60 protein-coding genes (1 of these 60 running past the window's edge) are annotated in these 57,671 nt (G+C 55.4%); 44 read left to right on the top strand and 16 right to left on the bottom strand.

What is annotated here, in order from left to right; genetic code table 11:
- The 9 genes from JW885_17010 to JW885_16970 form a co-directional block, all read left to right on the top strand.
- Positions 1–41: the final stretch of a GldG family protein gene (locus tag JW885_17010; protein MBN1883866.1), read on the top strand. The gene continues 1,462 nt to the left of window position 1, outside the view; the window shows 41 of its 1,503 coding nt (coding positions 1,463–1,503); the start codon falls outside the window, past its left edge; it ends in the stop codon at positions 39–41.
- On the top strand, positions 14–1,813 hold the full coding sequence (locus tag JW885_17005) for a DUF4340 domain-containing protein (GenBank protein MBN1883865.1): 1,800 nt from the start codon (positions 14–16) through the stop codon (positions 1,811–1,813). Before JW885_17010 ends, JW885_17005 begins: the two co-directional genes overlap by 28 nt.
- A gap of 11 nt (positions 1,814–1,824) precedes the next feature.
- Positions 1,825–2,217, top strand: coding sequence for a DNA-directed RNA polymerase subunit omega (locus JW885_17000; GenBank protein ID MBN1883864.1), 393 nt, complete (start codon positions 1,825–1,827; stop codon positions 2,215–2,217).
- Positions 2,218–2,225: 8 nt separating this feature from the next.
- Positions 2,226–2,630: a hypothetical protein gene (locus JW885_16995; GenBank protein MBN1883863.1), complete on the top strand. Its 405-nt coding sequence runs from the start codon at positions 2,226–2,228 to the stop codon at positions 2,628–2,630.
- Positions 2,631–2,638: 8 nt separating this feature from the next.
- On the top strand, positions 2,639–2,842 hold the full coding sequence (gene yacG, locus JW885_16990; protein ID MBN1883862.1) for a DNA gyrase inhibitor YacG: 204 nt from the start codon (positions 2,639–2,641) through the stop codon (positions 2,840–2,842).
- Between the two features lie 283 nt (positions 2,843–3,125).
- Entirely contained in the window at positions 3,126–3,476 is a 351-nt protein-coding gene (locus JW885_16985) for a heavy metal-binding domain-containing protein (protein MBN1883861.1), read from the top strand.
- Positions 3,477–4,237: 761 nt separating this feature from the next.
- Entirely contained in the window at positions 4,238–6,022 is a 1,785-nt protein-coding gene (locus tag JW885_16980) for a proline--tRNA ligase (protein MBN1883860.1), read from the top strand.
- The gene (locus JW885_16975; GenBank protein ID MBN1883859.1) at positions 6,012–6,428 is read left to right on the top strand and encodes a protease inhibitor I42 family protein; all 417 of its coding nucleotides are present in this window, start codon (positions 6,012–6,014) and stop codon (positions 6,426–6,428) included. The genes JW885_16980 and JW885_16975 overlap by 11 nt, the downstream gene beginning before the upstream one ends.
- A gap of 147 nt (positions 6,429–6,575) precedes the next feature.
- The gene (locus JW885_16970) at positions 6,576–6,941 is read left to right on the top strand and encodes a protease inhibitor I42 family protein (protein MBN1883858.1); all 366 of its coding nucleotides are present in this window, start codon (positions 6,576–6,578) and stop codon (positions 6,939–6,941) included.
- Positions 6,942–7,281: 340 nt separating this feature from the next.
- Here JW885_16970 and JW885_16965 read toward each other — a convergent pair whose 3' ends face one another.
- The 7 genes from JW885_16965 to JW885_16935 all read right to left on the bottom strand — a co-directional run bounded on the left by JW885_16965 (position 7,282) and on the right by JW885_16935 (position 13,817).
- On the bottom strand, positions 7,282–7,998 hold the full coding sequence (locus tag JW885_16965; protein ID MBN1883857.1) for an amino acid ABC transporter permease: 717 nt from the start codon (positions 7,996–7,998) through the stop codon (positions 7,282–7,284).
- A 123-nt stretch (positions 7,999–8,121) separates the two neighbouring features.
- Complete coding sequence (locus JW885_16960) at positions 8,122–8,961, bottom strand: amino acid ABC transporter permease (GenBank protein MBN1883856.1); 840 nt, start codon at positions 8,959–8,961, stop codon at positions 8,122–8,124.
- Between the two features lie 198 nt (positions 8,962–9,159).
- Positions 9,160–9,987: an ABC transporter substrate-binding protein gene (locus tag JW885_16955; GenBank protein ID MBN1883855.1), complete on the bottom strand. Its 828-nt coding sequence runs from the start codon at positions 9,985–9,987 to the stop codon at positions 9,160–9,162.
- Between the two features lie 73 nt (positions 9,988–10,060).
- Positions 10,061–10,783, bottom strand: a complete 723-nt coding sequence (locus JW885_16950; GenBank protein ID MBN1883854.1) for an amino acid ABC transporter ATP-binding protein — start codon at positions 10,781–10,783, stop codon at positions 10,061–10,063.
- Positions 10,784–10,867: 84 nt separating this feature from the next.
- Positions 10,868–11,392 (bottom strand): universal stress protein, encoded by a 525-nt coding sequence (locus JW885_16945; protein ID MBN1883853.1) that lies wholly within the window; start codon positions 11,390–11,392, stop codon positions 10,868–10,870.
- 7 nt (positions 11,393–11,399) lie between these two features.
- Positions 11,400–12,242, bottom strand: a complete 843-nt coding sequence (locus JW885_16940) for a transporter substrate-binding domain-containing protein (protein ID MBN1883852.1) — start codon at positions 12,240–12,242, stop codon at positions 11,400–11,402.
- 144 nt (positions 12,243–12,386) lie between these two features.
- Positions 12,387–13,817, bottom strand: a complete 1,431-nt coding sequence (locus JW885_16935; GenBank protein MBN1883851.1) for an aminopeptidase — start codon at positions 13,815–13,817, stop codon at positions 12,387–12,389.
- 215 nt (positions 13,818–14,032) lie between these two features.
- Between JW885_16935 and JW885_16930 the strand changes: the two genes are divergently transcribed.
- From JW885_16930 to JW885_16895, 8 genes are all read left to right on the top strand, one after another.
- Complete coding sequence (locus tag JW885_16930; protein MBN1883850.1) at positions 14,033–15,454, top strand: SH3 domain-containing protein; 1,422 nt, start codon at positions 14,033–14,035, stop codon at positions 15,452–15,454.
- Positions 15,455–15,672: 218 nt separating this feature from the next.
- Positions 15,673–16,320, top strand: coding sequence for a deoxynucleoside kinase (locus JW885_16925; GenBank protein ID MBN1883849.1), 648 nt, complete (start codon positions 15,673–15,675; stop codon positions 16,318–16,320).
- A gap of 306 nt (positions 16,321–16,626) precedes the next feature.
- A complete protein-coding gene (gene panB, locus JW885_16920; GenBank protein ID MBN1883848.1) occupies positions 16,627–17,433 on the top strand; it encodes a 3-methyl-2-oxobutanoate hydroxymethyltransferase in 807 nt (268 codons plus the stop codon).
- A 103-nt stretch (positions 17,434–17,536) separates the two neighbouring features.
- The gene (locus tag JW885_16915; protein ID MBN1883847.1) at positions 17,537–18,400 is read left to right on the top strand and encodes a pantoate--beta-alanine ligase; all 864 of its coding nucleotides are present in this window, start codon (positions 17,537–17,539) and stop codon (positions 18,398–18,400) included.
- Positions 18,394–18,795 (top strand): aspartate 1-decarboxylase, encoded by a 402-nt coding sequence (locus tag JW885_16910; GenBank protein ID MBN1883846.1) that lies wholly within the window; start codon positions 18,394–18,396, stop codon positions 18,793–18,795. Before JW885_16915 ends, JW885_16910 begins: the two co-directional genes overlap by 7 nt.
- A 257-nt stretch (positions 18,796–19,052) precedes the next feature.
- Positions 19,053–19,637 carry a hypothetical protein gene (locus JW885_16905; protein ID MBN1883845.1) on the top strand — a complete coding sequence of 195 codons (585 nt, stop codon included), beginning with the start codon at positions 19,053–19,055 and terminating at the stop codon, positions 19,635–19,637.
- Between the two features lie 220 nt (positions 19,638–19,857).
- Positions 19,858–21,903, top strand: coding sequence for a hypothetical protein (locus JW885_16900; GenBank protein ID MBN1883844.1), 2,046 nt, complete (start codon positions 19,858–19,860; stop codon positions 21,901–21,903).
- A 51-nt stretch (positions 21,904–21,954) separates the two neighbouring features.
- On the top strand, positions 21,955–22,278 hold the full coding sequence (locus tag JW885_16895; GenBank protein MBN1883843.1) for a helix-turn-helix transcriptional regulator: 324 nt from the start codon (positions 21,955–21,957) through the stop codon (positions 22,276–22,278).
- On the opposite strand, the gene mscL is transcribed toward JW885_16895, so the two are convergent.
- Positions 22,188–22,577 carry a large-conductance mechanosensitive channel protein MscL gene (mscL, locus tag JW885_16890; GenBank protein MBN1883842.1) on the bottom strand — a complete coding sequence of 130 codons (390 nt, stop codon included), beginning with the start codon at positions 22,575–22,577 and terminating at the stop codon, positions 22,188–22,190. The two genes, JW885_16895 and mscL, sit on opposite strands and share 91 nt — an antisense overlap.
- A gap of 451 nt (positions 22,578–23,028) precedes the next feature.
- Between mscL and JW885_16885 the strand changes: the two genes are divergently transcribed.
- The 5 genes from JW885_16885 to JW885_16865 all read left to right on the top strand — a co-directional run bounded on the left by JW885_16885 (position 23,029) and on the right by JW885_16865 (position 28,226).
- The gene (locus JW885_16885; GenBank protein ID MBN1883841.1) at positions 23,029–24,555 is read left to right on the top strand and encodes a long-chain-fatty-acid--CoA ligase; all 1,527 of its coding nucleotides are present in this window, start codon (positions 23,029–23,031) and stop codon (positions 24,553–24,555) included.
- A 474-nt stretch (positions 24,556–25,029) separates the two neighbouring features.
- Positions 25,030–25,371 (top strand): winged helix-turn-helix transcriptional regulator, encoded by a 342-nt coding sequence (locus tag JW885_16880; GenBank protein ID MBN1883840.1) that lies wholly within the window; start codon positions 25,030–25,032, stop codon positions 25,369–25,371.
- A 207-nt stretch (positions 25,372–25,578) separates the two neighbouring features.
- Positions 25,579–26,886 carry a permease gene (locus JW885_16875; GenBank protein MBN1883839.1) on the top strand — a complete coding sequence of 436 codons (1,308 nt, stop codon included), beginning with the start codon at positions 25,579–25,581 and terminating at the stop codon, positions 26,884–26,886.
- Between the two features lie 29 nt (positions 26,887–26,915).
- Positions 26,916–27,155: a TM0996/MTH895 family glutaredoxin-like protein gene (locus JW885_16870; GenBank protein ID MBN1883838.1), complete on the top strand. Its 240-nt coding sequence runs from the start codon at positions 26,916–26,918 to the stop codon at positions 27,153–27,155.
- A 246-nt stretch (positions 27,156–27,401) separates the two neighbouring features.
- Entirely contained in the window at positions 27,402–28,226 is an 825-nt protein-coding gene (locus tag JW885_16865; protein ID MBN1883837.1) for a sulfite exporter TauE/SafE family protein, read from the top strand.
- A 390-nt stretch (positions 28,227–28,616) separates the two neighbouring features.
- Here the strand turns inward: JW885_16865 and lysM are convergent, their stop codons facing one another.
- The 7 genes from lysM to JW885_16830 all read right to left on the bottom strand — a co-directional run bounded on the left by lysM (position 28,617) and on the right by JW885_16830 (position 34,981).
- Complete coding sequence (lysM, locus tag JW885_16860) at positions 28,617–29,090, bottom strand: peptidoglycan-binding protein LysM (protein ID MBN1883836.1); 474 nt, start codon at positions 29,088–29,090, stop codon at positions 28,617–28,619.
- A 75-nt stretch (positions 29,091–29,165) separates the two neighbouring features.
- A complete protein-coding gene (locus JW885_16855) occupies positions 29,166–29,573 on the bottom strand; it encodes a DUF4332 domain-containing protein (GenBank protein ID MBN1883835.1) in 408 nt (135 codons plus the stop codon).
- 210 nt (positions 29,574–29,783) lie between these two features.
- Positions 29,784–30,233, bottom strand: a complete 450-nt coding sequence (locus JW885_16850) for a DUF3795 domain-containing protein (protein MBN1883834.1) — start codon at positions 30,231–30,233, stop codon at positions 29,784–29,786.
- A 56-nt stretch (positions 30,234–30,289) separates the two neighbouring features.
- Positions 30,290–30,904 carry a TetR/AcrR family transcriptional regulator gene (locus JW885_16845; GenBank protein ID MBN1883833.1) on the bottom strand — a complete coding sequence of 205 codons (615 nt, stop codon included), beginning with the start codon at positions 30,902–30,904 and terminating at the stop codon, positions 30,290–30,292.
- Positions 30,905–30,928: 24 nt separating this feature from the next.
- Positions 30,929–31,438: a hypothetical protein gene (locus JW885_16840; GenBank protein ID MBN1883832.1), complete on the bottom strand. Its 510-nt coding sequence runs from the start codon at positions 31,436–31,438 to the stop codon at positions 30,929–30,931.
- An 89-nt stretch (positions 31,439–31,527) separates the two neighbouring features.
- Positions 31,528–32,799 carry an acyl-CoA/acyl-ACP dehydrogenase gene (locus JW885_16835; GenBank protein MBN1883831.1) on the bottom strand — a complete coding sequence of 424 codons (1,272 nt, stop codon included), beginning with the start codon at positions 32,797–32,799 and terminating at the stop codon, positions 31,528–31,530.
- 727 nt (positions 32,800–33,526) lie between these two features.
- A complete protein-coding gene (locus JW885_16830) occupies positions 33,527–34,981 on the bottom strand; it encodes a CoA-binding protein (GenBank protein MBN1883830.1) in 1,455 nt (484 codons plus the stop codon).
- A 306-nt stretch (positions 34,982–35,287) separates the two neighbouring features.
- Here JW885_16830 and JW885_16825 point away from each other — a divergent pair, with 306 nt between their 5' ends.
- The 20 genes from JW885_16825 (at position 35,288) to JW885_16730 (ending at position 54,295) form a co-directional block, all read left to right on the top strand.
- Entirely contained in the window at positions 35,288–36,445 is a 1,158-nt protein-coding gene (locus JW885_16825) for a nucleotidyltransferase family protein (protein ID MBN1883829.1), read from the top strand.
- A 300-nt stretch (positions 36,446–36,745) separates the two neighbouring features.
- Complete coding sequence (locus tag JW885_16820) at positions 36,746–37,111, top strand: PqqD family protein (protein ID MBN1883828.1); 366 nt, start codon at positions 36,746–36,748, stop codon at positions 37,109–37,111.
- Positions 37,108–37,371 (top strand): PqqD family protein, encoded by a 264-nt coding sequence (locus JW885_16815; GenBank protein MBN1883827.1) that lies wholly within the window; start codon positions 37,108–37,110, stop codon positions 37,369–37,371. Before JW885_16820 ends, JW885_16815 begins: the two co-directional genes overlap by 4 nt.
- Positions 37,372–37,454: 83 nt before the next feature.
- Positions 37,455–38,591, top strand: a complete 1,137-nt coding sequence (locus JW885_16810; protein ID MBN1883826.1) for a radical SAM protein — start codon at positions 37,455–37,457, stop codon at positions 38,589–38,591.
- On the top strand, positions 38,591–39,682 hold the full coding sequence (locus JW885_16805; GenBank protein ID MBN1883825.1) for a radical SAM protein: 1,092 nt from the start codon (positions 38,591–38,593) through the stop codon (positions 39,680–39,682). The genes JW885_16810 and JW885_16805 overlap by 1 nt, the downstream gene beginning before the upstream one ends.
- Before the next feature lie 5 nt (positions 39,683–39,687).
- On the top strand, positions 39,688–40,665 hold the full coding sequence (locus tag JW885_16800) for a hypothetical protein (GenBank protein MBN1883824.1): 978 nt from the start codon (positions 39,688–39,690) through the stop codon (positions 40,663–40,665).
- Positions 40,655–40,927 (top strand): hypothetical protein, encoded by a 273-nt coding sequence (locus tag JW885_16795; protein MBN1883823.1) that lies wholly within the window; start codon positions 40,655–40,657, stop codon positions 40,925–40,927. Before JW885_16800 ends, JW885_16795 begins: the two co-directional genes overlap by 11 nt.
- Positions 40,928–40,962: 35 nt before the next feature.
- Complete coding sequence (locus JW885_16790) at positions 40,963–41,451, top strand: hypothetical protein (protein ID MBN1883822.1); 489 nt, start codon at positions 40,963–40,965, stop codon at positions 41,449–41,451.
- Positions 41,435–42,973, top strand: coding sequence for an acyl--CoA ligase (locus tag JW885_16785; GenBank protein MBN1883821.1), 1,539 nt, complete (start codon positions 41,435–41,437; stop codon positions 42,971–42,973). Before JW885_16790 ends, JW885_16785 begins: the two co-directional genes overlap by 17 nt.
- A gap of 70 nt (positions 42,974–43,043) precedes the next feature.
- Complete coding sequence (locus JW885_16780) at positions 43,044–44,630, top strand: acyl--CoA ligase (GenBank protein ID MBN1883820.1); 1,587 nt, start codon at positions 43,044–43,046, stop codon at positions 44,628–44,630.
- Between the two features lie 436 nt (positions 44,631–45,066).
- Positions 45,067–46,311, top strand: coding sequence for a citrate synthase (locus JW885_16775; protein MBN1883819.1), 1,245 nt, complete (start codon positions 45,067–45,069; stop codon positions 46,309–46,311).
- Between the two features lie 102 nt (positions 46,312–46,413).
- Entirely contained in the window at positions 46,414–47,646 is a 1,233-nt protein-coding gene (locus JW885_16770; protein MBN1883818.1) for an aminotransferase class III-fold pyridoxal phosphate-dependent enzyme, read from the top strand.
- A gap of 13 nt (positions 47,647–47,659) precedes the next feature.
- The gene (locus JW885_16765) at positions 47,660–48,034 is read left to right on the top strand and encodes a VOC family protein (protein MBN1883817.1); all 375 of its coding nucleotides are present in this window, start codon (positions 47,660–47,662) and stop codon (positions 48,032–48,034) included.
- A gap of 122 nt (positions 48,035–48,156) precedes the next feature.
- Positions 48,157–48,936, top strand: a complete 780-nt coding sequence (locus tag JW885_16760; GenBank protein MBN1883816.1) for an enoyl-CoA hydratase/isomerase family protein — start codon at positions 48,157–48,159, stop codon at positions 48,934–48,936.
- 62 nt (positions 48,937–48,998) lie between these two features.
- Complete coding sequence (locus JW885_16755) at positions 48,999–49,670, top strand: class I SAM-dependent methyltransferase (protein ID MBN1883815.1); 672 nt, start codon at positions 48,999–49,001, stop codon at positions 49,668–49,670.
- 34 nt (positions 49,671–49,704) lie between these two features.
- Entirely contained in the window at positions 49,705–50,847 is a 1,143-nt protein-coding gene (locus JW885_16750) for a 4Fe-4S dicluster domain-containing protein (GenBank protein ID MBN1883814.1), read from the top strand.
- A 139-nt stretch (positions 50,848–50,986) separates the two neighbouring features.
- A complete protein-coding gene (locus JW885_16745) occupies positions 50,987–51,559 on the top strand; it encodes a PadR family transcriptional regulator (protein MBN1883813.1) in 573 nt (190 codons plus the stop codon).
- A complete protein-coding gene (locus JW885_16740) occupies positions 51,559–52,947 on the top strand; it encodes an NAD(P)H-dependent oxidoreductase (GenBank protein MBN1883812.1) in 1,389 nt (462 codons plus the stop codon). Before JW885_16745 ends, JW885_16740 begins: the two co-directional genes overlap by 1 nt.
- 288 nt (positions 52,948–53,235) lie before the next feature.
- A complete protein-coding gene (locus JW885_16735) occupies positions 53,236–53,793 on the top strand; it encodes a nitroreductase family protein (protein ID MBN1883811.1) in 558 nt (185 codons plus the stop codon).
- A gap of 10 nt (positions 53,794–53,803) precedes the next feature.
- Entirely contained in the window at positions 53,804–54,295 is a 492-nt protein-coding gene (locus tag JW885_16730) for an acyl-CoA thioesterase (GenBank protein MBN1883810.1), read from the top strand.
- Between the two features lie 39 nt (positions 54,296–54,334).
- Here the strand turns inward: JW885_16730 and JW885_16725 are convergent, their stop codons facing one another.
- Positions 54,335–54,769 (bottom strand): SRPBCC domain-containing protein, encoded by a 435-nt coding sequence (locus JW885_16725; protein ID MBN1883809.1) that lies wholly within the window; start codon positions 54,767–54,769, stop codon positions 54,335–54,337.
- A 526-nt stretch (positions 54,770–55,295) separates the two neighbouring features.
- Between JW885_16725 and JW885_16720 the strand changes: the two genes are divergently transcribed.
- Together JW885_16720 and JW885_16715 are read left to right on the top strand one after the other, a co-directional pair.
- Positions 55,296–56,780, top strand: coding sequence for a TIGR00341 family protein (locus tag JW885_16720; GenBank protein ID MBN1883808.1), 1,485 nt, complete (start codon positions 55,296–55,298; stop codon positions 56,778–56,780).
- Positions 56,781–56,992: 212 nt separating this feature from the next.
- Positions 56,993–57,625, top strand: coding sequence for a hypothetical protein (locus JW885_16715; protein MBN1883807.1), 633 nt, complete (start codon positions 56,993–56,995; stop codon positions 57,623–57,625).
- Positions 57,626–57,671 lie beyond the last annotated feature (46 nt).

Here is a 57,671-nt window from a genome sequence, read left to right as displayed (position 1 = left end):
CGGGAGTCGTCGTGTGGCTGGTGAGGAGGTGGAGAACATGAAGCCGAAAACGCTTCTCATCCTGGTCGTTTCCTTTCTCGTGGTGATTGGCGTATACCTGGGGCTGGAAAAGCTGTACCTCCCGAAGACCGAGGAAAAAAAGGCGAAGGAGGAGAAGGTATTCCCGATCAACGAGGAGGACGTCACCGACATCGAGCTTGTGTCTCCCGATGGTACGATCGTCCTGAAAAAAGGTGACGGCGCATGGGAGATGACCACACCTGTACGAACGGCCGCGGACAACGGCGAGGTGGCGTCCCTCATCTCCTTCGCCCTGGACGCGAAACTACAGCGGGACTTCGGCGATCCCGCCGAGGCGGGCATGGATCCGACCGAGTTCGGCCTGGATGAGCCGGTGCTGACGGTGACGCTCTTTGCCGGGGACGACGCCTCACGGCTTCTCATCGGTGATGAGACCCCGGAAGGCGAAAAGCTCTATGTGTTGGTCGAACACGACGACGGCGAAACGCTGGGCATCATCGATTCCCTGGTGCTGGCGGACCTCAACAGGGACCCACGGGCCCTCAGGGAGAAGAACATCACCCCGTTTTACACGGACGACGTCAAGCGGTTTTCGGTCACGAGGAAAGGCAAAACCGTCACCTCCGAGCGGGTGAGCGGCGATGACTGGATTATCACCGAGCCGGTGGAATTCACCGCCGACCCGACCGAAATATACGACGTTCTGGATTACGTGACCGAGGCCGAGGCGATCAACTTCTTCGATGACGAGGCGGAGGACCTCGCCCCCTACGGCCTTGATAATCCGGTGATCACCCTGGTTCTCACCGACAATGAGGGCGCCTCATCCACCCTGGTGATCGGCGATGAGGGCGAAGACGGCGACTACTACGCCCTCTGGGAGGGGATGCCCTGGGTTTTTACCGTCGGCAATGCGGTGAAGAACAAGCTGACACTGACCGAAGAATCGTTGATGGAGCGAATCCTCCTCGATTACACCGTGGCAGATGTGACCGACTTTACCCTCGAGACCGAACATGATTCCTTCATCGTCTCCCGAACCGAGGACGGCTGGGAGATCGAGGAGCCGGAGAAGCTCAAGGGAGATAAAACCGCCGTCGACGATCTGCTCTTCGAATTCAAGAATTTGCGGTTCGACGAGGTGGTGGAGAAGCCGACGGCCGATGCCGGACGATACGGGATGGATGATCCCCGACTGTCCCTTCACGTCGTCTACGAGGAAGAAGAGGGCGGGGAAAAAGAGGCGAGCCTCATCTTCGGAGACGAAATGAGCGGCGGTGTGTACGTTCGTGTGATACGGGAGGATACGGATTTCGTGGCGTTTGTAACCCTGGACGATCCGGGCGTATTCTCCCCGACGCTTTTCGACCTCAAGGACAAGTCCCTCCTCACATTCGAGCCGGATGACGTGGAGCGGGTGGTTATCGACTGGGAGGGGGACACTTACGAGATCGAGAAGAATAAAAGGAAATGGACGATGATCTCGCCAGAGGAAGCGGATGTCTCCGACGAGACGATGACGTATCTTCTTTTGGGCGTATCGGACCTGGCCTATTACGATGTCATGTACGATACCACGGAGAACCTGGAACCCTTCGGGCTGGACGAGCCGGTGATTTCGATCTCGCTGTTCGGTGCCGAAGGTATGGAACTGGGCGGGATTTTATTGGGAGAAAAGGACGAGGAATACGGGCACTACCCCGCCGTATCCTCCGATCTGCCGATGGTATATGCGGTGGAGTCGGACCTGGTGGAGGATGTGCACTTTGATATGTTGGATTTGCAGGAATAAGGAAGCAAATCATGGCGAGAATAACCGTTGAAGACTGTCTGGACAAGGTGGACAATCGATTTGAGCTTGTGCACCTGGCGGCGATGAGAACAAAACAATTGAGGAGGGGATCGGCCCTGCTCGTCGGCTCGACGGAAAACAAGGACATCGTCCGATCCCTGCGGGAGATCGCCGCGGGGAAGGTCAACTTCAAGAACATCCAGGAGTTGAAGGTTCCGGACGAAGACCTCTTCGAGGCGTACAACGAGGAAGAGGACGAGCTGAATCGGGAGGAGGAAATCCCGGAGGATGCACAGAAGAGATCAGCGTCCAAGGCCGACGATGACACGGAAGAGGTCCTCGACGAAGACCTGGAGGAAGACGAAGAGGACGAGGACGACGACACAGCGGAAGATGATGACTGAGGTGGAGCATGGCGCTTTTGAATCCACTGAAAAAAGGGATCATCCTCTACGGCGATGCCTCCCATGACCCGGCAAATGAGTCCGATCTGATCGAGCACGGAAGGGCGTATGAAGAACAGGGACGTCTCAGCGACGCCCTGGATTTTTACGGTCAGGCCGGCTTTCATGAGGGAATCGAGGAGATTTCCCGCCGGGCGCTGGTTGATGGGGATTTCTTCCTGTTTCATCGGGCTTCCGTGTTGATCGGAAGGGATCCGGATGTCCGGGAATTGGCGGACCTGGCGGAAAACGCGCTGAAGGCGGGACGCCTGACATTCGCCAGGCAGGCCTTCGAGGCTGCAGGGGATAAAAAGGGTATCAAGCGAGCGGAAGAGGAGCTGAAAAAGGGTGGCTTCATCCCAACGGAGTCATAGAACGAGTCATGACCAAGAAACGCACCGAAGGAGTTCGATGTCCCCGGTGCGACACATCGGCGCGGGACGAGTTTTTCCCCTTCTGTTCCGACCGGTGTCGCCTCATCGATTTGGCACGCTGGATCAATGGAGATTACCGCATACCGGCCGAAGACGTGACGGACGAGGAAACCGGCACCGTCGTTCGGCGCGAAAACACGGTGATTCACTGATCACGGTCCTGATGGCGTGAACACATCCCGCAGGGCGCGTGATCGTTTTTCATACGTCGCGTGTCGCATCAACCGGGGGAATTGTGGGGGAGTATTGAGGGACGAACGGCGCGCCCGGTTCCGTGGCGTCCAAGGCCGCGGGCGGGCCCGATGCCGCTCTTCGTGTAAAGTCTCCCTTGGAATCCCTCCGAAGTGAGACGGAGAATGGCGGCCACCCGGTTTCACAAGGGAGCCGTGCTTCGGTCGAAAACTCTGGAAAGATATTGAATCGAAAGACCCGCCCATGACGGACGAGAAAGAAATCATCCTCTCCACCACACACGACATCCCCGGGCGACGGATAGCGGGAATTGTCGGTATCGTTTCCGGCGAGGCGGTGGTGGGTGTAGGAGGGCTCAAGGGAATGGGCCGGGCGGTGAGGGACGTCGTGGGTGCCCGGTCGAATCTTCATGAGGACCAGGTGCGAACGGCCCGTGAGGCCGCGATATCGCGGATGTGCTCCGAGGCCCGAAAACAGGGGGCGGACGGGGCGGTGGGCGTTTCCTTCTCCTACCAGTCCCTGAGCGGGGGAGAATTGCTCCTTGTCGCTGTTGTGGGAACGGCGGTTATACTGGGGGAGGAGACAGAGGGATAGGATGAAGTGATAAAACAAGGGTTTGTTTGAACGGCCCGTGTGACCGAAAGGCACACGGGCCGTTTGTACATGACAAGGACTGTCTTCGTGTATTAAATGCCCGGTGTATCATGTCGGCATCATTATGTCTTCAACCACCGGTAGTAACAAAAAAGGCGGATATATAATTATTGAGGCATACATATCCGTTATATTTAACTTGACAAATAGAGTAAGGATAAGCAGAATGTATATTAACGAAGATTTTCCTTGCGATGTCCTATATGTTATTACTCCACAACGAACCAGAGTGGTAAAGTATGGCTAAGCAGAATTGTTGGCAAATGTTGCAGTGCGGTCGGGAGCCGGGAGGTCCAAAGGTGCCGGAATGGGGTGTGTGTCCCGCCGCACAATCAGGATTATATGACGGCGTTCACGACGGAAATTTCAGGGGTCGCGTGTGCTGGCAGGTGCCCGGAACCTTTTGCGACAACAATATGCAGGGGGATTTCGCACACAAAGCGGTTAAGTGTACTCATTGTGATTTCTTCCTCGCGGTGGAGCGGGAGGAGGGAGGCGATTTTCAAGTTCTGCCCTAGCGATGTAGACCGTACAGGAGATGAACCGACGGTCATGTATAGAATGCCCTCCCAAAAGTGAGGGTTTTTTTATATATAGAAAGGTGCCGTACAAGTTCTTGACTTTTTACCGCGCATGCTGTATACGTCATTCTTGACTCGAAGATATAACCATATAGGACTTGTATGGAAACAGGACATTTCGTGAAAACAGCGTTCGGAGGAAATATCATACGATATACCCGATCACTGGTCCGCACCCGCCGGGAGGACCCGGGAGACGCGGAACTCGTCTCTCACAGGCTGTTGCTCAAGGGGGGATTCATTCGGCAGGTATCCGCAGGGGTGTTCGATTTCGCCCCCTTGGCGTACCGCGTCATGAAAAAGATTATGGATATCATCCGCCAGGAAATGGATCGTATCGACGGTCAGGAGCTCTTGATGCCGGTGTTGAATCCGGCCTCCCTCTGGATAGAGACCGGAAGGTACGACATCATGGGATCGGAGCTGATTCGCTTCAAGGACAGACGGGGCACCGATATGTGTCTTGCCATGACCAATGAGGAGACGGTGACCGATCTCGCCCGGGGATACCTCTCCTCCTATCGTGATCTCCCCTTCATGCTCTATCACATCCAGACCAAGATTCGTGATGAGGCAAGACCCCGGGGGGGGCTCATCAGGGTTCGGGAATTTTTGATGAAGGACGCCTACAGCTTTCACCGGGACGTGTCGGACCTGATGGTATATTACGAGCGCATCTATAACGCATACGTGCGCACCTTTCAGAGAATGGCGCTCCCGTGTGTGCCGGTGGAGGCCGATTCCGGGGCCATGGGAGGCAGTGCGTCCCATGAGTTCATCCTTCCCGCCCCCGGCGGCGAGGATACATTCACCTCCTGTTCTTCCTGCGGCATGGCAGCGAACGTGGAGCGGGCGGAGGTGGTGGTCGTACCGAAGGATGAGCCGAAGGATCACCCCGCGGCCGAGGAGGTGCACACCCCGGAGATGACCACCATAGAGAGCGTGGCTTCCTTTTTCGGTGTGGATACAACACACTGCCTGAAAGCCGTGGCCTATGAGGCGACGCTCGCCCCAAATGAGGCGCCGGAGGTGGTGGTGGCGTTTATAAACGGGGCCTATGACGTCAATGAGACGAAGCTCACCAACCGCCTGAAGGCGGTCGATATCGCCCCCGCCGCTCCCGCGGTTTTGACGGAGCTGGGCATCGTCCCCGGATTTATCTCTCCTGTGGGCGCCGAAAGGGCGGGCGTGCGGATTCTCTTCGATCGCACGGTACTGGGGGAGTCGGTGTATGTGGTAGGGGGAGACAAGATCGATTATCACATTAAAAACGCCGTTCGCGGACGGGACTTCACCGTCCCGGAGACGGTGGATATCGCCTCCATCCGGGAGGGAGATCGCTGCGCCTCGTGTGCCGACGGCGTCATCACGCTGCTTCGGGGCGTCGAGCTGGGCCACTGCTTTCAGCTCGGAACACGGTATTCGAAGGCAATGAACCTGACCTACCTGAACGAAGAGGGGAAGGAGTCGCTCGTCGAGATGGGCTGCTACGGCATCGGCGTGGAGCGGGCCATGGCGAGCGTCGTCGAGGCGAACCATGATGAAAACGGGATCATCTGGCCGGTGAGCGTCGCCCCGTGCCACGTCACCGTCATCCCCCTGGGCAAGGACGATGACATCCTGGATGCGGCGCACGACGCGGCGAAGGATTTGGCCCGTGAGTTCGAGGTCTTTCTGGATGATCGGCCGGAGAGCGCCGGCGTGAAATTTGCGGACGCCGACCTCCTCGGGTTTCCGTTGAGGGTGATTGTCAGCAGAAAGCTCATCGCGAAGGGACAGGTGGAGGTCAAGGTCAGGAGAACCGGGGAGGTACAGATCATTGACGGGCACGATCTTTTCGAGGTGTGCCGAAACCTGATTGATATGCTTGCAAACTCCGAAGGAGTACTGATAGATGAAGAATAAGGGAGTTTTCTTTTGTGTGATCATGTTGGTCCTGATGATGATCGGGGTCGGCTGCTCACAGGTGAAAATGTCCACGAAAAAGACGATCATCCTCTCACAGAACACGGTCACCGACGTTCGGGTCGGTGATGTACTCTCGGTGGTCAGGGAGGAGCAGCCCAGGGAGAAGACGTTCTGGGAGATGACCGTGGGCGACGGTGATCCGGTTGAATTCCTCGTCGAGGAGACGCACAGCCACAAGCCGATCATTCAGGACAATCCGACGGACTATCCAAAGACGAAAATCTGGAAGTTCGTCGCCAGGGAGACGGGTGAGTATACGATCGTGTTCAACATCCGATACTTTTCCGGTGAAAGCCGGGTGATTCTCGATACCGTCGAGTACCCGCTTTCAATACTTCCCTGAGCGTGCCGTGCATATCTGTGCGTAAAGGCACGCCCGGCGGGATGGTATATAATATGTGTGAGCGACAAGAGGAGAGAAGGGATGAAATTACACGTAATACTATCGGGCCTGATGGGTGTTCTTATATGCATTTCATGGGCGTGCGCAATGGAAACGAATAGTTCTCTGTCGTTTCCGGACAGGATGGCCTGCTCGACGGTGGTGACGGAATTTGAGGTGAACGAGGCGATCGTCGGCGATTCCGTCTGCGTGGTCCTGGACGAGAATCCCTCCACCGGGTACGGGTGGGAGTATCGGGCGGAGCCCGAGGGACTGCTGGAACTCATCGAGACAAAGAGCTTCGATCCGGAGGGAAGCGATCCAAAAATGGTGGGGGCGTCGGTAACGACTGTGTGGAAGTTCTCCGCCGTCTCGGAGGGGGAGGTCACGTTGACGTACATGTATCGCCGGTCCTGGGAGACGGACGTGGAGCCGATCGAGACGATCGAATACCTCATTCGTATCGGCCGGTAGCCGCCCGATCCGATGCGGCCTTGTATTGAAACCGATCGGCGGCGGGAAACCGCGACCGCTTCCGGCGAGGGGAGTGAGGCGGGGCGGGCGATGATGTATCCGAGAGACCTCGGCGCGTCGAGATAGTAATGAATGATGCGCCAACGCAGGGGTAAGTCCGGGGAAGCGGGATCCGTTCCACCCGAAGACCCCTCACGCTCCGTCACTAAAAATATTACGTCTTATACGCGCATCAAGTGAGATGTGAGCTTTCATGCGAAAAACCTCGGGAGGGGATCCCGAGGCTTTTTTGTGGTGGAGGAAATATCACCCGCCGTACGCGGTGGTGATACTCTCTTCTCTATCGCTGTCCCACACCCAGCTTTCTCTCCAGCCAGCGGCTGGAAGCGGTCAGCGGGTAGCAGATAAGAAAATAGACCAGTATCGCAAAGAAATAGAGTTCGAAGGGGGCCACCAGCACCTTGTTGTTTATCTGGAATATGGTGGTGGTGAATTCCCCCAAACCCACGAACCAGACCAGGGAGGTATCCTTGATGAGACTGACGAACTGGTTGACGAAGGAGGGGATCATGTTCTTCAGGGCCTGGGGCATGATGATATGGAACATCGCCTGGGCGTGGGTCAGTCCCGTCGAGCGCGCCGCCTCCATCTGCCCCTTGCCGATGGAAAGAATACCCGCCCGGACGATCTCGGCGAGATACGCGCCGGTGAAACAGATGAACGCCAGGAAGGCGAAATACATCCGGTCTATGGATTTGAGGTCTTCGGACATGGCCGGCGGCAGGAAGACGAACCAGAAGATAACGAGAATCAGCGGCATGCCGCGAATCAGCTCGATATAGACTATGGCCGGGTAGTGGAGCCACCAGCGCTTGCTGTGCCGCATCAGTCCGAAGATCAGGCCGGTGACGAAAGCGATGCCCAGACTCACCGCCGCAAGGATGAACGTCAGCACCAGCCCCCCCGGTTCCCCCACTCTGCCAAGGACAAAATAGGGGAAGTATTTGACAATGATGTCGAACCGGAATGACGATATCCCGGAGACGATGCTGTACATGAGACCGGAGATGGAGTGGAAGATTAGTTCCAGAATCACCATGATCACGAGAACCGCGTAGGTAGTCGCGGTGAGGATTATCCTGGTCAATCGTTTTGTTCGTGCGTGGGACATATCTCTACGTCAATACGTTATATATTTGAGGAAATACTTGTTATACATGTTGATGGCCAGAGAGATCAACAGGGATATGGCCATGTAGATCAGCGTGGCCACCGACAGGGCCTCGAACACCCGAAACGTCTCGTCGAAGATGAACCGGGCGCTGGCCATGAGCTCCAACACCCCGATGGCCATGACCAGAGACGAGTTTTTCGTGAGGTTCAGGGTCTGATTGATGAGGGGCGGGATGACGATCCTGAACGCCTGGGGCAGAATAACATACCGCATGGCCTGGATAAAGGTCAATCCGCCGGATCGTGACGCCTCCATCTGCTGCTTCGGAATGGACTGGATGCCCGCCCGAATCTCCTCGGCGATGAAGGCGCCGGTATAGGTGGCAAGGGCCGCCATGCCGTAGGCGAACTCGATGTTCGTCTGCTGGTAGAACCAGTCGGTAAAAAAGCTCGGCATGAACGCATCCGAGGCGTAGTACCAGAGGAATATCTGGACCAAAAGCGGTGTGTTTCGAAACAGCTCGATATACGCCTTGGAGAACACGTCCAGGATCGTTACCCGGGAGAGGCGGAACACCGCCAGGATCGTCCCGATGGCCATGGCGATGATGATGGAGAAGAACGAGATTTTGATCGTCGTCCAAACCCCGGTTAAAAGCAGCTCGATGTAGGTGATCCCCTCGGTCCTGTCTCTGAGAAACACCGAGTAATCGAGCTTGTACTGAATCTCTACATCGAGAACCGTGAGGATCAGGACCTTGTAGATGAGAATATACAGGAGAAAAATTATTGCGATATAATAAAGCGGATAGACGATATACTTATAACGTTTTGCAAATCGCAACATCCATATTTTACCGTCTTTGAGTTTTTCCCGGTATGGATCTGCAGATTGCGATACTCGTGTTGCGATACTTTTCAGTTTTTCTCCGAATCGCTTCGCAACGTTCAGTATGGGTTCTATTACTTTTTTCAGATGTTCTTTCATAATGAAATATCACGGGAGGAGGAAACACCTCCTCCCGCTTTCATGTCGCGTCGTGGTTTAGGGCCAGATTTCCATATCCCAGGTGAGGGGCATGTAATAATTGGTATCCGGGCCGAGCCAGGTTTCATAAATCTCGTGCCAGGCGCCGGTATTCCACATCTTGATCAGGGTGAAGTTGACAAAATCACGCCATTCGGAATCGTTCTCCGGGAGTCCCAGTCCGTAGGGCTCGATGGAGAATGCGTCTCCGACGATCGCCCATTTGGCCGGTTCCGGGTCGCTGCCCTTGAGGCCCACCAGGATCACGGAATCCGTGGTCATGGCCACAACCTTGCCCTGCTTGAGGGCCAGGAAGGATTCCGGGTATCCCTCGAAGGAGACCACCTCGCAGTCCGGCTGGACTCCGATGATGTTCTTCTCGCTGGTGGATCCCTTGACCGATCCGACCTTCTTGCCGGCCAGGTCTTCGTAGCTGGTGATGCCGCTGTCCGCGGCGGTCAGGAGCTTCTGACCGTCCATGAAGTAGGTGATGGAGAAATCGATGACCTCGTCCCGCTCCATCTTGTGGGTCATGGTGGCGGCGAGGATATCAACCTGTCCGTCGGTGAGCATAGGAATACGATTCGAGGACGTCACCGGCTTCAGCTCCAGGTCCACGCCCAGCTCATCGGCGATGTAACGGCAGACATCCACGTCGAAACCGACCAGATCCCGGGCGGCTTCATCGACAAAGCCGAAGGGGACAACGGAGTCCTTGACGCCGGCGATCAGCACGCCGCGTTCCTTGACCACGTCAAGGGTCGACTTTTCCTGGGCCGTGGCGACGCCCACGCCCAGGGCCATGATCAACATCATGGCGAATAAAAGGGTTAGCAGTTTTTTCATACGCTCCTCCTTAATGGTGTGTATGAGATATATAAAAGCACACATGGTATCCAATATATGGATACTCCGGTCGCTACAGAATCTCGTTGAGAAACGCCTTCGTTCGCTCGTCCTGGGGATTCGTGAAGAAGTGTTCCGGCGTTCCCTCCTCGACGATCCTCCCCTCGTCCATGAAGATGACTCGATGCGCCACCTCCCGGGCGAAGCCCATCTCGTGGGTGACCACGGCCATCGTCATGCCCTCCTTGGCCAGGTCCTTCATGACGTTGAGGACCTCGCTGATCATTTCCGGGTCCAGGGCGGACGTCGGCTCGTCAAAGAGCATAATCCTGGGCTGCATCGCGAGGCCCCGGGCGATGGCCACCCGCTGCTGCTGACCGCCGGAAAGCTCCGATGGATATTTATAGGCCTGATCCTGGATGCGCACCTTCTCCAGCAGCTCCAAGGCCAGCCTCTTCGCTTCCTGCTTCGGTACCTTCTTGACCTTCGTGGGGGCAAGGATGATGTTCTTGAGAACGGTCATGTGGGGGTAGAGGTTGAACTGCTGGAAAACCATGCCAATTTCCGCCCTCAGGTCGTTTATATTTGTCCGGGGATCGGAAAGATTTTGTTCATCGACGATCAATTCGCCGCTGTTGATCAGCTCCAGTTCGTTGATGCATCGAATCAGTGTCGATTTTCCCGAGCCGGACGGTCCGCAGATGACGACGACCTCTCCTGGGTGCACGTGCAGGTTGATGTTTTTGAGGGCGTGAAAGGTGCCGTAGTATTTTTCTACATTTCTAAAAATAATCATGGGGCCGTCAATGCTCCCTTGTGGTACGGTGTCTCTTCTGTGATTTCCGCCGTTTTTCGAACGCCCTGAAAAGGCGTTGCATTGTCATGTGCTGTGGAGAATCGGCGTGTATTTCTTCTGTTTCGGCTCTCCCGGTTTGGTCTTCTCCCGCTTTCTTTCCGGCACGATCATCAGCACCGGGCACGGAGACTTTTTCAGGACCCGCTCCGATGTGGAGGTGAATTCGTGGTAGAATTCCTCCTTTTTGCCGTGGGCCCCCATGACGATCAGGTCCGCATCCTCGTCGATGGCAAGCTGAACGATTTCCTGGGATGGAAGACCGTGCAGCGTCACCGTGCTCACGGGCACTTCCGCGTCACTGCATTTGTCGGTGATTGCTTTGAAGAGTTCCTCGTATTTTTCGGCGTATACCTCGACGAGGTTTTTCACTTCCCGGTCGGTCATGAATGCGGGAGACGTTTCGTCTTCCGGGGTTTTTCTCTTGTCCGAGACGGCCAGGACGATTAACTCGGCGCTGAAGACGCATGCCAGGTCACTGGCCCAACTGAAGGCTCTCATGGAAACATCGGATCCGTCCAGAGCCACAAGTATCTTGTTTATATTGTGCATCTTTTCGTTACTCCGGCCATAATTCCATGACAAATCCGGCGTCTATCGCACAGGGAAGCGGCTCAACCAACCATGTCTCTGTTATCTCGCCATAGACGCCGGTCGTGTAGATGTTCATCAGGGAGAAATTCACCCGCTCACGAAGCGTATCGTCGTCCGGGGGGAGCATGATTCCCACGGGTGTCGTGGTGATCGCATCTTCGACGATGCGGTATCGCTCGCTTTCATCGTTGGCATACACCGTCGCGATGAGCGTGCGCAGATCCGCAACCACGCCCACCACCTCCCGGGATTCGAGGAGACTCAGGGCCTCCGGGAGATCGGCCGCGGTCACGATGACGGCCTCGGGCAGCGCCGCGATGACGTCGTCCGGGGTAAAGCCGCCGGTGATGGAGTCGTCGATGACGGCGACGGGCTTGTTCTTCAGGTGTGCGAGTCTCGTAATGTGTGACCTCGTGGTCACCAGGACCCGGGCGCCGGCGAGGAAATAGGTCTCGGAATAATCCACCGCCAACTCCCATCCGCGACGATGGGCCATGCCCGGCACCAGGTCGACAAGTCCCTCGGCGGCCATCGGTATCAGGGTGACGGGAGGAGCGGCGGTGAATGTCACGTTAACTCCCATATCCCGGGCGACGGCGCGGACTATCTCCACGTCGTACCCGGTAAAGATCTCTTCACCGTCTATTTCCTGCACATCGGAAAAGGGGGCGAAATCATCCCTGACGCCGACCGTAACAGTTTCCCTCGGCATCGTGGTTCCGTCCTGCGCCCAGGCGGCGATCGAAAACAGCATCACCGCGAGGGAAACCAACCCGATTATTCGGATGACGCCGAAACATCCCGACATCGTGCTGCTTCGGTTATATATGGTCGTATGAAAAGACATAAAACAAAAGATGTTCGTGATTGCCGGCGGTTACTATCTCGATGCGGGAGGCGCCGGCCTTCGAAATCACTTGAATCGAGACGCCTCATGAGGACGCCGCGAAAGTCAGATTCCTTTTTCCAGAAAGACGCGAAATCCCCGGTATGCCATGTAGAGGTCCGCCTTGCTGGAGATCTCAAAGGGAGAATGCATATCCAGGAGTACCGGCCCGCAATCGATAACGTCTATGCCCCGCTCGGCGATATCCTTGGCGATGGTGCCGCCCCCTCCCTCGTCTACCTTGCCCAGCTCGCCGTGCTGCCAGACAACATTATTCTCGTTGAAGAGTTTTCTTACCCGCCCTACCAGCTCCGCGGACGCGTCCGAGGCCATGCTCTTTCCCCGGGAGCCGGTGAATTTTGTAACGCACACACCGTATCCCAGACGGGCGGCGTTTTTCGCCTCGTGCACCTCCTGGTAATCCGGGTCCAGGGCGCCGTTCACGTCCGCCGAGAGGCAGACCGACCGGGAAAACGCCCCGATCATATCATCCGGGATCCGGACCTTTTCGGTTCTGTCCAGAAGCTCCGACATCACCTCTTCAATGAACCGCCCCCGGGCGCCGGTCACACCTTCGGAGCCGATCTCTTCCTTGTCCATGAAGAAAACCGCGAACGAGCGGGCCGGATGTTCCGCGTCCAGGGCGGCGCGGAGGCTTGAGAATGCGCTGATACGGTCGTCCTGACCGTACCCCCCGATCATCGAGCGGTCAAACCCGACGTCCCGTGGCGGCCCCGCCGGTGTCATCTCAAGTTCCGCGCTGATGAGGTCCTCCTCGACGATGCCGTAGGTATCGTTGAGCAGTGACATCACCGCCAGCTTAACCCGTTCCTTGACTTCGGCGTCCGTAAACGGGATGCTTCCGCACAGGATGTTGAGCTTTTCCGCAGGGACGGCCTCCGATATTTTCTTTTCCATCTGGGCCTTGCCCGCCAGATGGATGAGCAGATCCGACACCGTGAAGACAGGATCGTCGGGGTCTTCGCCGATGGATATCTCCACCTCTTTCCCGTCCGCGGTAATCACAACGCCGTGAAGTGAGAGCGGTCGGGAAACCCAGTTGTACTTTTTAATACCGCCGTAATAGTGGGTCTTCATAAGCGCCAGCTCGATGTCTTCGTAGAGGGGGCGCTGTTTCAGGTCGAGACGGGGGGAGTCTATGTGTGATACGATCAGAGAGAGGCCGTTCGCCGGTTTTTCCGTGCCGATGACCGCCAGGGCCGCGGCCTTGTTTCGATTGGTCATAAAGAGTTTCTTCGCCGTTTTTCCCTCGGCTGTCGCGGCGTCGACGAATCCGCGTTCCTTGGCCCTCGTCACGATATCCCGGACCGCCAGACGCTCCGTCTTTGCCGCGGCGAGAAACGCCTTGTAGTCATCGGCGAGGGAGAACAGCTCGTTTCTCTGGTCTCCGTTGATTTTATCCCATACCGGCTTCGGTCGGTAGAGGAGCTTCTCCTCAAGCTTTTTTGCGGCGTCGCTTTTTTTCTTCTCTGTCATCGACCGTACATGTTGAGTATTTACATGGCGAATACAATGTGTCAAAATAGCATGGTGAAATCATATCCGTCAAGGGAAAATGAAAACCGCTGTATTATTATTAATTCGGGGAATATGTTGGTTTTATTTATAAAAACACCGATCGGCCCGAAGACGACCATGTACCGTGAAGGTATGCTGCGCGGGGCTTTCACCGCTCGATGTGGAAGGACGGTATGAGAAGGAACGCTCTGGTTGTTGTATGTGCGCTCTTGATTCTTTCAGGATGCGCCGGGTTTCGATCCGAGGTATGGATGCCGGCCGAGCTGCCGCTGCCGTCGGTGACGGAACGGCTTGAAACGCCCGAATTCTGGATAGACCGAACAGGCGATCTTGATGTGGTCCTGATGTCCGCATCCGAGATAGAGGCGTTCAACCGGCGCGCCCTCGAATTGGAGGTCTACCTGAACGACGTGTTTTCGCTCTCCGAGACGAAGAGCGGTGGGGAAGTGCTGCTGATGATCTCCCCGCTCTCAGACTGGGCGGAAAGCGGCGGATTTATCGGCCATGATAACTTTCCCCTCACGCCTGAATTTTTCGCCGATATGAAAGAATTCATGGCCTTGGATGACATGCCCGGGTCGGTGACGGTGGTCTGGGGCATGACCGTTCGGGAAACCGATGTTCGGGTGCTGCCCACCGAAGAGCTGGCCCTGGAGGAGATGAATGATTACCAGTTCGACTACTTCCAGATGAGCCGGCTTTCCTGGGGGACGCCGGTGGCGGTGATGTGGGAGACGTCCGATGGAAGCTGGTCGTATATTGTGTCTCCCTATGTATCGGGCTGGGTGGAGAGCTGTGATATCGGGATCGCCCGGGATCGGGACGAGGTGACGAGCTACGGGGCGGCGGACCCGTTCCTCGTGGTGGTTGGACCTATGGCCCCGGTATACGGCGAAGGAGCGACTTTCTCTCGCCATAAGGCCGATCGGGGGACGTACCTGGGCGGGCTGCGTCTCGGGTCCCGGGTGCCGTTGGTTTCTGAGACCGAAGGCGCCTGGGAGGTGCGGGTGCCGGTCCGGGGGAAGGGCGGCTCCCTGGCGTTCGCCACGGGCTTCATCGAAAAGGACGCATCCATACATACGGGGTATCTCCCCTATACCCGGCGAAACGTCATCGCGGTTTCCTTTTCCATGCAGGGCGAGCGGTACGGTTGGGGCGGCATGTGGGGATACTGGGACTGCTCGGCCTTTGTGCGGGACGTGTTCAGTGCGTTCGGCTTCGTCCTGCCCAGGAACTCCACCTCCCAGTCGAAGGTGGGGGTGGTCCTGGGCGAATTCGACGCCGACACACCTGTTTCGGAAAAGTACGCCGTTTTGGATACCGCGCCGCCCGGAATGAGCATCCTTCGCCTGCCGGGGCACGTGATGATCTACCTGGGGACGTACGACGACGCCTATTATGTCATTCACGATATCTGGGCCTATCGCACAAAAGACCTGGGACGAAAATACCTGGTGGGCGTCGGACGGGTGGCGGTGTCCGAACTGACCCTGGGGAAAGGGGGCGCCCGGGGGTCCCTGATCGAGCGCATCACCCATGTGATTTTATTGACGCTGCCTGAAGACGGGACGGATCCCGACTCCGGGGGGATATAAATTCAGCGGAAAATCGTGGGGATGCCGTATTGATCGGGTGTGTGTATCGAATTTGATGTGCGGGCGCGCGACCGGGCGCGGTGTGTGAAAAATGAAAAAAATATGTGAAAAATGCTGGACAGGATTGTACGTATATGGTATAGGAAAATCTTACGTTTTGTGATATAATGTATCTGTTCATATAAAGGGACACCCAGGGGACCCGTGCCTCACGGCATATGCATAAGGCCAGATATATCGTTATTGAAGGCCCCATTGGTGTGGGCAAGACCTCCCTGGCGACCCTGCTGGCGAAAGAATTTAACGCCAGGACGCTCTTTGAGAATGTAGATGACAACCCGTTTCTCCCCGAATTCTACCGGGATCGAGAGAGGAACGCCTTCAAGACCCAGCTGTTCTTTCTCCTGTCGAGATATCAGCAGCAGCTTGACCTGGGACAGGCGGACCTCTTTCAGAGGACCACCGTCAGCGACTACCTGTTTGCCAAGGACCGCATCTTTGCCCAACTGACCCTGGATGAACACGAGCTGATGCTCTATGACACGGTCTTCGGCGTGCTCGATCCGCGCATTCCCCGGCCGGACCTGGTTATTTACCTCCAGGCCGAGGTCGAGGTGCTGCAGAGAAGGATCAGGGCCAGGGATATCTCCTATGAAAAGTCCCTGGACGCCCAGTATCTGGTAGATCTGATATCTCTGTATAATGAGTTTTTCTTTCATTATGCCGAGACCCCGCTGTTGGTGATCAATACCACGGAGATCGATTTCGTATCCAACCGGGAGGACCTTGCGCAGCTTATCAGGGAGATTCGGGAGTTTAAATCGGGTACCCAGTACTTCGTACCGCTTGGATCCGGGCCGTCTTAACGGCGGTGTGACCGGGACGGGAAAGAATTGGTGGGATACAGAAATGGGATCCGGTAGGGAACCATCTTTCGTCTCTCAGAAAACAGAGACGGACCGAGCAATCCGATGGAAGGTCAGTATGACTACTGTCAGGAGACGTTCGGTAACGATTGGTTTCATGCCGCGATGAGGGAGGGGCGTTGTCCCCGCGCCTTCGGGCCGCGTCCCCCCACGATGTATCTTCCTAAAATCATTCCGTCCTTTTATACGCCCTTCGTGATCCAAGCACGAAGGGCGTTTTTATTTCAGAGAGAAAGGGATACTCAAATGAGCGATGCGAAAGTGACGATCCTGACTTTGGGGGAGATGAAGGAGAAGGGCGAAAAAATCACCATGATTACCGCCTATGACTACCCCTTCGCCCGGATTTTTTCAGAAGCGGGAATCGATGTCATCCTTGTGGGAGACAGCGCCGCCAACGTATGCGCCGGGCACGACTCGACGCTGCCCATCACCATGGACGAGATGATCTACCACACCCGGTCTGTGAGTAGAGCGAAGCCGCGGGCGCTGGTGGTGGGGGATATGCCCTTTATGAGTTATCATGTTTCGGTCGAGGAGACCGTGAAGAACGCCGGACGCTTCATCAAGGAGGGATACGCCGAGGCGGTGAAGCTTGAGGGAGGGGTGAACGTCAAAGACCGCATTGAGGCCATTACCTCGATGGATATCCCTGTGATGGCGCACATCGGCCTGACGCCCCAGTCGGTGCACCGCATGGGGGGCTTCAAGGTGCAGGGGCGTGACGACGTGAGCAGGAAGAAGCTTTTGGACGACGCGAAGGCGGTGGAGGACGCCGGGGCCTTTTCCCTGGTGCTGGAGGCGATTCCGCCGGGACTGGCCGAGGAGATCACGAAGTCGGTTTCCATCCCCACCATCGGCATCGGCGCGGGGCTCCAATGCGACGGCCAGGTGCTGGTCATGCACGACATCCTGGGCCTGACCTTCGGCAAGCGGCCCCGGTTCGTCAAGGAGTATGCAAACCTCCAGGAGCCGGCACGCAAGGCGGTGGAGGCCTATATCTCCGAGGTGAAGGACGGAACCTTCCCCTCCGAGGAGTACTGGTATAAGTAAAAACAGATCGCGGTGCCATACTGCGGGAAGACTTGAAAAGAGAGCGGACAGACTCAGGCGGCAACAGGGTGTTACCGCACACCAAAAACCGGACGAGGTGCACATGGAAATTGTCGAAAAGATCAAGGATATGCAGGCGTATTCCCAGGATTTGCGGGTCGAGGGAAAAGTTATCGCCCTCGTCCCGACGATGGGATTCCTGCACGACGGACACGCATCCCTCATGAAAGAGGGGCGGCGCCGGGGCGACGTGCTGGTGTCGTCGGTTTTCGTCAACCCCACCCAATTCGGGCCCAACGAGGACTACGAGCGGTATCCCAGGGACATGGATCGGGACCTGAAGATTATGGAGGAGATCGGCGTGAACGTGGTCTTTGCGCCCAAGGTGGAGGAGATGTATCCGGATCCCTACCATACCTACGTGACCGTGGAGGGCGTATCCGAGAACCTGTGCGGCCGAAACCGGCCTGATCATTTCAGGGGTGTGGCCTCCGTCTGTGCGAAGCTCTTCAACTGTGTTCTTCCCCACATCGCCATCTTCGGTCGCAAGGACTTCCAGCAGCTCAAGGTCATCGAGCGAATGGTGAAGGATTTAAACATGGACGTGGGGATCATCGGGATGCCCATCATCCGTGAGGCCGACGGTCTGGCGATGAGCTCCCGGAACCAGTACCTGAAGGCCAAGGAGCGAAAGGCGGCTCTGTGTCTCTACAAGGCGATTCTGGCAACCCGGGAGCAGTTCGAGAACGGCGAGCGGCGGGTGGGCGCCCTGACCGACAAGGCCGTGGGCATGATCATGAACGAGGAGCTTACCCGCATCGAATACGTTAAGATAGTCGATCCCGAAACCATCCAGGACCAGGTGGGCGTGGTGTGGGACAAGGGACTTCTGGCGATGGCGGTGCACATCGGAAATACGAGACTCATCGACAATACCGTGCTGGGTGAGGAATTTGAAAAATGTTAAGATCAATCTGCAAATCGAAGATCCATCGGGCCACCGTAACGGAGGCGAACATCGACTACGAGGGGAGCATCACCATCGATCGCACCCTCATGGACGCCGCAGACCTGATACCCTACGAGGAGGTCTGGGTGTATAACATCACCAACGGCAACCGGCTTCAGACCTACGTGATCGAGGGCGATGCCGACTCCGGGGTGATCTGCCTCAACGGCGCCGCCGCACGGCTGATGCACGAGGGCGACGAGGTGATCATCGTGGGTTTCGCCTGGATGGAGGACGAGGCCGCCAGAAAGCACGTCCCCCGTCACGTCCTGGTGGATGAAAACAACCGGATCGTCCGGGACCTCGTCGGCACGGAGAGGACCGCGGGAAAGAGACTGACGGCGGTCACGTAAGGGTGACAATCGGTAGCCTGTGTGTTTCCATCGATGCTGGGCCCTCACGCATGCCGCTCCTTTCGGCGCGGTTGGGCGTGTGCCCGTGTTTGGATGCTGCGTGTATGAATGATGAGCGAAATCGTCTCCCGGGGATGCGCATCCCCGGCGGGGCGATTTTCATTTTCGACGGGCGCCCGATTGTGGTATGATATGTCCCGTGGGAGCGGAGAAAACGCTTCCCAAGTGAAATATATTATTTTTTTGGAGATGAAAATATGATACGGCGACAGGCCCTTTCCGATAAAACGTCCCATGCGCTTTTGCTTATATTATATATAACCATCGCGGCACTCGTCCTGGCGGTCACCCCGGCCGCGAGTTTGGGGCAGGAAGAAGACGCCGTTGAGGGCGAGATCGTCGGCAACGCGGCGGTGGGCGGCACAACCGACGGCGGGGCGATGATGATCATATATATGATTTCCACCCCCTGGCTGGACACCGGCCTGGAGGTTCAAGAAGGGGACATGGTGACCATCCAGGCCCTGGCGAGCGACATCCTGCCCCCCTGCGCCGGGGCGGAGGGATGCCCCCCCTACATTGACCCGGACGACGTGATGGCCGAGGGCGCTGTGGCAAAGGGCTTCCGGGCGTTTGTGGCGAAGATCGCGGGCGGCGCCGACGACCAGGAAGCACAGGTGATGGATATCGGGCGGGGGCTGTCTTTCCTGGCGGCAAAGAGCGGGACCCTCTTTATCGGCTTCAACGACTGCGAGGGATGCTTTTCGGACAACACCGGCGCCTTCGAGGTGACCATCGGCGTGGAACCGGGGGAGGGGGCCGTTGAAGAAGTGGATGATTGATCAGCCTATTCCCTAAAAGAAAAACAATTTGAAATTTCAACCGCCCCGGTGGGATATCCCGCCGGGGCGGTTTTTTTAAAACAATAACAATATTACATGAGATATAATCAGAAAATCTATTGACAAATATGCAATATTGATAATAATGTCCGTAAGATTAGTAGGATATATATAATGTAGTAAAAGATACAATTTTAAGTTGTATAGAGAGTGCCAGTCTATGAACGGAAATAATACGACCAAAACAAGAAATACGTGCAAACACAGGTTGAGTATACATGAATGGGCAACAAGAGAATACACTCATCATTATAGAAAACCACCTGAATATTCTGCATCACCAGCATCTATAAGTGAAGAATGTGGTAGACCAACATATGATGGTGATGATGAATATTGTGTTTTCCACAGTAGGCTTCCAGATAAGGAAGAAGATTTTATTAATGCACTATGCGATAGGTTTATTGAAGAAAACGAAGAAAATGAAAAAAAATTTGATTTTAGAGGTTTTGTTTTTCCAGAGTTTTTTTCTTTTAAAGCTTTGTTGGTACAATTAAGTATACAACAAGAGAAATTTATAGAACGTGAAGAATTTATATTTGAAGACGCAAATTTTTATGGTGCGGAATTTTTTTGTGATGCAGATTTCCAGGGTTTTCAGTTTAATGGTAATGGTGATGGAACGTGCTTTATAGAAGCAAAATTCCATAAGTATGCGGATTTTACTAAAGCAAAATTTACTGGGAGTGGACAAGCCACTTTTTTCTTTGCCTGTTTTTTTTCGGGAGCCAGTTTTTACTGGGCAGAGTTTCATCTGCACCAAGGCAAAGGGTTTGCTAAGGATTGGATTAATTTCGAATGGACGACTTTTATCGGGGATATAGGAAAAATAGAAAATCAAAAGATCACAGAAAGAGATATTCGATTAAATAGAGTAAATTTTTCAAATACACTGTTTAAAGGTGAAAGCAAACTTTCTTTTGGAAATTCATTTTTTTCATTATTAGGTGGTATTGATTTTAAGGGCGCTACTTTTGAAGAGAAGATTGCCATTGAATTCAAAGACACTGTTTTTGACAATGGCACAATTATTGATTTTCGAAATGTTGAGCTTCTAGATTTGAAGAGACGAATTACTTTTGATAATGTCGATATGTCATTGTGCCTATTTGCAGGAACTTATTTGAGACATATTGATGCTAGGGAAATCAGATGGAATAAATGGGCCAGGGAAATTAGATGGAATAAATGGCAATGGCGGCCTTTTTTTTATGGAAACAGAAATAAAATATTTGATGAGATACTTTGTTTTAAAAGTAGAAATAAAGTGTTGGATAAAATTGTGAGAATCCTTCATGATCGGAGTTACATGAAAATATTGGATACTATATCTGATATAAGAATGAGAGTTGAAAATGATTCTTATGGTGATTTAAATGAAAAAGAAGTAAAAATCGAAGAAGAAATTATTAAAGAAATAAAAAGAAAGCATGAATTAAAAGACAATAGTAGTAAAGACCAAAGAAAAGATGAAAGATATAGAAAAATAATATTGAGTGTTTCAGAAAAAGCAGAGAGAAAATACTTAATGAGATTGTTTTTTAATGTGAGAACAGAAGAAAAGGGAAGAATCTATGAAAATCTAAAAAGAATTCGAGAAATTGATGAGGATGTAGTTAAGGAATTTATAAAAAAAATACTTGATAGGATACAACCAGAAGGATCAGAGCCAATACAAAATCAGGCATATAAAACCAAGCAATTGTATACACAGCTAAGCCTTAAATATGAAACCACAGGCAGATATCATGAAGCTGGTGATTTTTTTATCGGTGAAATGGAAATGCGTAGGAAGGATGAAGAGAATGAAAATTGTTTCAACAAGGTCATTCTTTGGTTATATAAAAAAATATCTTTATATGGAGAACGTCCTGCAAGAGTTTTGATTTATATTTTTATTCCAATGATATTGTTTACTTTCCCATACTTTTTTTGGGGATTGAAAACAGACAATTGCGATACAGAAAATGTTATAAATTATGCATGCAAATTTTCGACTCCTACTAAAGAATTTTGGACTGATCTAGGCAACACTTTATTATATAGCATTAGCAACTTTACTTTAGGTAGGACTTTTACTGATTTAATCCCTGCGAATTTCTTTACAGCCTGCATTACAATATTTGAAAATCTTGTTGGAATCGCTATTATCACTCTGTTTGTTTTATCAATGAATCGGAAGTTTAGGAGAATAAAGGATAGATAAGAAATAGTAAATTGTAAAAGTCAGGTGTAAAAGTCTAGTATATTCCGTATAGTGTATCCTCTCAGGGCCGCCGGTTTCGGAGGCTTCTTTAAGTGCGTCCATAACCTGATGGAGATATTCGGCGCGGACGTCTCCGCCGTTTCCCGGCGTCTCTCGGTCCTCAAGAACGCCCGGATCATTACAGACGACACGCGGGGCGCCGGGTTTTTCTTCTCCTCGGCGGTGTCGTGCATTATCATTTTTGCAGTCAGTCGAATCAATTCGTGTATTCGGGCACGTGCCGATCATGGACTTTTTTTCAGGAGATCCCGAATTTCGGTTAAAAGCCGTTCCTGTTCCGAGGGTTTCGGAGGCTCGGCTTCCTTTTCTTTCTGAAACCTGTTTATCACGCGGATAACCAGGAAAATCGAAAATGCGACGATCAGGAAGTCGATGATGGTATTGATGAAAACTCCGTAGTTGATAGCCACCGGGGCAATATCGCCGACACCTTCTTTCATGGTGAACATTAAATTTGAGAAATCGACCCCGCCAAGAACAAGCCCGATCGGCGGCATGAGCACGTCACTGACGAGCGAGCTGACAACCTTTCCAAAAGCCGCCCCGATGATGATACCGACCGCCATGTCAACCACGTTTCCGCGTACGGCGAATTCCTTGAATTCCTTTATCATTGACATAGTGAACCTCCTCGATAAACAATAGTTCCGTCTCCATTTAATATGAATTATCTACAAGATGCCGTCGCAAGTCAATGTCATAGTTGCGGCGCGCATCGACTGAAAAAGCCGGGTTCCTCCCGGACAGGTGGGCCGATAACGGGATTTTGTCCCTTGTCAGAAAGGAGCCGTCCGCATGTATGGACAGGGGGACGGCGCGCGGCCGCCCTCTCGGACACACGGAGATGCATAAAAACCACCCTCATTCCAACGGGAGAATATCTAGGCCGAGAGAGGGGAAATGAATACACGACAGGTTCACAGTGCTAAAATCCCGCTCACACACGCCGCATGGAAATTCCTTGACTTTCACACCCAAAGTAATAGTATCTGAAAACAGCATCTCGATATTCTCTTCACATCTTGCTTCCCACATACCTTTTTTAATCTGTTTCGGAGGAATATTATGAATTTAGGAGGCCTGGTCGCACGGAATGCGCGTACGATACCGGACAAAGAGGGGATCATTTACGAGAAGAACCGGTATACCTGGAAAGAAGTAAACGAGCGGGTGAATGCGATTTCGAATGAGCTTATCAAACAGGGAGTCGGAAAAGGCGATAAGGTCGCCATGTGGATGTTCAACTCGGATCTCTTCATGCTTGCCTTCTATGGGATCGTCAAGGCCGGCGGGATAGCCGTCCCGGTCAATTTCAGGCTGGCGGCCCCGGAAGCTGAATATATCTTCGACGACAGCGATTCGGTGGCGGTCATCTTTGACGATATTTTTGAAGAACCGATAATCGAGATGAAGGGCCGCCTGAAAAAGGTGAAAAATTTCTATTCCGCGGGCCCGTGTCGTTTTACGGGGTGTGATGCTCTTGAGGAGGTGATCGCAAAAGGTTCAAAAGACGAGCCGAACGTTGCGGTTGATGAGTTTGATGAGAGCGAGATCATCTACACCTCGGGCACGACCGGACGACCGAAGGGCGCGGTGCTCTTACATCACAGCCAGATGGTCATCACGACCACCATGGCGAGTCTTGTGGGGTTGAATCCGAAAGACAGGCTGCTTCATGCGGCGCCGCTCTTTCATTCCGCGGAGCTCAACCTCTACATGAATCCCGGGACGTATCTCGGGTGCACCCACGTGGTGAACAAGGAGTTCTGGCCCCCCGACAAGGTCCTTGATCTCATGGTGAACGAAAAAATAACGCAGTTTTTCGGCGCGCCGATCATGTACACCATGCTCATGGGAGTCCCCGATTTCGATAAGTACGACCTGTCTCACGTGCGGTTCTATGGATACGGGGCGGCGCCCATGGCCGCGGAATCGGTGAAAAACATGATGGAGAAATTCAAGACGACAAATTTCTTCTGCATGTGCGGCTTTACCGAGGGGGGACCCGGCGGGGTCGCGCTCCTTCCCGAAGATCAGATCAGAAAGGCGGGGGCAGGTGGGAAGTATGTGGTGAACATGGAGTCGAGGCTTGTCGATGAAAAGGGAAACACCATCACGGAGCCGGACGTGGTCGGCGAGCTGGTTGTGTCGGGAGACACCATCATGAAGGGATACTATAAGAGGCCCGAAGCCACGGCCGACGCCATAAAAGACGGCTGGGTCTATTCGGGAGACCTGGGCGTCATGGACGACGAGGGATACATCACCCTGGTGGACAGAAAGAAAGACATGATCATCACGGGCGGTGAAAACGTGTACAGCAAGGAGGTCGAGGACGCCATCTATGAAAACGCGAAGGTGGTGGAGGCCGTCATCATCGGATTGCCCCATCCCGACTGGGGGGAAACGGTAACGGCGGTGGTTGTGGTAAAAGAGGGGGAAGAGATGACCATCGAAGAAATGAGGGAATTTCTCAAAACACGGATCGCAGACTATAAGATTCCCAGAAAGCTCGAGGTAATTGACGCGCTGCCGAGAAACGTCTCCGGAAAGGTGTTGAAATATCAGCTGAGGGATCAGTTCAAAAAATAGATCATATATAAATAACGTATCAATGAGGGGGGCCAACATTTTTCATGTGAGCCCCCTTTTTTTACAGGGTATTGACAATCCGAGATGGTGTGCAGACAAGAGGAAAAGGACGGCACGACATTTTGAAGGCGGGATTGTTGGATATGGGGAAGATGTTGAGATTTCCGTGTGAAAAGGAGGTAAAACGTTGCAATCCTTTTTGCCGGTTGAATCGATCCGGGGAATTGACCCCTGTGTAAAAACATCGCCAACAGCCCCTCACATAACCGCTTTCCGGATGCGCCTTGCACCTGATGAAAAGTCAATATTGTGATGTTCCCTCTCCATTTTATCATTGACAATTCCCTGTGTATTTGGCAAAATAGACAAATAGTGATTCGAAAAGCGCATCAAAAAGCGTGATAGAAGTATGACGGAAGGGAATCCGCCGTGAGCGGCGGGGCCGATCTCAATACTTTTTCAGAAGAGTTTTTTATGGATGATCGGACCAGACGGTACCTAGAGGAGAAATCGAGGGTATTCAAAGCCCTGGGGCATCCCACCCGGCTTTTCATCGTGGAGGAGCTGGCGAGGGGGGAGCGGTGCGTCCATGACCTGACGGAGATGATCGGGGCGGATATCTCCACCGTCTCCCGGCATCTCTCGGTCCTCAGGAACGCCCGGATCATCAGCGACGACAAGCGGGGCGCCCAGGTTTTTTACTCCCTGGCGGTGCCGTGCGTGATCAACTTCTTCTCGTGTGTGGAGAACGTATTGGATACCGTGGCCGAGGATATCGACGCGGTCCGGGAGAACCGAGATACCGCGGGAACGTAATGGCGCCGCACGACGCAATACAACAACACGGGAAAAAATGATGAATTGAATAGATAACTCGGTGCTTTTGCTTCTTTTTTTTTGGGCGATTTAGCGAATTTGCCAAATCACCAATAAATGTTCAGGACATCGGAAACAATGAAAACTGGGAGTGAAGCCGGACACCGTTTTTTTCACACATCTTGAGATACAAAGGCACGATAGGATATGGACACGAAACAGGAATTGAAAATTGCAGGGATAATGGCAGGGGTGTTCCTCGCCGCTTATTTTCTGCCGGTGGGAAGCGACCGGTTCGACAATGCAATACTGGAGGGCTTCTATCTTCTGAGGGAATACGCCCGTCTCCACGTGATCACCTGCCTTGTGCCGGCGTTCTTCATCGCCGGGGCGGTGACGGTTTTTCTCTCCAGTGAGGCGGTGATGAAATACCTGGGCGCCGGGGCGAAAAAGGTTGTCTCTTACGGCGTGGCATCGGTCTCCGGCTCGTTCTTGGCGGTGTGCTCCTGCACGATACTCCCCATGTTCGCGGGGATCTACCGGGTGGGCGCGGGATTGGGTCCGGCCACCACGTTCCTCTACGCCGGTCCGGCCATCAATATCCTCGCCATCGTCCTGACGCTCAGGGTATTGGGCCTGGAGATCGGCCTGGCCCGGGCCGTGGGCGCCGTCGTCTTCAGCGTGGTCATCGGTCTCTTCATGCACCTGATATATCGAAACGAGGAGCGGGAAAAGGCCGCCGCCCAGGCCAATCTTCCCCCGGCCCACGTGACCCGCCCCCTGTGGCAGAACGCCCTGTTTTTTGTGGCGCTCCTGATCATCCTGGTCTTCGCAAATTGGGGCGCCCCCAGGGGGGGCTCCGTCGTGTGGGAGGCGATATACAATGCGAAGTGGATCGTCACGGCGATCGGCGGGCTGGCCCTTGCGGTGATGCTCGTCATGTGGTTCGGCGTCCGGTGGTGGAAGGTAGGCCTGGGCGTTGTCGGGACGGCGGCGGCGGCGTTGTTCTTCCCCGGCCTTCCGGTGGTCCCCTTCGCCGCAGGCATGGCGGCGTTGGGCGTCGTCACCGCCACCGATCCGATTGAAGACGGAGAGACACGGCAGTGGTTCGAGTCCACCTGGGACTTCGCCAAGCAGATACTGCCGCTTCTGTTCATCGGTGTCTTCGTGGCGGGGATCCTGTTGGGCCGCCCCGGCCACGAGGGAATCATCCCGTCCGCCTGGATCTCCGCCGCCCTGGGGGGAAATTCGTTGGCGGCCAATCTCTTCGCGTCGGTGGCGGGCGCCTTTATGTACTTCGCCACCCTCACCGAGGTCCCGATCCTCCAGGGATTATTGGGGGCGGGAATGGGAAAGGGCCCGGCCCTGGCGCTGCTTCTGGCGGGCCCGGCCCTGTCGCTCCCGAACATGCTGGTCATCAAAAGCGTCATGGGCGCGAAGAAAACCCTGGTGTATATCCTATTGGTGGTGGTTATGTCCACCGCCGCCGGGACGTTTTACGGAGCGATATTCTAACAACGAAAAATGATACGGGAGAATGATCGATGAAAAAAATTCAGATTCTGGGCACCGGCTGCCCGAAATGCATGAAGCTCGCCGAAAACGCCGAGAAGGCGGCCCGAGAGCTGGGGATAGACTTTGAGCTGGTGAAGGTCTCCGAGATAGACGAGATCACCTCCTTCGGCGTGATGTCGACCCCCGCCTTGGCGGTGGACGGAGAGGTGAAGCTCGCAGGGAAGACTTCTTCAACAGAAGAAATCAGGAATATACTAAATGAAGAATAGCAAAACATTGAGATAAAACGGATATTGAAAATGTATAAAAAACATACTATATTCTACTGATTATTCTGATTGCTCCGCCTGGGCATGGGAGCACAACATAAAGTTGAAAGAGATCGGAATCGAAGAGGGGGTGGTGTTGTATTGCTCGGTTCGGTTTCTGAAAAGGGTATCGGAAAATCAAAAAACCCGTGTTTGTCTTGAAAAGAGTTTGAGACGGAAACACTCAAAAAAAGGGAGCCGTGAAAAATGGAATTGACACATATAATTGTTTTATTACTGACAGGTGTGGTTGTCGGGATTGTCTCCGGGATGCTCGGTGTCGGCGGATGTTTCATAATGGTCCCCGTCCAGTTTTGGGTGTTAACATCAGTAGGCGTAGATCCAACCATTGCGATTCGCGTGGCTTTCGGTACAAATCTGCTTGTCGTCCTGCCGACCGCATTGAGCGGTGCCTACAGACACAATAAAAAGAATTCGGTTTTGTGGAAACAAGCGATCACTCTCGGAGTCTTGGGAGGCAGTGCTGGTTTTGTTGGCGCGTTCGTAGCTTCACATTTGCCGGGTAATGTTTTGAAAATCATATTCGGTTCTGCAATCCTCCTCGGTTCTTTGAGAATGATTACCGCAAAACCGATGAGAGCCGAAGGAGAAATAAACAAGAATATTGTCAATTACATTGTTTGGGGATTGATTCTGGGATTTATTACCGGTTTGATCGGTATTGGTGGTGGTGTGTTGATAATCCCTATCATGATACTATTTCTAAATTTCAACATGCTTGAAGCGGTCGGAACATCAACCGGAATGATGATATTCACCGCTATCGGTGGTGCTTTGGGTTACATGCTCATGGGATTGGGAGAAAGCGGTTTGCCCGGCTATTCAATTGGATATGTAAATCTTTTACAGTGGATTCTCTTGGCGGGAACAAGCATCCCCATGGCACAGGTTGGCGCTCGTATTGCCCACAAGATCAACCAAAAAACTCTAAAATGGATTTTTATCGTTGTAATGGTCTATATGGGATTAAAGATGATAGGTGTTTTCACCTGGGTGGGTTTGCCGTTATAAGCAAGTTTGGTGAGTATCAGCAATATTGCCTGGTAAAAACGAGAATATGTAAAGATACATTGGTTTTTTCTCAAGCATTTTATTAGTTTGGAGGGAAAAGAACATGCTAATCACACGAAAGATGGTGCGCCTTTTTAGTAATTGTGTTTTTTTACATTTTTTAACATATTGAAAGGAAACATTATCCGGTAATGACACTGTGTGTTGGGAGACGTTCCTTCACAGGATTTCCCCCACGGTCTCTGATATCAGGATCATCGGTATCGAGGATATGAAATAGTGTCGGCAGATGATATCAGCACACAAAAACGCCCTCTCCATTTGATGAAGAGGGCGTTTCTTTTCGTTTTTGTATGCAATAGAAATTATTCGTCTAACCGGTCGAAACACCTATTCGGGGGGGATGCGGATCGTCTGCCCGGGATATATGAGGTCCGGATTTTTAATGATTTCCTTGTTTGCTTCGAATATCTTCATGTACTTGTTGCCGTCGCCGTAGTATTTCTTCGCGATCTTGGAGAGGCTGTCTCCCTTGACAATGGTATAAAATTCACTCGCGCCGCCGCCGCCGGAACCGATACCCTGGGCGCCGGCCGCTCCGCCGACCTTCATCTCTTCGGTTTCAACCTTGCCCACACCGGCGATGTTGCCCGCCATGAGGATGGCCTTTTCCAGGACGTCCTCGTTCTCGGCGTCGCCCTTGAGCTTGATCATGTCGCCGACCATATCCACCGCCAGGTCTTTGACCTTGCCGCCCAGGGCCTTTTTGAGGTAATCCTGTATATTTGCCGGTTTTTGCGCTTCGGCCTCGTCACCCTTCAGGATGGCTTCGCCGGCGTCTTTTACGAATTCAAACAATCCCATGTTCGTTCCTCCTCTTTCAAATTATATATATTGATTGACTAAAAATTATAGCACAGCACAATCCGAAATAACAGATCAATATTCCACCTTCGGTGGTAAAGATTTCGCCTGTTCCACCCAGCTTTTCACGCCGTTTTTCGAGGGAAGCTTTCTGACCAGTTTTTTGTTGCTGTTGGTTTCCTTGATACTTTCGTAGAGATTGTCGGCGTTTCGGTTTCTCAATTCCTTGACGGTATCAACTCCCGCCTCTTCCAGGAGGTCCGAGTATTCCTCGCCGATACCCTTTATACGCATCAAGTCCGAAAGGTTCACCCATTCCAGGATCAGTGCGTGGCCGATGCCGGTGGATTTTTCAAGATCATCCCGGCCTGCGGGGGTTCTGCCTTGTTCAAGAAGGTCCTTCGTCGTTCGAATACCGACGGCGTTGAGTTTTTGGGCGTACACGGGCCCGATCCCTTCAATGTCCTTGATCGGATATTTCATGAATTACCTCCTAATATGGTATATTTTATGTTTTAATTAATGGTATCTCCCGGGAGGTGAAAAGGCAAGGAGAAAATAAAAAAGTGTTGATATGTGAGAAAGCAAATTTACATTAGTAAAATTTCTTACCGTCAAAACAGGACGGCAAAACGAAACCGGAGACGACGTCGTCCCCGGTCTCTTTGTGTTTTCCGCTATTCCGGTTCGGGGTCAGTCCATATCGACTTCCGTCTTGCAGTTGCGGCAGCGCTTGGCGCCCCTGAACAGCTCATAGCCGCACTCGGGACATGTGTAGCGGGCGTGTTCAGCGGCCACCCACGCCTCGGTGCCCATCTCCCGCCACTGGGGAACGGCCCGGAGGATGACCCGTTTGCCCACCTCTATCGGAAAGGTCTCGATATGTTCACAGGGAAATTCATCGCACTGGTAGCAGCCTTCGTACCCCTTCTCTTTCGTGCAGTCCTTGATGTGACACATAGTGCAGAATTTAAAAGGGTTTTCCGAAAGGCATCCCTCGCACCTGATCTCGTCGGCGGTGACGCCGTATATGCCGCAGAGGCGCTCCTTGAATTTTTGATTATCGTCCCGGTGGGCGATCATGATCGCGCATACGCCGCAGTAGAGCCCGCAGGGGGCCAGCCATTCCTTGTTGATCTCCATGTTCAATACTCCATACAGGGGTAAGAAAATATGTGGTCTTCGTGTTGACGCGGTTTTTATCCGCGTTCCGTGCTTGTCGAAAACCGGTCGGCAATGACTCCGGCGAGCCTGACGGTGTGCTCCCGTACCTCCTCGAGTGTCCTCCCCGGGTAGGTGGCATAGCTGATCATCACGCCGTTCAGGGCGGAAAAGAGGGCCTGGGCCGTCGAGCGGTTGTCCCCATCCGGCGAGTGGAAGGTGATGACATCTTCGATCACGTCGAGAAAGCTTCGCATGAGCGGATTCAGCTTCGCCACCGCCTCCGGGGAAATCCTCCCCCCCACCATAAAGTGCGCCATCATCTGGTAGAAGGAGAGATTGTCGTTGAGAAAAGTCACGTATCGCTGACACAGGGTTTGGATATCCGGGGGATTCCCTCCCTCCACCTGGCTGCCCAACTCCTCCACCAGCTCCCGGGTTCGTACGGATATGATGTCGATGAAGAGGTCGTCCAGGTTTTCGTAGTAGCGATAGATGGTGCCGGGGCTGACGCCGGCCTCCCGGGCGATTTCCCGAACGGTGACGTTTTTGAAATCGTTCTGGGCGAACAGCGTGAGGGCCGCCGAGAGGATCAGCTCCCGACGGGCCTCCCGCTCCTTGTTTCTGAGGTCGTCGAATGTTTCTATCGTCATGGTTTCTTTGTTGTATCTGTTCTCTCAACCGTTGAAGGTGAATTTCATGGTAACGACACACTCTTTTCCCCGGTACTTGAGGCACCGGCTGAGGTCCGGAGTTCGCTCATAGTCGAGCTCCATGGCGTCGAGCCATCCCTCGATCCGCTCGAAGATGCCGCACTCGTACTCTTCTATCACGCCGAATTTCGTCATCCCCCGATGGGCGAAGCAGTCTTTTATTCGAAAGATCATTCGGTCGTCGTCGGTCCACTCAATGTCGAAATCCATAAACGGTGGTACCAGAAGCAACATGCCCTCCTCGGCGATACGTTTTACCTCGGCAAGGTTTTTCGGCATCGGAGCATCGGTCTGTTTCAGAAAGCGCGCAAATTCGATTTGCCCCAGCTTTCGGCAGACCCTGAGGTTCATGGGTGACGCCTCTTTCATGCCCAGGGCACCGGCGGCTTCCGCGTACCAGAGGGCGTCGTGGGTCATCCAGTTTTTCATGATGTATTCATGCCGCTCGGTCTCATCAAGGGGTCGAAAACTCATATCCTCACTCCAGTACGTCATGGATCGAAGGTTCGGAGCCGTATTGAATACGACGGCCCTCCCCGGTGATTATTGCACTGTTTTAAAGCCTAATCGGCGGCGTCGTTGTGCACCTGCCACATGTCGTCGTCGGTGAATATCCGCTCTGATTCGTCCGGATTCATAGCGTCCCGCTCCAGCTCCCGTCGGTTGTAGGGCTGGTTGAGCACCTCGTCGTAGTATTCGTGCTGAATGAGGAGACTCATGATCTCCGAGGTCCCTGTCCAGATGAGGGAGAGGCGGATATCCCTCAGCGCCCGCTCGATGGGATAGACGTCCGTATAGCCGATGCCGCCCATGACCTGCATGGCGTTATTGACCACATTCCACGCGGTTTTGGTGGTGAACTTTTTCGCCTCGCTGACCAGGCGGCGGACGTTGGGGTAATCTGCGTCGATGGCCTTGGCTGCGGTGTATACCAGCCCCCGGGCGGCGTCGAGCTCCGTGATGGAGTCTGCGATCAAGAAGTTGACGGCCTGGAATTTCCTGATGAGCCGCCCGAACGCCGCGCGCTTGTTCGAATAGCGAAGGGCCACATCCAGCGCCCCCCACACCCCCAGGCACCCAGCCGCCGAGGTCATCCGCTCGGGGATCATCATCTGGTTAAAGCAGATCGCCCCGCCGTGGAGTTCCCCCACGACGTTTTCCCTTGGGACCTTCACGTTGCGGAACACCAAACGGCCGGTGCCGCCGCCCCGGCAACCCAAAAGGCCGTACTGATACTCCACCTCGACTCCCGGCCCCTTATCCACGATCAACAGGCTGATCTTGCTGTACTTGTGGGCGTCGGGATCGAAGTTCGTCTTGCAGTAGACCAGAAAGAAATCCGCCCCGTCGGCCCCTACGACGAAGCGCTTCTGACCGTTGAGGATGAAGTGATCTCCCTTAAGCTCCGCTTTCGTGGTGGCGCCGAAGAAATCGGAGCCGCCCCTCGGCTCGGTCAGCGCCTCGGCGGAGATGAGCTTTCCCTCCAGCATGGGCTTGAGGTATTTCTTTTTCTGCTCGTCGGTGCCGAAGACGGAAAGCGCCTCCCCAACAATAGAGGGCATGGAATAGGCGCACCCTAAAGCCATCCCCAGGCTACCGATTTCCTCCAGGGCCGCCACCTCCGCCGCCCAGGAGAGGCCCCGGCCGCCCCATTTCTTGGGGAAGCGGACGCCGATGAGGTTTTTTGCCGCCAGCTTCTCCACATACTCCCGGGGATAGGTGATCTCGTCGTTGTCCATGGCCCGGAGAAAATCCGGGGTGATCTCCTCCCGGACGAACGCCCGTACCTCGTCCCGGTAGGCCAACTCTTCCTTCGTTAATAAAAAGTCGTACATGGCGTATCCTCCATCGTATCGATTTGTATGGTGAGTGTTTATTGTTAAGATGGTTTGAAATATTGTTCAGTATAGTAAACGCTGTTTATTCTGTCAATAGAAATCATCCGAAAACGGATAATCCATGGGTGTTTGCTCCTTTGTGTGGGATGGAGGATGACGCCGGGTACGCGGATATCGTGCCCGTACAGATATGGAAGGGTGGGGATGGCAGGGGGATGAGGTGAAGACGCCGACGGCAATCATCATCCCCTAAAAAAGGGTGCGGCCCGGACATCGTCCGGGCCGCTGGTATGAAAAAATATAAAAGAGGGTATAAATGGGGTATATGAGTATTGGATATCTATTTTCAACTATACGATATCATGTGAGGGATACGAGACAGTGACAGGCGTCACAGATAAACGTTTTTTTGAAGTATCGGAAAAACATTCAACCCCTATCGTCAGTGTTCGTCGTTTCGGGCGGGCGTTACGGAATAATGACGTCGGCAAAACGACGCTGTGGGGTGGGTTCGATGCTTTTTCACGATGCGGGGTTGTGTTTTATCCTCGAAGCGGCCCGGGAAAGGAAGAAAACGACTCTCTCACGTGCATTTCCGACTGTGTCTTCTAAAAAAGCCGACGCGTTTCTATTTATGAGGACCCCGGGGCATGCACATCCATCGCTTATCGTTCGACCTGGATCATCGATGGGGCGGGACGTATTCTCCGTAGGTATATCCTGTTTATAGTTCGTCGCGCCATCGGGCGTATCGATTCATGGCCGCCAATGCGGCGGCGGCCCGCTCCGGCGTGGGAAACACCGGGACGTCCATCTCCATCATCCGGGCCACGGGCGTATCGAGCTTGCCGTTGAACGACGCCGCGACGAGGGGGATGCCGCTGTTTGCGACGTTGCGGACGAATGTTTCGAGGAGATTTGTGAGGTATTGATCGTATCCATCGAGCATCTCGGCTTCGGGGCGTTTGAGGATCTCCATCTTCTTTTTCGCATGGGCACCGCTAAAAACCCCGTAAAAGAGAACCGCATCCGCCTCGCCGCTTTCAATGACGAGCTTTGGAACGGTGATAAAAAACTTTTCGAGATCGAAGTCCATGGTGATGTCCACGGGATTGCCGACCTGGGCGGTATGGACGACGACGTCTCTGAGTTTTTTCTGGAGCGTGGGCGAGAATTCGGGAATCGAGAGACCCTGCCTGGCCGCGGCGTCCACCATCGAGGTGCCGGGACCTCCGGAATTGGTGATGACCGCCACCCGGTTTCCCCGGGGAAGCGGCTGGACGGAAAAGGCGTGGGCGAAGTCGAACAGGTCTCCCACACTGGCTGCCCGGATGACACCGGTCTGGTGAAACACGGCATCGGCGATGGCGTCGTCTGTGGCCACGGCCCCGGTGTGGGATTTCCCCGACCGGGAGCCCTCCTCGGTGCCGCCCACATACAGGACCACCACCGGCTTTTTCCCGGTCGCATACCGGGCCGCCTCCAGGAACTTATTTCCGTCGGAAAATCCCTCGATGTAAGCGGCCACCGATCGGGTGTGCTCGTCATCGGCGAAGAAAACCAGGGAATCTGCTATGTCGATGTCCGACTGGTTCCCGGCGCTGACGGCGCTTGAGAGGTTGATGCCGTGCTGGGAAAAATAGTAGAGCGGCTGAGTGACGTAACTGCCGCTCTGGGACACCAGACCCATCGCTCCGGGCTTTCCTTCGGAGTAAAACATCGAGCAGTTGAGCTTGACGGACGTATTGATGATGCCGATACAGTTCGGGCCGGTAAAGCGGATGCCGTGCTTTCGCGCCGTGGCCAGGAGCTCTTGCTCCAGGGCGGCGCCCTCCGGCCCCATCTCCCGGTATCCCGCGGTGATGACGACAGCGTTCATGATGCCCCGTTTTCCGCAGTCTTCCAGTACCGTGGACGCCACCGTGTTCGGGACCACGATGATGGCAAGATCCACAGGCTTCGGAAGGTCTGCTATGGAGGGGAACACCGGAACCCCAAGGGCGGTTTTCGCCTTGGGGTGTATGGCGAAGATATCGCCCTCGAAGCCGCAGGCGATGATGGTGGAAAGCAGGTTCGTTGCGGGATTTGAAAAATTGTCGGACGCCCCCACCACGGCCAGGGAAGAAGGTGTGAGGATTCGCTTCAGGGCCGCCGCAGAGTCGAGGAGGTCGGGGTTCATGTGTCATCCTTTCGGTTCATGTGTCGCCCGGAGGAAACGGTCACAGAGTCGGCCGGAATCAGGTTTCTTATTATACGGTGCCGTAAAGCGGGATGTCAATATGGATATCAATATAAAAAGTAAAAGGAAAGCAATATCGTTTTATTTCGGCACAGCACGGGCCGTCTCGCGTGATGTGATCTGTGCCTGTGGTGAAACGGGGCGTTTTTCTCCCGGGTGTTTCCGGTTGCCTCATGACGCGTGTGTCTGGTACTATGGTACAATATCCATCGTCATCGACTGCGGGAAGACAAAAGGAAGCACGGTATGTATACGGTGAGATCGGTCACCACCAGAGCCCTCTCCAGATATTGGCGGGGGGTGGATGCGGCCGCCGCTTTTGCCGCTCCCGATCATATCCCTTCGGGTCTTGTGACCTTTGCCGCCGCCCGGGGCAGCCTGGGGCCGGTGGCCGACGCACTCGAGGTGTGGGGATTGGCGGAACTTCTCCCTGATGGGGACCGGGCGGATATGAAGGCCGCGCTTGTCAGGAGCGAGCTGTTCAACCACGCCCAGTCACGGGCCGTCTCGGAGTTCCTGTCGCTGTCCGGTGATGCCGGTGTGCCGGTGGTCCTCTTTAAGGGCCATGATCTGATCAACCGCTATTACACAAAAGATATCCTTCGCCCCACCACCGACGCGGATATCCTGATCAGAGAAGGAGACAGACGTGAAGTTGAGAGGCTCCTTTCGGCGTCCGGATTTTCCCCCCCCAATGGATCGGGGTCGAGCTGGACCCGGGGGGCGCTGGCTATCGACGTACACACCGAATATGTGGACGCCCGGAGGATATCCGGCAGGCGCCACCTTCCGCGCATCCCCACGGAACATATCTTCGGGGCGGCAAAGCCCCAGAGACTTCACGGCGCCCCCTATCTGTCTCCGGATCCGTATCATACCCTTGTTCTGACGGCGCTGCACGCCCTGACCCATTCCTATCTGATGGATTTCTGGTTTCTGGATATCGCCGTCGTCATCGCGTCCATGGGGGAGGATTTCTCATGCGACACGCTTCTGGCGGAGGCGGATCGGTACGGTCTCGGTTTTTCGGTCGAGCCGATGCTCTGGGCGCTGGGGAGTCTCTTTCTCTATCCGCTGCCGGAGGGATTCCTCGAAACCGTGCGGCCGAGTCCGCTCCTCCGGCGTTTGATAAGGAGTGCCACGGAGCGCACGGAGTATCTGTTCTTCGGCGAGGCGGTGCTCGGATTACATGTTGACACGTATAAGAAAAAATTCTATTATTTTAGGGGGCTTATATTCCCGGGACGGGAGGTCGTCGCCCGGGAGCTGGGTGTCCGCAGAGGGGGGTCGATGCGGCTCTTATTTCTCCGGGCGGCGCACCTGTTGAGATCCCTGGGGCGTATCGTGATACACACCCGTGGGATCGGGGGCTCGGACGGCGGATCCGGAAAAAAGGCGCGCTGATCCGTCTCATACCGTCTGGAGGCGCCGTGTGTGGCCGTCTCTTTCGACGACCGCCCGTTTTATATGGAATGCCATCGTGCCGGTTGAGCCTTGCGGATTGTCGGCGTCATTTCGTGACGGGGTCGGCGAAAAACGCAATGAGATATAAGCTTCGAGTCGTCTTATGCGGAAGGGGTACAATCCTCATCTCCGACCGCGCGCTTCATGACACGGCCGAAAGCACCTTCGATTTGCAATCGCCCGGGGGAAAACGCATGTTTCCCCAGCCTTTTTATATCCAGATAACGGGAGTGCCGAGGAGTGCTCGGAAGGTTTTTTCTGTTTTTTCGAGGCGCCTACAAACAGGCGGCGGCATTCCCCCGATGGCTGCCGGGCGGCATCGTGTTTTCACGCAAAGAGACGGCGCTCGTCTCCCACCTCGACGACGGATCGTGTGTGGTGTTCAATCTCTCAGACCGCATGTCCTACCTCCTCAACGAGACGGCGGGCATCGTCATCGGGCTGTCCGATGGTGGGAGAAGCATCCGGGCCGTTGCACGGGAAATGTGCGATATCTATCGGATCGATGATCGGCGAAAGTCTCGAGAGATCGTCGGTGACGTGAAACGCGTGTATCGACGGCTCAGTCGGTTCGGCATCGTATCTCGGGAGGGCAAAAACCGATGAAATACCTGCGAATGAAACCCGGTCTGGTCCTCCGTACCGAGGAAGACGGTGCGTTTTTGTTCGATCCACTCGACGATATATTGGTGTGCGTGAATGAAACGGGCCTGGAGGTCGTACGGTCTCTGGAGGAGGGGAGATCGATGGATCAAATCATCGAGAGGCTCACCGATCTCTACCCGGATATCGAACGGGAGAGCCTCATCGCGGATGTAGACTCCTTTGTCCAAAAGCTCGTTGAACGGGGGCTGGCGGAGTCCTGAGCTGCTTGCGAACGATCGGGCGATCGCGTCGCCCACGGGGAGGGAGACGTTTCCCCCAGATAGAAAGAAGAGGACCTACCGGCATGACTGATATCATCCAATCGGAAATAATCGGGGCCTCACCCGCCGAGTCGGAATTCCTCGCGCCGAAGATACCTTCAGCCCCGATATCACTGTTCATCTCCATCACGTCCCGGTGTAACATGGCCTGCCGTCACTGTGCCGTATACAGCCCGGAGATACACTACGGGCAGGACCTGAGCACCGAACAGTGGCTCTCGTTCTTCAAGGAGATCGAGCGTCTCCAACTGTTCAAGGTCAAGATCAGCGGCGGCGAACCGTTCGTCCGTGAAGACATCTTCACGCTGCTGGACGCCCTGTACGCTCTCCCCATACGGCTGTCCATTAATACAAACGCGACGCTCATCGATAAGGACGCCGCCCGTCGCCTGGCGTGGTATAGGGATCGGCTTGATGACATCATGGTGAGCCTCGACGGCTCCTGCCCCCGGACGTATGACGCCCTGCGGGGATCCGGGACCTTTGAACGGGCCGTCCCGGGGATTGAGTCTCTGGCCGAGCACGTTGGGAAGGTGACGGCGTACTGTACGGTGACCCGTCTCAATATGGACGAGCTCCCCCGGATTTTCGAACTGTCCCGGGATCTCGGGATCACGAGCATCAAGTTCAACGAGCTTTTGCCTGAGGGAAGGGCGGTCGCGAACGGGGCCGATCTTCACCTGCACAGGTCCGAGCGCAGTGCCGTTATCGATCGGCTCAAGGAGATAAAGGAGGTCGGCGGGGGCGTGGCCGGGACGTTCTTCGAGGTGGACGATATCTTCGACTCAGTACGGTGTCTGGAGGGGCACGGGGCCGCCGATGATGCGCTTCCTTCCTTTCTGAGCGGATGCGGTGCGTTGGTGCGGGAGTGTGCCGTCAGGCCGGACGGGTGGGCGACGCCGTGCGATCGACTGCCGGCGTTAACCGCCGGACATATCCTCGAGACCCCCCTGGACGTCATATGGCGGGAGTCGGAGACTTTTGCCTTTTTTCGAAGCAGGTTCATCACGCCGCTTTTATCTCTTCCCCAGTGCGCCGATTGCCCCTACACCGCCGGGTGCACGGGGGGATGCCCCGCGGGGGCGTATGCGGCGCATGGAACGATTATGGCCCCCGATCCCGCATGCTGTTATCGTCTTCACACGCAGGGAAATATATAATGCAACCCGGCGCCGGAAAACACGATCCGCCCCTTCCCCATCTCAGGTGGCTCTATCTTTACCTGACCGATGGATGCAACCTCAGGTGTGTTCATTGTTGGCTGTCGCCCCGGTATGTTCCGGACACGTCCAAACAACGAGGGCTGACGGCGGATGATGTGGCCCGGCTGATTCAGGAAGGGCGGCCGCTGGGAGTCGGCGCCGTAAAGCTGACCGGCGGCGAACCGCTGATGAACGACGAGTTTTTTCGGATCGTCGAGGTTTTGGCCGCGGAAAACGTGAGAACCACCGTGGAGACAAACGGGGTGCTTGTCGATGAAGAGACCGCTTCATTTCTAGGCGCGCACCGTGTCAGTCACGTGAGCGTCAGCATCGACAGTCACCGCTCGTCCTTTCACGATCGATTCAGGGGGGTCCCCGGCGCTCTGGACAGGTCCGTCGACGGTATCGAGCACCTGGTCGCCCACAAGATACCGGTACAGATCATCATGAGCCTGACGCGCGACAACGAGGAGGATATCGAGGGCGTTGTACGGCTGGCGGAAGAATTGAAGGCGGCGTCCGTAAAAATAAATCCGGTCATGCCCGTCGGACGGGGAGACGGGATGATCAAAGAGAAAAAAAACCTGCCGGTGGCCAGGCTGATGGCGCTGGATCGGTGGCTGGAAGCGGATATCACAAAGCGGTACCGGATGAACGTCATCATGACGCTCCCATCGGCGTTCAAGTCGATCCAAAGCTTCTTCAGCGGCTCCCGGTCGGAATGCTATATCCTGAACATCCTAGGCGTCCTCGCCAACGGGGATATATCTATCTGCGGCATCGGGACCGCCGTACCTGAGATGGTCATGGGAAACATCCGAACCGATTGTCTGAAGGATATCTGGGAGACGAGTCCCATCCTTCTGAACCTGCGCGAAATTGTGCCCGACGGCATGGAGGGGGTGTGCGGAAGATGTCTGTTGAAAAAAAGCTGCCTCGGCTCCTGCAGGGCCAACGAGTACGTCCTGTCGGGAAGCCTCGCCGCACCCTACTGGATGTGCAGGGAGGCCTATGAACGGGGCATCTTTCCGACTTCGCGTCTCCTGTAATGGATATGACACGCCGGTGTATCCAGGTGGGCGGCGTTGGTGTTGAGCTGACGATCGGGGAGGCAAAAAGTAATTATATCTGGTCCGAGGTGGATCGTGTGTTCGATGGGTTTCTGGCAGAAGGGGGGAATATCGATTACCGGCTTGTGCTCCACTCGTTTGGGGACAGGGGCCCGGGCGATCCCGTCCGCATGCCGGCCCGGCGTGAGATGATGAGGATGAAGAAGGCTCTAGAGCGGCGGTTTCCCTTTACCGGACTGCCCCGTTGGGATACGACCGCAAGAGGTAAAAACCGTCGCGCATCGGTCCTTCGAAAGGGGGCGTTTGGTCGATTGTCCCTTCGGGCGATCGAGGACGGACGTGCATCACTGGTGATAACGCCGTCGTTTCTCCTGGCGGTGGATCACGAGGAAAGAAGCGCGGACGCCCTTCTTTTCGACCGTGAAGGCGACGGTCCTTATGATGCGGCGCTGGCCGTGCAGGCGCTCTATGGGGTGGTGCTGCCGGAATACGGCGGGATGATACTGCACGCGGCGGCGATCGATGCGGGAGATCGAGGTGTATTGTTGGTGGGCGGCGCCGACGTCGGGAAGACCACGGTGTCCTCGCGGGTGCCGAAGGATCGGCTGCTCGCCGACGACGGGGCGGTGTGCATCTGTCGCGATGGAAGGGTGTCCCTCGTGCCGTCTCCCTTTACCCAGACGCCGGTGGACAACACCCGGGCCCGCACTGTCGGGTTGGCTTCTCTGATGTTTCTCATCCAGGATGAAGCTGACTATGCGGAAACACACCCGCCGGGGGAGGCGATGGTGTCTTTGTTGTCCAACCACATACATTTTTTTCGATTTATGAGCCCCCAAAACGCACGACTTTCGTTTCATATAATTGAGCGGATTATCAATACGGCAACGATAGAGCGCCTCTTTTTCAGCCTCGATTTTGATCCAACGCTATTTTTTACGGAGAAGGAATATGTCCGATAAGTCCGATAAGAAGAAGAAATATGAGCCCCCCGCTATCATCGACGTGCATGTCGCGTATACGCAGGCGGTGGGCCAGTCGGTGTGCAGCCTCGGCTCCCGCGCCATGTCCGACTGCACACGGGGTCAGCAGCCGATCGGATCATGTACCCAGGGGAACGCGCAGTATTTTCAACAATGCCACGACGGCTGGTCCAACGATTATCGATGCATCACGGGATCCGTTCCCGGCGGCACGGGGTGCTCGGCGGGAGACAAACCCTGAACGAAAACAGTCTGTTTCAACGTGAATGATGTGTCATGAGACAATCGAATGAGACGTCGTTGATGCGTGATCGATATCGCCGCCTTATGTTTTCGGGCTTCAGCATGTATCCCGGGCTCAGGCCCGGCGACGGTATCGTCACAAGAGAGATGCCGGTTTCGGATATCGTCCCCGGATGTATTGTCTGCGTGGACGACCGGGACCGCACGGTCGTCCACCGGGTGCTTTCCGTTGAACGGTCCGCTTTCGGTACGCGTATCGTCTTAAAGGGGGACAACCTGCCCGAACCCGACGAGCCGGTGTTGCTTCCGGGCGACTTTTGCCGGTGCGTTTCGATGATTATTCGAAACGGGAGGCTCAGAAGACCCCGGCAGGGGCGGGTCAGCTCTTTTTTGTGCGCCCGCAACCTGACCGCCGGCATACTCACGGGAGGCGTAAAAAGGATGTTGTTCCGGACGCCGTCACGGATGTATTCTTTAATCGCTCGATATAGAAAGGTGAAGCGGTATGACCGGGCAAGGTGAACCGATCACCATCGGGGATTACTGCCGCCGGGCGGCGGAGCTCTTCGGAGAGAATGAGGCCTTCATCTGTCCCCGTTCCGGGAGGCGTCTCAGTTATCGGGAGCACAATCGGCGTGTCAATTCAGCATACCGGGGGTTGAAAGATATCGGGCTGAGGAAGGGGGAGATTGTCTCTCTCTTATGTGACAACAGAATAGAGGATTTTGAATTGCTGGCGGCCCTGTCAAAACTGGGGTGTATCGGCATGCCGCTGAACTCCCGGCTCATGCCGGAGCATGTGATGCGGCACATGGAATTTACCGACGTGTCCGCCGTCGTCTTCGGGCCGGAGGCGATCGGAGTCGCGGATCGGATCCACACGAGTCCCGCCCGGCCGAAACATTTTATCGCCGTCGGGTCTGATGTTCCGGGATACGCCCACTCATACACTGCGATGATCGAGGGGGGGGATGACCGGGCGCCGGACGCGGCGTCTTCCATCGACGACGATTTTTGTTTCTATTTTACCTCCGGCACCACGAAAAGCCCCAGGGGGTATATCATCACACATCGCCAGAACCAGCCCTATACACGGATGGCCGTCGAGCAGGGGGTGACCGAAGATGAGAGGATACTGGCCGTGCTTCCCCCCTACACGAGGGTTTCGATGTTCTGGTATACGGCGGCCCTCTTTGTAGGGGCGGCCCAGGTGCTCTCAGATCTCGATCCCTCCCGTATCCTCTCGCTGTTTGAAGAAGAGAGGATTACCCTGTCTATCCTCATACCAGACCTTGCGCGGCATGTCATGGCGCTGCCGGAATTTGCATCACGGGATGTATCGTCTCTCAGGCGTATCGTGATGGCGGGCACCCGTCTTCCCCCTTCGCTGCGCGTTGAAATAGAACACCGCCTGTGCCCTGTGCTCTATGAGGTATACGGCCAGCAGGAGTGCGGCCTGCTGACGCTGATGCCCCCGGAGGATCGAGGAAAAAAACCGGAGTCGGTCGGTCGACCGTACCTGGGATCGGAGATCATTGTGGCGGATCGAAGCGGCGCGCCGCTCCCTCCGGGGACGCTGGGTGAGATCATCTCCCGCTCGCCCGCCCGGGCGGGGGTCATCTATCCCGAACCGAAGAAACCGCGGCGCATACCGACCGATGAGTGGTATTGGTCCGGCGATATCGGGTATCTTGACGAGGACGGATATCTCTATTACCGGGGGAGACGTGAGGACGCCCTGGATATCGACGGCGAGGTGGTCTTCGCTTCGGAGATCGAGGCGCTCGTGACGGCGATGGAGGGTGTCGTCGATTGCGCCGCCGTTGACTTGTCCGAAAGTGCGGATTTTTCCGGTGTGGGTATCTTTGCGGTTGTAGAGCCGGATTCGCACACCACAGAAGAGGAACTCCTCAATCGCTGCCGGAGGGACCCCTCTCTCGGGGCCGTCGTTAAGAAGGTGTTTTTTGTAGGTCATCTTCCCCGTACCGATACCGGAAAGGTGATGAAACACGCCCTTTTGGACGATTCTCGGTCCACCGAATGACGGCTGGGGCGACGATCCGTATACTTTTACACATCCCCGTTTTGTATATATTTATTCAGGAGGTGCTCTCATGGCGAAGGAAACACTGACCTGGCATTATCTGAAAAAGTGGGCCGAAGAACGGCCCGATACCGAGGCGCTGATTTTCGGCGACGAGCGCATAACCTACAGCGAGTTTTACGAAAACACCCGACGGGTGGCGAAGCTTCTGCTGGAGCTGGGGGTTGAAAAGGGGGATCGGTTTTTCACCCTGTCCGCCGCCCGCCCCGAGTTCATGTACTGCTATATGGCCGCCGGCATGGTCGGCGCCGTCTGGTACGGCCTCAACCCCCGGTACATGCTGGACGAGTTTCTCTATCAGGTGGATGACGCCAAGCCGAAGGTCGGATTCGTGGTGCGCTGGTATGATTTTCTCCAGCGGGACTACAAGGACGACATGCTGGAGGTGATGAAACAGAATCCGGAGCTGGAAAAACTGGTGATCGTCGGCGATCCCTGGGAGGGGACCCTCAACTGGGCGGACGAGCTCAAGAAGGAGCGTCCCGAGCTGGACGACGCCCTTGAAAAGCGGATGGGTGAGACGGACGAGGACGACCCGACCCTGATCATCTATACCTCGGGCACCACCGGAAAGCCCAAGGGGGCGCTTCTGACCCATAAAAACATCGTCTCCAATATCCGGGTGGAGGTGGAGCATTTCATGGTGAACCACAAGCCGGGCGAGGGGAAGATGCTGATTCACTTTCCCATCAACCACGTGGCCGGGGCCGTGGAGATCTCCTACGCCACATTGATGTCCGGTATTGGGCTTGTGATGATGGACAAGTTCGACCCCGAGGGGACCCTCAAAACCATCCAGGACGAAAAGATCACTGTCCTGGGCCAGGTGCCCGCCATGTTCCTGCTCCAGTTCAAGCTGCCGAATTTCGACGATTACGACCTCTCCAGCATCAGGAACTACGTTTGGGCCGGGGCGGCGGCCCCCGAGGGGATGGTCAAACGATTGGCCAAAACCGGGGCCACCCTGATTACCGGATACGGCCAGACCGAGAACGCCGGGTTCATCACCTATAGCGAGCCGGGGGACAGTGAGGAGGACCTGATTAAAACCGTCGGCACGTGCGACCCGGCGTTCGAGATCACGTTGATGGATCAAAAAGGCAAAGAGGTGCCCACAGGCGATGTGGGGGAGATCTGGATGCGGGGGGATCTCGTGATGAAGGGATACTGGAACCGTCCCGAGGAAACGGCACAGACCATCACGAAGGACGGCTGGCTGAAATCCGGGGACCTCGCCACCATCGACGAGCGGGGCTATATCACCATCGTGGGCCGGACCAAGGAGATGTTCAAGTCCGGCGGGTACAACGTCTATCCCCGGGAGATAGAGGCGGTGATCGAAAAGCACCCCAACGTGGCCCTGGTGACCATCGTGCCGATTCCGGACGAGACCTGGCAGGAGGTGGGCAAGGCCTTCGTCATGCCGGTGCCGGGAACGGAGGTGGACCCGGAGGAACTGAAGGCGCTGTGCAAGAAGCACCTGGCCAACTACAAGGTCCCGAAGGAATTCGAGGTCAGGCCGTTTCTGCCGATGCTCCCCACCGGGAAGATAAACCGCCTGGTGCTGGTGGACGAGGAGAAAAAGAAGCGCGGGTGAAATACGACGGGATGACCCTGTTCGTTTTTCTCTCAAGAATTCAATAGATCAAAGAAACCGGGGCGCGGCGTTGTGAAAGTGAGGGTCGCCCCCGGTTTTTTATGCATAGATATTCGAAGCCGACAAAACGCCCGGGGAATATGAAATACTGGGGGACGAACGGAAGCGGTTTACTCCAGCCGGCGTAGAGATACCGATCTTCTTTTCGATCTCCGTCATACACTGCGGTTTTCAATTCGAATTGTGCCGCTCCCTGTCCGGCGGACGTTCGCCGGCTTATGATTCAATAGGTCTAGTAAATGATATCATCTCTTCGTACGTTTTTTTTGACAAATCTCTTCCAATTTGTTATTTTAACTTTCTTATTTTGAATATAATGCCCGGTCTGTGGGTCATTTTTCGCATCCCGGGCGGGGTATGTATGGAGTGTGAACGTATGACAAAGAAGACTGAAGAAAACAACAACACAAATACCACCGAGGCGGCGGAGGAAAAAGTTCTGCCGGTGCCGGAGGAAAACAGCGCCGAGACGATCAGAAAGGACGCGTATCGCCCCGGACTGGAGGGGGTGGTGGCCACCCGGTCCTCCATCTGCCACGTGGACGGCATAACCGGCAGACTTCTGTACCGCGGTATCAAGATAGAGGACCTCGCCGAACACAGTACCTTTGAAGAGACCAGCTATCTGCTGCTTTACAGCCATCTCCCCAACGAGCGGGAGCTGAAACAATTCACCACGTTGATAAACCGTCAGCGGCACCTGCCGATTACGGTGCTGGAGGCCATCAAGCGATTCCCCGTGGGGATGCATCCGATGCTCGCGCTCCAGTCCGCCATCACGCTGCTCCAGGGAGAAGACTTCTATGCCGACGACGTCTCCTCGCCGCTGCATAACCTGAAGCGGGCGGTCTCCCTGATTGCGAAGGTCCCCACAATCGTCGCCGCGTTCGACCGATACAGAAACGACGAGGACCCCTTCCCGCCGGTATCGAAATTCTCCCATGCGGAGAACTTCCTGTTCATGCTCACCGGCGAGCCGCCGGACAAGGAAACGGCCAAGGTGTTGGATCGATGCTTCATTCTCATGGCCGAGCATACCCTGAACGCCTCGACCTTCGTGGCCCGGGTGATCGGCTCCACCAACGCCAGCGTCTATTCGGCCGTCTCCGGGGCCGTGGGGGCGCTCTCCGGGTCGCTCCACGGCGGCGCAAACGAGCGGGTGCTCAGGATGCTCTATTCCATCGGCAGCCCGGAGAACGTGGCCAAATATGTGGAAGAGCGTCTTGACGCCGGCAAAAGGATCATGGGGATGGGACACCGCATTTACAAGACCGTCGATCCCCGGGCGCCGATTCTGAAGTCGTACATCCCGGATATGGTCAAGCGGGTGGGCGGAGAAGAGGGGAAGGACCTCTATGAGATCGCCCAGGCCATGGAACAGGAGGTGGAGAAGCGGCTTGCCCAGAAGCGGATTTATCCGAACGTGGATTTTTACTCCGCGGTGGTGATGGAGCTTTTGAGGATTCCCATCGACCTGTTCACTCCGGTGTTCGCCGTCTCCCGTGTGGCCGGCTGGGCCGCCCACTGGAACGAGCAGGTGGACGCGAATCGGATATTCCGTCCCATTCAGGAATACATAGGCGATCTTGATCGCCCCTATATTTCCCTGGAGAAGCGCTGAGAGAGCGACTTAACTGAGATGGTGCCGGGGCGTGGGAGTAGCGTGGTATCCCCCGGCGGCTGTTACAACCTTGTGGAAATGAACCATTGAAAGGCTCCGACTATGGCACTTTATGAGTTCACGAAGTCCTACGCGATGCTCGAAGAGGCAAAACAATATGTCCCCGGCGGCATCTACGGACCGAGAAGCCCGATGTTTCTCACCTACGGATCGTACCCCTGTTTTCTGGCCAGGGGCAAGGGCTGCCACATCTGGGATGTGGACGGGAACGAATACATCGACTACATGTGTTCGTTCGGCACGAACATCCTGGGATTATGCCATCCCGGGGTGGAAGAGGCGGCCAAGGCCCAGATGGATCGGGGCAACTGCTTTACCCTCCCGTCCAACCTGTGGCTTGACACCGCGAAACGTCTGGTGAACCTGAACGACGGCATGGACTGGACGGTGTTCGGCAAGAACGGCACGGACGTCACCTCGTTTGCGGTGACCGTGGCCCGGCATCATACTCAGAAAAGAGTCGTCTTCGTCGCCCATGACGAATACCACGGAAGCGCCTCCTGGATTACACACAGCACCAACGGCATCCCGGAAGAATATAAGGCGTACGTCGTGCACTTCACCTACAACGACCTGGACGAGCTGACGGCTTTATTCAATACATACAAAAATGATGTGGCGGCGGTCATGCTCGCCCCCTACCATCACCCCGCGATGGCGGACCAGATGATGCCGACAGAGAGTTTTCTCAAAGGCGTCAGGTCCCTGTGCGACGCCAACGGGGCGCTTCTGATCATGGACGATATCCGCTGTAACCTGAGGCTGCACCCCAACGGCTCCCACGCCTACTTCGGCGTTGATGTGGACATGGTCACCATGGGAAAGGCGATGGCAAACGGACATCCCATCGCCGCTGGTTTGGGGAAAGAATCCATCAAGGAGGCGGCCCAGAATGTCTATTTTTCCGGCACCCACTACTTTTCCGCGGTGCCCATGGCAGCCACACTGAAGACCCTGGACATCATCGAAGAGGAGGGGGTCATCGAACAGGTGGCCGCCCAGGGGAAAAAGCTGAGGGAGGGGATGACCGGGCTTGCCAGGACCCATGGTCTGAAGGTGTCCTATACAGGGCACGACGCCATGCCGTTCATGCGGTTCGAAGACGACCAGTACTTCGAGAGAAACCGCCGGTTCTGCGGTGAGGTGGCGAAGCGGGGGGTGTTTCTCCATCCGCACCACAACTGGTTTCTCTCGGCCGCCCACACCGATGAGGACATCAACAAGACCCTCGACGTAGTTGATGAATGCTTCAAACTAATCAGGGAAGAATCATAACAGGAGGGCACCCGTGCGATTCGATCACGTCGGTATAAAGTCCAACAATGTGGAAAAATCCCTCGATTTTTACACCCGCATCCTCGGATTTCAGATCCTGGAGAAGGTGGATATGGTGGGGCGGTCGTTCTATTTTATCGGGAACGATGAAACCAAAATAGAGATCGAGGACGCGAATCCGGGGGACGTCCGCCTGGACTGTAGCACCGGCTACGGCCTCTATCACATCGCCCTCATCGTGAAAGACATCGACGCCCTGGCGGAACGCCTCAAGGCCGAGGGGGTGACGTTTATCATGGAGCCGATCCAGCTCCGGGAGGATCGAAAAATCGCCTTCATCGAGGACCCGGACGGGGTGCACATTCAGCTCATCGACCTGTTTGAATGATACCCTCTTTTTTGGGTACTGAAGATACATCACGGGAATTCTCACCGGGCCCCACACGAGAGGGGCCCGGTTTTTTTGTGGTTGTCGCCGATGACCGGAGGGTATCGGCACGGAGGTATTGTATGACTGGTTCCATTGCCGTGGATCGGGACGGGGCGGTGTCCGTCGTGACATTGAGTCGACCGGAGGACTACAACTCCTTTGACGAGACGATGATGCGGGAATTGGGCGAGGTGCTGTCGGATGCCGCGGCCGACGATGCCGTTCGGGGTGTGGTGCTGACCGGGGCGGGGCGGGCGTTTTGCGCCGGGGGCGACCTGAAATATATCAACGGGCACGAGCGGGGTCCGGAGGGCGCGTTTCGCCTCGTCGCCGGCGCCTTTCACCGGGCGATCATGGAGATTCACGGGATGAAAAAGCCGGTGGTGGCGGCGATCAACGGCCCGGCGGCGGGGGGCGGCTTTTCCCTGGCGATGGCGGCGGATTTTCGCGTTATGGGCACAAGCGCCGTCCTGAAGCTCGGATATCTGAGCGCGGGACTGTGTATCGACGGCGGCGGCACCCACACCCTTCCCCGCCTGGTGGGGATTGCCCGGGCGATGGAGATTGCGGCCTTCGATGAGCCGATTGACGCGGAGAAAGCCCGTGACCTCGGACTGGTCACAACGATCGTCGATGACACCCGTGTCGTGGCCGAGGCCGTGGCCCTGGCAAGGCGCGTCGGGTCGGGGCCGCTCTTCGCCTTCGGGGCGGTCAAGGGGCTCATCTATGACGCCTTCGACGTCCCGTTTGAGATTCAGCTTGAGCGGGAGCGGGACATGATCGCGCGAAGCGGCGCTCATCCCGAGGGACGGGAGGGGATGGCGGCGTTTATCGAAAAGAGAAAGCCGAAGTTTTCCTAATCGGGATGAAGCAAGGGGAATCGTCCCGTCACCCTGTTTCGTAAAGAGGAAGGAAGGAGGAGATGAGCACCTATGTTCTGATGAAGATCCTTGAGTCCTCTCCGGATCGCTACGACCGGGGTATACGGTTTTTGACCCTAGGCCAACTGGACGAGGCATACGACCGGCTGACCTCCCACATTCGGCCGGGCGACCGGGTTCTGGACATCGGGTGCGGAACCGGGGCGCTGACACTTCGGGCGCTGGCCCGGGGGGGTGTGGTGACCGCAATGGATATCAATCCGGCGATGATGGACGTGGCCAAGAAGAAGGTCGGGGCGTATCGTGCGGAAATCGGCGAGGCTGCGGGAGACATGGTATTTTTGGAAATGGGCGTTGCCGAGATGGACGATCTTGAGACCGGTGGCTATAACGTGGTAATGAGCGGACTCTGCTTTTCGGAACTGACCGACGATGAAACAGCCTATGCCCTGGGTCATGTTCATCGCATCCTCAAGAACAGGGGCATGCTCCTGATCGGCGATGAAGTCCCCCCCGGGGGAATCTTTCGCCGGTTTTTTTATATGCTTGTTCGGATTCCCCTGGCGGCGCTTACCTACCTGGTGACCCAAACCACCACCGGAGCGATAAAAAACCTGGAATCACGGGTCGCAAGTGCGAACCTTGAGATCGAATCCGTCAGGAGACACGGCATCGGGGGGTTCATGGAGCTGATCGCTCGGAAACGGGATTGAGCGGCCGCCGCGAAAGGCACACAAGGAGGGACCGATGATTTCATATATCCTGACATGGATCGTCACGAGGTTCGTGTGGTTGCTTCCGTTGCCCCTGCCCCCCCGTCTTGTAAAGATAGGGAATCCGGGACGCTCATCCCCGGTGCTGGTTACCTGCAACTGGCGGCTGACGGTTCGGGAACTGTCGTATCGGCTCAGGAGGGAAGATCTCTATCTTTTAGTGGCGAACAGCCGGGGCATCAACGTCTGGTGCGCCGCCGCCGGCGGGCATTTTACCCACCATGACGTCATTTCCATCATCAAAACCAGCGGCATTGAGAACCTCGTCGATCACCGTACCCTGGTGCTTCCTCAACTGGCGGCGACGGGGATTGATCCGGTGTACATAAAAAAGAAGATCGGCTGGAAGGCCGTCTGGGGTCCGGTATCCGCCCGGGATATTCCGGGATTTCTCGCCGCAGGAAAAGAAGCAACCGACAGGATGCGGCGGGTCGAATTCGGTCTCGGTCGGCGGATGTCCGTGGCCCTGGGCTGGGCGGCGCAGCTTTCGATACCCGCAAGCCTCGTTTTTGTTTTTGTCAACCGAGAGGCGATCCTCCCCCTTAACGTGCTGATATTCGGCATGTCGTGTGCCTTGTTTATGGCCTTCCCCTTGTATGAACGTTTTCTGGGCCGGCCCTCTCGAGGGTGGGGCACAATCGCCTTCGGCTTCGAGCAGGGGGGCGTTCAGCTTGTTCTGTGGGGACTCTATACCGCAGGGGTTGTCATCCCGGCCGGGATCATCGGAGGTGAAACCGTTCTGTTTTTTTTCCACTGGATCCTTGCAGGCCTCGTCGTGACACTGTTTCTCACCTTCGACCTTGCGGGCAGCACGCCGGTGTATAAGAGCGTCGAACATGAGGAGCGATCATTTACCGTGGTCCTCAATGTGGAAATATGCAGGGGCACCGGCATCTGCACGGAGGTGTGCCCCCGGGGCTGTTTCGACCTGGACCGGGTGAGGAGAAAAATTGTATTTGCCCGGCCCGATGACTGCGAACAATGCGCCGCCTGCATCGTCCAGTGTCCCTTCGACGCCCTCTCTTTCATCAGCGATAGGGGGGAGCGGATTTTGCCGGAAACCACCCGGACATACAAGCTCAACCTGATGGGAAAGCGGCAGGTCAGGGCTTCGTAACATTTCTCAGGGGCCCGATACCTCCCGATGGTAAAAGAAACGCCACAAGGGTTTTCTCTTGACATATATATATCATAATGATATATATCTTTATGAGACGTATCATAATGACATAGAAATCGAGTTGGGAAGGTGTGAGATGGCACGAACGAACAAAACGAAATACGCCCTTTTGGGGATGCTGACCATTGCCCCCATGAGTGGGTATGACATCAAGAAGGTGACCGAGTTTTCCATCGGCAACTTCTGGAGCGAAAACTACGGACACATCTATCCGATGCTGAACAAGATGGCCCGGGAGGGGCTGGCGAAAAAACATGTGGAAGCGGGGGAGGGGCGTCCCAGCAGGCATGTGTATGAGATTACGGAAAAGGGTCGGGAGGAACTCCGGGAATGGCTCACGCAGCCGATGGAGAGGTCGCCCATACGAAACGAGATGCTGCTCCGGCTCTTCTTCGGCGGACAGGCGCCGGTCGGACACCTCATTGTGATGATAGAACAGCAGCGGAAGGCGATTATCTGGCGGCTGGAAACGCTCGACAGGATCGCCGCGGGGGCGGAAAAGATACCGGACGGCGATCACCCCCTGGAGATGGTCTTCATGGGGATGACCCTCGATTTCGGCAGGCGCATGGCCCGGGAGGCCATCCAATGGTGCGACGACACCCTGGTAAAGCTGCGAGATATGAAAGAACAAGAAGGAGATTCATAATGAAGTTCACGGTTTTAAGCGGAAGTCCCAAAGGAGACGGAAGCGTCACGCTCCAGTATGTACGGTATCTGGAGAAGATATACCCGGAACATGACTATACCGTCCACCACGTGGCTCAGAAGATCCGAGCTCTGGAAAAGAAGGACGACGCCTTTGATGAGGTGATCGATTCGGTGCGGAATTCCGACGGGATTATCTGGTCGTTTCCGCTCTATTATCTTTTGGTACACGCGGGATTGAAGCGGTTTATCGAGCTGGTCAACGAGAGGGGCGCGACCGACGCCTTCTCACAAAAATATGCGGCGGGTATATCCACCTCCATACACTTTTTCGACCATACCGCCCACGCCTACATCCACGGCGTCTCCGAGGACCTGGGGATGCGGTATGTTTCCTCCTTTTCGCCCCATATGATAGACCTCCTGGGGGGGGAGGGACGGAAAAAACTTCGGTTTTTTGCGGAAAACTTTTTCGACGCGATCGAGCGAAAAGCGACGATCCCCAGGCGATACGGGCCGATCACACCGGTCACGCTCACCTACACCCCAAAGGCCGCGGATGAGAAGATCGGGACCGGGGGGAAGCGGGTGGTGGTGGTAACCGACGCCCGCCCCACTGACGGCAACCTGAACGGCATGATCAGGCGGTTCACCGGGGCGCTTGCGGGAGACGTCGATGTGCTGAATCTCGCCGATGTGGACATCACGGGCGACTGCCGGGGGTGCATCCAGTGCGGGTATGATTTCACGTGCGCCTACGAGGGGAAGGACGGGTTTATCGATTTCTATCGGGACCGCGTCATGACCGCGGATATCGTGGTCTTCGCATCCACCATCCGGGACCGCTACCTCTCCGCGGATATCAAGCGGATGTTCGACCGAACGTTTTTCAATACCCACACCCCGAGGCACTCCAAGAAGCAGGTGGGATTTCTGGTGTCCGGCCCCCTGTCCCAGCTGCCGAACCTGCGGGAGATTATGGAGGGGTTCTTCCAGGTGGAGGAGAGCAATCTCGTGGATATGATCAGCGATGAATACGATGACTCCGAGACCCTCAATCACGTGATCGATGATTTCGCCCGAAACATCATCCGCGCAGCCGCTGCGGAATATGTCCGCCCTCTGGACTTTCTCGGCGTGGGCGGGAGGAAAATCTTTCGGGACGATATGTATGCGGGACTCAAATTCCCGTTTCAGGCGGATCACCGATATTATAAGAAGAACGGGTATTACGACTTTCCCCACAAGAACTACAAGATACGCATCATGAGCGGCGTGCTCTCGGCCCTCACCGTCATTCCACCCATTCGAGAGGAGATATATAAAAGGCGCATACGGGAGGAGATGGTAAAGCCGTTTATAAAGGTTGTGGAGAAGGCGGACGCATAATAGCCCCCGCCCTCTCTCCTTGCATTCATAGTCCGACTGGTGTATGATAATCAAAAGAGGATAACATACCGTTCGGTGTCTTGCGAAAATCAACGTGCGGACATGCGCTACCCAAAACGTGATGCAAAACGGGAACAATCGGTCCCGTTTTGCTGATTCATCGTCACCATCCGGAAATGTTGCAGGGTGTGTGTGATGTGATTCCCGAAAACCGGACTCGTATCCTCGGGTGCATGTCCTTCGTTGATCGTTCGGTAAACTCCCCGCGTTGTATATGCGAGGTACCCCATGGATATCAGAGAGGCGATTGACGAGCGCAGGGCGTATCGGTCCCTGGTTCCGGCGGATATCGACCGGGAATTAATCGACGAACTGGCGAACGCCGCCGGACTTGCCCCGTCGTGTAATAATAACCAGCCGTGGCGGTTCGTCTTTGTTGTGGATTACGAAACAAGGAAACAGGTGTTTTCTTCCCTCAGCGAGGGAAACACCTGGGCGCATGACGCATCCATGATAGTGGCGGTGTATGCAGAATCCGATGATGACTGCGTCATCGACGAGCGGAGGTACTACCTCTTCGACACCGGTATGGCCACCGCGTTTCTGATCCTCAGGGCCACGGACCTGGGCATGGTCGCCCATCCCATCGCCGGATACAACCCCGATGAAGTCAAAAAAACCCTCAATATCCCCGAGCAGGCCGCGCTCATCACTCTGGTAATAGTGGGGAGGCGCACCCACGAGATCAATCCCGTCCTGAGTGAAAAACAGGCGGCGGCGGAGAAACAGCGTCCCGACCGAAAATCCTTCGATGAGATCGCCTCCATCGATCGGGTGAAATCCTGATGTCTTTCACATGAGGGGGTGCTTTGTGACCGATGCGTTGTCCGGCTATCCGGTGGTGATCACCGTTCCCGTGGCCTGGGGGGAGATGGATTCATTGGGCCATGTGAACAATATTATATACTTCAGGTACTTCGAGTCCGCCCGCATCGTCTATCTTGAAAAATCCGGCTTGATGAAGGTCATGAAGCGATCCGGCATCGGGCCGATCCTGGCCCGGACGTCCGCCACTTATAAAAAGCCGGTGCGCTATCCGGACACCCTCTCGGTGGGCGCCCGCGTGGCAACCATCGGCACCACGTCGTTCGTGATGGAATATCTGGTCGAAAGCTGTGCGCTGGGGGTTGCGGCCTTCGGCGACGCGGTGATCGTTATCTATGACTACGCCAAGGGGGAAAAGGCTCGAGTCCCCGACGAGGTGGTGAACGCCATCGAGTCGTTGGAGGGATGCGCTCCCGGTTCCCGCTGTGTTGCACAGGATTTCGACGGGGAGGTTTCACCGTAGGACACAGGATGGGACCTCCGGGGAGCGCCCGCCGTCCGCCTATCCGCCCTCGGCCCGCAGCTTCAGGGCCGCATTCATCGCCTCGAATCCCCTTCGAGTGGAGGGCTCAAGGCTCTTCCAGAACATCCCCACGAGTACGCCCCGAAACTCCTCCCGTTGAGTGAGCCGCGTTCCTTTGTCCCCGCGTTTTTCGATGAGAAACCGGTGCTCTCCGTCGAACAGGCCCGGGATGAAGAGGTGTCCCAGCCAGGCGAACTCCCGGTGCGGATGCGCCGCTCTCACCCGGGGCGTGAAGGTCATATTCCTTCCGCCCGGGGGCGAGATGGTCACGGTGAGGGTTTCGCCCTCCGCCGGCGTTCCCGAGATCTCCGGTATGAACGGATTCCACCGTCCGTACTCGGCAAAATCCGTCAGGATGTCCCACACCGCCTGGGGTGTCGCATCGATGTCCGTGAATGTTTCTATCCGTTTCATGACTGCCTCCCGATGGTTTTCACGATATGCCATGAAAAACACGCCTCCGCTGCCTACGGGGCGTTCGCCTGATTCACCCGACATTTCGAATCGGTGTCGACGCTGAATCGGACGGTCTCATATGCAACATCCAATAACATATAAATATAATACTCCTGTCAAGGGTGTATGAGCTCACTCTGGCTTATTGTAAAGAGATGGTGTCCGTATGTGTATAGAAACAGCGGGACGTGGAACGGGCGAAAGTCGATTCGTACCGGCGGCTCACCCAGCCCCCCACCCCCCCGGCGCTTCCCTCCCGCATTGAGGTCCGACCCCCCCCCGGCGACTCCGTCCGGATTCGGTGCCGTCTCACCCGGCTGGTGCGATCAGTTGTCGAAAGGGTTCGGGCGCATGATGCCCGGTGACCCGTCGTCGAAGGTGCTTTAATCCCACAAAAAAAGTCCGATTTTTCAGAAAATCCTTTTGTTCTGACCCAAATTTCTCATACAATGGGAGGGTCATTGTATCTATCGTGGGGGGACAGATGTCGCAAAGGAAACACATCTTTTCAAAGATAATCAGCATGCTGGGCTTCGAATCGGTGGTGGAGCAGGAACGGGAACGTCAGAAGGAGGAGGAGGAAAAGAGGCCCGACGACCTGGAAGAGGGGAAGGAAGGTCTTCCGGATGGGGATGTGGGGAAAAAGGCGCAGAGGGCCGATGAGCCGGTAAAGACGCGACTGGAGGGAGCGCCGGCGGAATCGGATGAAAAAAAGACAGGAAAGTCCGGAAAATCGAAAAAGGAGGCCGATGAAGAGGTTGAGCAGAAGGGTGAGAAGCCGAAGGAAGAAAAATCACTGATGCGTTCGCTGAGAGGGAGCGGGGAAGAGGAAGATGAAGAAAAGAAGAAGAGGCTGAGCGATCGCATATCGGACACCCGCCAGACCGTGGAGGATATGTTCGAGCGGGTCATCGAGCCGGAGGAGCGGACCCTGTCCAATTACTTCAACGTGAACTTCTGGCGGGATAAATACGGGAAGTACCAAACGATCAGGAAAAAGGAGGAGGGAGATCTCTCCACCCACCAGGCGCTGTCCGCCGGGGCCACCCCGACCAGGGAATACTACATCCTGACGATTCTTTCCACCGTCATCGCCACCGCCGGACTCATCATGGGCTCCACCGCCGTGGTGATCGGCGCCATGATCGTCGCACCCCTCATGACCCCGATACTGGCCCTCTCTTTGGGGGTGGTCTGGGGTGATCTCAGGCTGATGAGAAACTCGCTCGTCTCCATCATGTACGGGTCGTTTCTGGCGGTTCTCATCTCGGCGTTTATGGCCTTTCTGCTCCCCGAGGCCTCGTATACGGATGAAATCCTGGCCAGGGCGCAACCCGGCCTCTACGACATCGTGGTGGGCATCGCCTCGGGATTGGTGGGAGCATACGGTTTCGCGAACAAGAAGGTTTCCAGCTCGCTGGTGGGCATCGCCATCGCCGTGGCGCTTCTGCCACCGCTGTGCACCGTGGGCATCGGGCTGGGATTTCTGGATGCTCAGGTGGCCCTGGGAGCGCTGGTGCTTTTTATCATTAACCTGGCGACCATCTCGCTGGCCGGGGCGCTGGTGTTCTGGATATTGAAGATTCATCCCTTCGACGCCGACAAGGAGGAGGTGAAGCGGCGGGCGCTCTCTCAGATCGTGCTGTCTCTGGTTCTGCTGCTTCTCATCGCGCTCCCCCTGGCATATTTTACCTACGACCGCTACCGGTTACGAAGCGCCATCAGTGACGCGGAGTCTGCGATGGAAAAGTCTCTTCCCCATGCCCGGGTGCTGGACATGACCACTGAACGGATAGATTCCGGCACAGGAGAAGTTGTGCGCCGCTACCGGATGTTGATTCTGCTTACAGACACCGATACGCCCGAGCCCGAGGTGATCAAAAAGATGGAAGACGCCATAATCGGGGATGGGAATGTCATCAGAGATGTACGGGTGGAGTTTTTCCGGTCTGAACTGCTCGTCGAATAATCCGGTCGGGACGCCGTCGGATGATAAGGACGGGATGTTCGAAAAGAGGGATGTTGGAATCAACACTGATAATAAAAGCGAGGTGACCTTCGTTTCACTGCAGTTTTTTCGTCGCGATTCATTTTGCAAACTCAACAAACATGGTGTATAGTTTATATTAAGAATATTGTAAGCATCTCATATAGAATTTCTGGTTATTAATGGAGTGGGTAATGTCAAATGGAAGCTCGCTGACTCATCTGGCCTATCGCTCGGTCCTGGATTCACTGGAGGAGGTACTGGGGAAAAACGGATTACACTCCGTGCTCCATTTCGCAAAACTTGAGGAGATGATCACCAATCCACCGGATTACGATCCGGACGCCCGGGTGAGTCATGAAGACGTAACGAGACTCTTTACCGGGGTCAGGGATATTCTTGGTGACGCGGGATACGGTGCAGTGATGTACCGGGGCGGCATGAAGATGATAAAGAACGTCGTCTCCCACTCGGCGCCGGTACAGGCCCTGATCGAGATGGATCTTGATCCGGTGGAAAAGCTGAAGCTGGGCTACTCCGCGTACCTGACAAATGCCGGGTACGACCCGGAGAAAATCATGGAACACCTGTCGGAAAAAAACGAAATCGTCATCCACCGGGAGGACTGTACCGAGTGTGATGACCTGATACAGCGCGACGAAAAGCCGGACGGCTTTTCCCGGCCCTCCTGCGCATTCGTCCGGGGGATTATGAAGGGAGTCGGGGACTGCTTCAAAAGAGAAGTCGAGGTGTCCGTGGTGGAGGAGGCGTGCCGCCTGATTGGAGACGATGAATGCCGCTACCGGGTGACGTATCAGGTGAAGTAGTGACGTGCTCCGAACGTGATATCAACGAGTACGTTAATGATGGGGT

The sequence above is a fragment of the Candidatus Zymogenaceae bacterium genome (genome assembly GCA_016931225.1).
Lineage (GTDB): Bacteria > Desulfobacterota > Zymogenia > Zymogenales > Zymogenaceae > JAFGFE01.
The sequence above is the reverse complement of the archived record's forward strand: the minus strand, read 5'-3'. Positions and strand labels throughout refer to the sequence as shown.

Coding starts and splice junctions, on each gene's coding strand:
- JW885_16870 (MBN1883838.1), top strand. CDS start 26,916: ATGAAAAAAATTCAGATTCTGGGCACCGGCTGCCCGAAATGCATGAAG.
- JW885_16970 (MBN1883858.1), top strand. CDS start 6,576: ATGGAAACGAATAGTTCTCTGTCGTTTCCGGACAGGATGGCCTGCTCG.
- JW885_16985 (MBN1883861.1), top strand. CDS start 3,126: ATGACGGACGAGAAAGAAATCATCCTCTCCACCACACACGACATCCCC.
- JW885_16845 (MBN1883833.1), bottom strand. CDS start 30,904: ATGACGATAGAAACATTCGACGACCTCAGAAACAAGGAGCGGGAGGCC.
- JW885_16740 (MBN1883812.1), top strand. CDS start 51,559: ATGAAGTTCACGGTTTTAAGCGGAAGTCCCAAAGGAGACGGAAGCGTC.
- JW885_16790 (MBN1883822.1), top strand. CDS start 40,963: ATGAGACAATCGAATGAGACGTCGTTGATGCGTGATCGATATCGCCGC.
- JW885_16730 (MBN1883810.1), top strand. CDS start 53,804: ATGAGGGGGTGCTTTGTGACCGATGCGTTGTCCGGCTATCCGGTGGTG.
- JW885_16855 (MBN1883835.1), bottom strand. CDS start 29,573: ATGAAATATCCGATCAAGGACATTGAAGGGATCGGGCCCGTGTACGCC.
- JW885_16925 (MBN1883849.1), top strand. CDS start 15,673: ATGCATAAGGCCAGATATATCGTTATTGAAGGCCCCATTGGTGTGGGC.
- lysM (MBN1883836.1), bottom strand. CDS start 29,090: ATGGGATTGTTTGAATTCGTAAAAGACGCCGGCGAAGCCATCCTGAAG.
- JW885_16775 (MBN1883819.1), top strand. CDS start 45,067: ATGACAAAGAAGACTGAAGAAAACAACAACACAAATACCACCGAGGCG.
- JW885_16910 (MBN1883846.1), top strand. CDS start 18,394: ATGTTAAGATCAATCTGCAAATCGAAGATCCATCGGGCCACCGTAACG.
- JW885_16810 (MBN1883826.1), top strand. CDS start 37,455: ATGACTGATATCATCCAATCGGAAATAATCGGGGCCTCACCCGCCGAG.
- JW885_16880 (MBN1883840.1), top strand. CDS start 25,030: ATGGATGATCGGACCAGACGGTACCTAGAGGAGAAATCGAGGGTATTC.
- JW885_16950 (MBN1883854.1), bottom strand. CDS start 10,783: ATGATTATTTTTAGAAATGTAGAAAAATACTACGGCACCTTTCACGCC.
- JW885_16805 (MBN1883825.1), top strand. CDS start 38,591: ATGCAACCCGGCGCCGGAAAACACGATCCGCCCCTTCCCCATCTCAGG.
- JW885_16770 (MBN1883818.1), top strand. CDS start 46,414: ATGGCACTTTATGAGTTCACGAAGTCCTACGCGATGCTCGAAGAGGCA.
- mscL (MBN1883842.1), bottom strand. CDS start 22,577: ATGATAAAGGAATTCAAGGAATTCGCCGTACGCGGAAACGTGGTTGAC.
- JW885_16780 (MBN1883820.1), top strand. CDS start 43,044: ATGGCGAAGGAAACACTGACCTGGCATTATCTGAAAAAGTGGGCCGAA.
- JW885_16885 (MBN1883841.1), top strand. CDS start 23,029: ATGAATTTAGGAGGCCTGGTCGCACGGAATGCGCGTACGATACCGGAC.
- yacG (MBN1883862.1), top strand. CDS start 2,639: ATGACCAAGAAACGCACCGAAGGAGTTCGATGTCCCCGGTGCGACACA.
- JW885_16830 (MBN1883830.1), bottom strand. CDS start 34,981: ATGAACCCCGACCTCCTCGACTCTGCGGCGGCCCTGAAGCGAATCCTC.
- JW885_16840 (MBN1883832.1), bottom strand. CDS start 31,438: ATGAGTTTTCGACCCCTTGATGAGACCGAGCGGCATGAATACATCATG.
- JW885_16930 (MBN1883850.1), top strand. CDS start 14,033: ATGAGAAGGAACGCTCTGGTTGTTGTATGTGCGCTCTTGATTCTTTCA.
- JW885_16720 (MBN1883808.1), top strand. CDS start 55,296: ATGTCGCAAAGGAAACACATCTTTTCAAAGATAATCAGCATGCTGGGC.
- JW885_16745 (MBN1883813.1), top strand. CDS start 50,987: ATGGCACGAACGAACAAAACGAAATACGCCCTTTTGGGGATGCTGACC.
- JW885_16750 (MBN1883814.1), top strand. CDS start 49,705: ATGATTTCATATATCCTGACATGGATCGTCACGAGGTTCGTGTGGTTG.
- JW885_16835 (MBN1883831.1), bottom strand. CDS start 32,799: ATGTACGACTTTTTATTAACGAAGGAAGAGTTGGCCTACCGGGACGAG.
- JW885_16875 (MBN1883839.1), top strand. CDS start 25,579: ATGGACACGAAACAGGAATTGAAAATTGCAGGGATAATGGCAGGGGTG.
- JW885_16825 (MBN1883829.1), top strand. CDS start 35,288: ATGTATACGGTGAGATCGGTCACCACCAGAGCCCTCTCCAGATATTGG.
- JW885_16995 (MBN1883863.1), top strand. CDS start 2,226: ATGGCGCTTTTGAATCCACTGAAAAAAGGGATCATCCTCTACGGCGAT.
- JW885_16915 (MBN1883847.1), top strand. CDS start 17,537: ATGGAAATTGTCGAAAAGATCAAGGATATGCAGGCGTATTCCCAGGAT.
- JW885_16900 (MBN1883844.1), top strand. CDS start 19,858: ATGAACGGAAATAATACGACCAAAACAAGAAATACGTGCAAACACAGG.
- JW885_16935 (MBN1883851.1), bottom strand. CDS start 13,817: ATGACAGAGAAGAAAAAAAGCGACGCCGCAAAAAAGCTTGAGGAGAAG.
- JW885_16865 (MBN1883837.1), top strand. CDS start 27,402: ATGGAATTGACACATATAATTGTTTTATTACTGACAGGTGTGGTTGTC.
- JW885_16850 (MBN1883834.1), bottom strand. CDS start 30,233: ATGGAGATCAACAAGGAATGGCTGGCCCCCTGCGGGCTCTACTGCGGC.
- JW885_17000 (MBN1883864.1), top strand. CDS start 1,825: ATGGCGAGAATAACCGTTGAAGACTGTCTGGACAAGGTGGACAATCGA.
- JW885_16715 (MBN1883807.1), top strand. CDS start 56,993: ATGTCAAATGGAAGCTCGCTGACTCATCTGGCCTATCGCTCGGTCCTG.
- JW885_16955 (MBN1883855.1), bottom strand. CDS start 9,987: ATGAAAAAACTGCTAACCCTTTTATTCGCCATGATGTTGATCATGGCC.
- JW885_16760 (MBN1883816.1), top strand. CDS start 48,157: ATGACTGGTTCCATTGCCGTGGATCGGGACGGGGCGGTGTCCGTCGTG.
- JW885_16725 (MBN1883809.1), bottom strand. CDS start 54,769: ATGAAACGGATAGAAACATTCACGGACATCGATGCGACACCCCAGGCG.
- JW885_16785 (MBN1883821.1), top strand. CDS start 41,435: ATGACCGGGCAAGGTGAACCGATCACCATCGGGGATTACTGCCGCCGG.
- JW885_16945 (MBN1883853.1), bottom strand. CDS start 11,392: ATGCACAATATAAACAAGATACTTGTGGCTCTGGACGGATCCGATGTT.
- JW885_16965 (MBN1883857.1), bottom strand. CDS start 7,998: ATGTACAGCATCGTCTCCGGGATATCGTCATTCCGGTTCGACATCATT.
- JW885_16735 (MBN1883811.1), top strand. CDS start 53,236: ATGGATATCAGAGAGGCGATTGACGAGCGCAGGGCGTATCGGTCCCTG.
- JW885_16815 (MBN1883827.1), top strand. CDS start 37,108: ATGAAATACCTGCGAATGAAACCCGGTCTGGTCCTCCGTACCGAGGAA.
- JW885_16755 (MBN1883815.1), top strand. CDS start 48,999: ATGAGCACCTATGTTCTGATGAAGATCCTTGAGTCCTCTCCGGATCGC.
- panB (MBN1883848.1), top strand. CDS start 16,627: ATGAGCGATGCGAAAGTGACGATCCTGACTTTGGGGGAGATGAAGGAG.
- JW885_16975 (MBN1883859.1), top strand. CDS start 6,012: ATGAAGAATAAGGGAGTTTTCTTTTGTGTGATCATGTTGGTCCTGATG.
- JW885_16905 (MBN1883845.1), top strand. CDS start 19,053: ATGATACGGCGACAGGCCCTTTCCGATAAAACGTCCCATGCGCTTTTG.
- JW885_16795 (MBN1883823.1), top strand. CDS start 40,655: ATGTCCGATAAGTCCGATAAGAAGAAGAAATATGAGCCCCCCGCTATC.
- JW885_16800 (MBN1883824.1), top strand. CDS start 39,688: ATGACACGCCGGTGTATCCAGGTGGGCGGCGTTGGTGTTGAGCTGACG.
- JW885_16960 (MBN1883856.1), bottom strand. CDS start 8,961: ATGTTGCGATTTGCAAAACGTTATAAGTATATCGTCTATCCGCTTTAT.
- JW885_16940 (MBN1883852.1), bottom strand. CDS start 12,242: ATGTCGGGATGTTTCGGCGTCATCCGAATAATCGGGTTGGTTTCCCTC.